The sequence below is a fragment of the Cupriavidus sp. YAF13 genome (assembly GCF_052113425.1).
Classification (GTDB): Bacteria; Pseudomonadota; Gammaproteobacteria; order Burkholderiales; family Burkholderiaceae; genus Cupriavidus.
The window spans coordinates 1-55,030 of the sequence record NZ_JBFRDD010000028.1 but is presented as its reverse complement, the minus strand read 5'-3'; the positions used below and the strand labels follow the sequence as shown (position 1 = coordinate 55,030).

Genomic DNA, 55,030 nt, shown 5'->3' with positions numbered 1-55,030 from the left:
TTCGTCCTTTACGGGCGGCATCGTAGCAAATGCGCCCCGAGGCCGCGCGGCCGCGACATGCCGCACGAGTCGCTTTAAGATGGCAGATCGAAGGAGAACGCACCCATGGCAGCAGATAGCGACGTGACAAAAAAAGTGGCAACGAAGGTGCCGAAGACGGTGCCGAAGAAAGCGGCACCGAAAGCAGCAAAGAATGCGGCGCCACCAGTGACAAACATCGTGGCGGACACGGAACGCCAGCGCTGCAGCTGGTGCGGCACGCTGGAAGACTACTGCCACTACCACGACAACGAATGGGGCTTTCCCGTCGACGACGACCGGCGCCTGTTCGAGAAGCTATGCCTGGAAGGCTTCCAGGCCGGCCTGAGCTGGCTCACCATCCTGCGCAAGCGCGAGGCGTTTCGCCGCGCCTTCGCCAACTTCGAGATTGAAAAGGTGGCCCGCTTCGGCGAACGTGATATCCAGCGGCTGCTGGGCGACGCCGGCATCGTGCGGCACCGCGGCAAGATCGAGGCCGCCATCAACAACGCGCAGCGCGCCCGCGAGCTGCTGGAGACGGAGCCGTCGCTGGCCGCGTACTTCTGGCGCTTCGAACCCGATCCGGCCAGCCGTCCCAAGCTGCTGACGCCGGAAGTGCTGCGCACCATGGCCGTCTCGCCGGAATCCACCGCGCTGTCCAAGGACCTGAAGAAGCGCGGCTGGCGCTTTGTCGGCCCCACCACGATGTACGCGCTGATGCAGGCGATGGGCCTGGTCAACGATCACCGGGAGGGCTGCGAGACGCGCGAGGAAGTCTTGCGGGCAAGGAGAGCATTCAAGGTGCCGCGTTGAGTTGAGTTGAGTTGAGTTGAGTTGAGGTAAACGCCGAGGCGGCGGCAGGCGGACGTCTGACGTATACGTGGCGGCCAAAGTTTCGACGCAGGTATACGTGCGGAGCGCTGCGCCAAATGCAGGCAACGTATACGTCCGCCGCAATGGTGGCCCTATGTCTTTCTTTATTGTTTACGTATACCAATATAGTAGTAGTAGGTAAACGGCCTCATTTTCGGTGGATAAGCCGGTTTTTCCCTTTTCACTCAATGACTTACGAATAAGATAAGTCCCAGGGAATACCCTGCTCTCGCGGGATATCTGGCGGGCGTATACGTGGGGCGCAAAAACCGCCCGAAAGTTGTTCGTATACGCCCCACAACCCACCCCCAGCCGGGACACAGCTTTCCTGCCTGCTTATCCCCAGGGTTTTGCGTAGTTATCCACAACCGGGCCGGGCATTCCCCTAGCCTTCATCGATCGCATGTTGCGGCCCGACCAACCGCGGCCAGCCTGCGTGTCTGTCGTTCTCCAACAGGTTTACCCGGAAAAGTGGCGACGCATCCGCTAATAGTGCCGCCAGGCGGATGGCATGGTCCATGCGGTTAAGGGTTCAGAGCGCGGCGCCGATGCTCGTTTCCTTCCACGTCCCCACCTTCCCACCTGGAGCTATCGCTCCTTTGGAGAACCGTCATGAAGATCAACCGCCATGCACCACGAGAGAGCCGGCCTTGTTCGCGCATGCAGGCAGCGATGCGAGCGCTGCGCCGAGGGGTCCTGCTGATTCGCGTGCTCGCGCTGTGCGCGAACAGCATCGCCCATGCCCAGCCCGCCGCACCGGCCCAGTCATTGGTCACGCCCGAGCAGACGTTTGCGCGGGGTTACCTCGAAGCTGTCTCCACCGGCTATGACAACGGCCAAGCGCAGCTCGGATCCGAGGGCATCGCCCCCGTGCGGTTGCCGCACTCGCCTGCCCTGCAGATCAGGCCGTCCCCAGCGCCGTCCGCACCGGCACCCACGGCCGCAAATCCGTCGGTGGTCCCGGTTTCGCAGAAGACGCGCCGCGAGTAACCGCAGTGAGCCGTGAGAACGACGTGCGCATTGCACCGTCATGCCGTCATGCCCGCCGTCGCGTCGGCATGCGCATCAGGGAACGCCGTACGCCAAAACAAAAAGCGCACTACGTTGTTAAACGTAGTGCGCTGTCTTGTACTGCGAATCTGGTGGACCGAAGGAGGATCGAACTCCCGACCTCTGCATTGCGAACGCAGCGCTCTCCCAGCTGAGCTATCGGCCCGTGACGAACGATTGTAGCTCAGTTTTTCGCGGCTGTTCAATCACGTTGCCATGCCCGCGTTGCCGGTCATGCCGCGCACCGTCGGCAGGTTCAACGGGCGGGCGGTGACCTCGCCGGAGGCGCGCAGCCACTGGGCCATCAGGTCCCAGATCGGTGGGCTGCCGCTCTGGCGGGCTTCTTCCGAGACGGGGGCCCAGCCGGCTACCTTGTAGGTCTTGGCGGCGTCGATGGGCTGGCCCTTGAGGCGCATCTCGGTGATGCGTTTTCCCATCGATGCGGTGGGGTCGATGGTGTATTGCAGGCCGCCCACGCGCACCATGTCGCCGCCTTGCTGGTAGTAGGGATCGGGATTGAACAGGTTGTCGGCCACGTCTTCGAGGATGGTCTTGATGGTCTCGCCGCTCATTGCGGTGACGGTGGTGTGAGGATACGTGATGGCGGTCTGGTCCATCAGGTGTTCCATGGTGATGGCCTGCCCGGGCAGCAGCGTGGTGCCCCAGCGAAAGCCCGGCGAGAAGGCGATCTCGGCGCCCTGCACATCCATCAGGCCGTCCAGGATCAACTGGTCGAACGTGCCGTTGAAATTGCCGCGGCGATATAGCAGGCCGCTGTTGCGCGCCAGCACTTCGCCGAGTTGCTTCTCATACGGCGCGCGGACCTTGGCGATGAGCGCGTCCATGGCGGGATCGGCGGCGAGGTAGTTGGCAAAGACCGGCAACAGGCGGTAGCGGAAACCGCTGACCTTGCCGCCCTTGACGTCGAAGTCGAGCACGCCGAGGAACTTGCCGTTGGAGCCGGCGTTGGTGACCAGCGTGGTGCCCCCGGCGTTGCTGACCGGCACCGGCGCCGGCATGCCGTCGTGCGTGTGGCCGCCCAGGATAGCGTCGAGCCCGCGCACGCGCGAGGCCAGCTTGAGGTCCACGTCCATGCCGTTGTGCGACAGCAGCACGACCACCTGCGCGCCCTTGCCGCGCGCCTGGTCGATGACCTGCTGCAGGTTCTCTTCCTGGATGCCGAAGGTCCAGTCGGGCGTGAAGTAGCGCGGGTTGGCGATCGGCGTGTAGGGGAAAGCCTGGCCGATGATGGCCACCGGCACGCCGTTCATCTCGCGGATCACATAGGGGTCGAAGACGGGATCGCCGAAGTCGTTGGTCTTGATGTTCTGCGCGAGAAAGGCGACCTTGCCCTTGAAGTCGCGCTCGACGATCTCGGTGACGCGCTCGGCGCCGAGGGTCATCTCCCAGTGCGGCGTCATCACGTCCACGCCCAGCGCCAGCGCGGCGTCGACCATGTCTTGCCCGCGCGTCCACAGCGCGGTGGCGGAGCCCTGCCAGGTGTCGCCGCCGTCGAGCAGCAACGCGCCGGGCCGGCTGGCCTTGAGCTGCTTGACCAGCGTGGCGAGGTGGGCGAAGCCGCCAACCTTGCCATAGCGGCGCGCGGCTTCGGTGAAATCGAGATAGGTGAAGGCGTGGGCCTGCGCGCTGCCGGGGGCGATGCCGTAGTGGCGCAGGAAGGCCTGCCCGACGAGGTGCGGCGGCTTGCCCGCGTAGCCGCCTACGCCGAGGTTGACGTTGGGCTCACGAAAATGCAGCGGGCGCAGCTGTGCGTGGCAATCGGTGAAGTGCAGCAGGTGCACATTGCCGAAGCGTGGCACGTCATAGAGCTTGCCGGCGGCCTGCGCGGCTTGCGCGTCGGTGGCGGGAAAGGTCATGCCGCCGGCGCCGGCGATAGCCAGCACCTGCAGGAACTCGCGTCGGTTCATTGTCTCGTCCTGTGCATGTCATGCGCCGGTGTCTGGCTCTTGCGACCCGGCATCTTGTGGGCCATGTGGCCGGTGTGGTCGATGCGGCCGATATGGCCGATATGGCCGATATGGCCGATATGGCCGATATGGCCGATATGGCCGATGTGGCTACTTCTGCGTTGGCGTGGCGTACCTGGCCAGCGCCGCGACTTCCTCTTCCAGCATCTCGCCGACCTCCTTCTGCACGACCTTGCCGTGGGCGTCGATCACGTACAGCTCGGGCAGGCCGCGGCGCTTGCCGAGCGCGGCGCGCAGCGCGGGCGTGTCCATCGCGGCCGGGAAGGTGTAGCTGTGCTTGGCGATGTAGGCGGTGGCGTCGCGAGGGTCCTTGTCGAGGCTGACCGCCAGCACCTGCAGCCCGCCGCGCGCGCCGCCGGTGCTCTCAAAGAGTTTTTGCAGGCGCGGGTTCTGCAGTGCGCAGAAGGGGCACCACGATGCCCAGACTTCCACCACCAGCGGCCTGCCAGCCAGGTCGGCGGGTGTCAGGACCCGGCCGTCGAGCAACTGCACCGGCGGCAGGCGCACGGTGTCGCCTATTTCCAGCGCGGTGGCCGCGCGGCTCCAGGCCAGTGCGGCAAGCAGCAGCACGCGCGCGCGCCGGAGGGAGCCTGCCATGCGGCTGGGTGTCATCGCGCAGCCTTACTGGTTGACCGGCGAGGCCGGGTCCAGCAGCAGCGCCATCACGTCGCGGATCTGCTGCTCGGTGAGGATGCCCTTGTGCCCGAAGCGCGGCATGTTGGAGCAGGCCGAGAACGCGCTGGAATCCCAGATCTTGCCCCAGGTGTACTTGAGCACCGCCTCGGAGTCGCCGCGCAGCTTGCCGTACTGGTACAGCGACGGGCCGATATTGCCAAACGAGATCTCGGCCTTGGTCATCTGGTGGCAGGCGTAGCAGTTGGCGCCGTTGGGGCTGCCGACTGCGTCGGAGAACTGCATGCCGCGGCCGTTCTGGGCGGTCTTCTCGCCTTCCTTCCAGTCGCCCAGCCATTGCTTGTCGGTGGGGTACTTGATCTGCTTGAATTCGGCGGCCTCGATCTTCCTGGCCACTGCGGCCGGCACCTTGGAGCGGTCGGGATAATCGCTGCAAGCCTTCTGCATGGCGTCGCGATCGAGCACGCCTTCGACCGTGGCGGGGCCCTTGGAGGTGAAGGAGCTTTCGATCAGCTTCTTCATGTCGGCGTCGCTGACGGCGGCGGCCTTGGCGGTGACGTTCGCGGGCTTTGTGGCCTTGGCCGGCTTGGCGCTGTCCTCCGCGTGAGCCATGCCACCCATGCAGGCCAGCATGGCGAACGCGACCAGCGTGCCTTGTGCGTATTTATGCGCTTGTTTCATCTCTGCTCTCCCTTCGCTCAGCGCTTCATGGCCGGACCGTCATACGTGCCGCCGTTCGCGTTCCTGGCGAGGAACAGGCTCAGCGCGGTGATCACGTCGGAGCCATAGGCGGGTTCGGGAAAGCGCTGCTGGCGCAGGCAGTCGTAGAGGCGGTGCTGCATCGAGCGTACCTCGCCCTGCGAGACGCGATAGGCGGGCCACGTGGTGTAGGCGGCTTGCGCGCCTTGCTTGGTCAGCAGGTTGGGCAATTCTTGCAGGCGGATGCGCTGGCCGTCCACGGCGTGGCAGGTGGCGCAGGCGAAGTCGTAGGCGCCGCCACGGTAGAAGAACATCTTCTGGCCGAGGGCGTACACGCGCTTTTCTTCGGGATGGTTCAGCTCCACGTTCATCTTGACGCCGCGCGACTCGCCGGCCACGAAGGCCACCAGGCGCTCGATGTCGGATGGCTTGCCAGTGGAGGCGAAGGGATTCTTCAGGGCCTCTTCCTGGGTCAGGCCCTGCAGCGTCACGCGGCAGTAGGCCAGGCGTTGCTCCAGGTCCATTACGCGCCCGGTGTCCTTGAACAGGCGCGGCAGCTCGGCGTAGGCACCCTTGGTCACGCCGGGGCCCTTGCCCAGGTCGCATTGTTCGAGCGAGGCGTTCTTGGGGCCGGCGGGTTTTTTCCAGAGTTCTTCGCCGGCGGCCTCCCACAGTTCCGCGGGGTTGCCCTCGGCGAGCATCTGCCGGTACTTGGCGATTTCCTCGGCGGTGCTGCCCTGGGCGTGCACCGCCGCGGCGGCGAGCGCCACGGTGCCGGCCAGCGCCAGCGCGGCGCCGGTGTGGCGGCGTCTGATCGTTTTCATGGGGCTTCTCCTCGGGGCCTCGGGAGCCTGCCGCCGTGTGGCGCCAGGCCGTGCGGGCCCATCTTATGGCTTGTCTTCCCGTTATCGGCGCCCGGTGCGGGCCGGCTCTTGCGCGGGTGCTGCTTACAACCTGTCTGCTTACAACCTGTATTTACGGCTTGCGTATTTACGGCTTGATGTAGGCATAGCCCTCATCGAACTGCAGTTTGGCCACTTCCACCACGCCAGCCTGTACCACCTTGGCTTCCATCAGCAGGCTGGACTCGGGAATCTTGCGCGCCATGAGCGTATTGCGGCAAACGCGGAACTCGACGCCGGAACTGGCCAGCGCGCCCACTGCGGCCTCGAAGGTGTTGCCGCGCGCGTCACGCGCGCCTTCCACGATGAAGTCCACGCCGTAGCCAAACGCCACCACCACGATCTTGGTATCCGGCGCGGCGTTCAGGTGGTTGCGCAGGTTGGCCATGGCGCGCACCGCCTGGTCCGTGCCTTCGGACAGCTGGTAGACCACCTTGACGCGCCCGCCCTTGCCGGCAGCCGCCGGCGCCGCTTGCGCCGCCGCCTTGGCGGCCAGGCCGATCGCCGCCAGCGCCGCCGTTGCTCGAATAAATGCTCGCCGCATGATTGCTATCCTTCCGGTCGCGCCCCCGCGCGCACCATGCGCCGGCCCGGGCCCGACATTCGACCTGAACCATAGCAGAGGATGCAGCCGTCCGCTCGCTCAGGCCGGTACCTGCCCATCACTTCACCGGAGCAGGCCGGATCAGGAAATGGTCGCTTCGTCGGTCCGCTTGTCGCCGCGGTTGTCGACCCAGGTCACCGTGACCTTGTCGCCCTTGGCGCCGCCCTTGAACTTGAAGTTCAGGAAGGGATCCTTGGATACCGCCGGGCCGAACTGCGCCTGGAATACGTCCTTGCCTTTGCACTGGGCCGTCACGCTCTGGATATGCCAGGCGGGAATGGTCTTGCCGGACGCATCCTTGCGCTGGCCGGTTTCCATGTCGTGCTTCATCAGGATCTTGACGTCGACCACACCGCCGCTCTCGGCGGCACGTACGCGCATCGGGTCTGCCATGTTCTTTCCTCTTTCAGGTAATGGTGGGGCGGGAAACCCGCCTGGATGAATGAGCGCGTGGCTCAGCCGCCGCAGCCACCCAGCGTCACCTTGATTTCCTTGGACGCCACGTACCATTTGCCGCCGGCCTTGACGGCGGCGTACACCATCGAGGTCTGGCCCATCTTCACCCGCGTGGAGACGAAGGGCTCGGTGCCGGCCGGGATGATGAAATCCGCTGCCAGCGTGTTGGGGTTCTTTTCCACCAGGATGGCGATCTGCTCGGTGCCAGGGATGTTGCTGGTCACGGCGACCGGCACCACGGCGCCGTTCTCGGCGATGTCGGGGGCGGTAAAGACAATGGCGGTGCTCTTCTCGGTGCCGCTGCCGCCAAATGCCTTGATGACGTCGGCCACGCTCTTGCCGTCGAAGGCGGTCTTGTTCCACTCCGCCGCCTGCGCCTTGCTGATCAGGCCGGTGGCGGCCATCAGTGCGAGCATGGAGGTGACCCGCAATACGTCTCGTCGTTTTGAATGCATTGTTTCCTCTTCTCCTGCGTTTTCCGTTCCGGCTTGGTTTTCTGTTGGCCTGCCGCGCATTTTTCGCGCCGCAGCGGGCGGTGCATTGCCGCCCTCGCACAGGGGCGCCGTCGGCGCCCCTTTGGTCCCGAAGCCGTAACCGGTCCGGGCAGGGCTTGCCCTGGCGTGCTTACTTGGCCGGGGCGCCTGCCAGCACCCACTCCACGACCGTCTTCAGGTCGGCGTCGCTCAACGCGGCATTGGCGGGCATCGGCACCGGGCCCCAGACGCCAGCACCGCCGCTCTTGACCTTCTTGGTCAGCGTTGCCAGCGCGTTCTTGTCGCCCTTGTACTTGGCCGCCACGTCCTTGTAGGCCGGGCCAACCAGCTTCTTGTCGACCTGGTGGCAGCCCATGCAGGCGTTCTTGTTGGCGATTTCCTGGGCCTTGGCGGCATCGACTGCAGCGTTGGCCGAGGCGGCGCAAGCCAGCATCAGCGTTGCGATGACAAACTGCTTCATGGATATGCTCCGAACTTTGAAGAGCCGTGGGGACGGCGAAAAGCCCGCTCGCTGCCAGTGTTGCCTGTCGGCACGGCCGGCGCGGCGGCGCGCTGGCCGCGCCACGGGGCGGCCAGTCCGCTATTTTGCCTCAAGAATCCACCCCACCACGGTGCGCAGGTCGGAATCGGGAATCTGTGCCTGGGGCGGCATCGGCATGCTGCCCCAGGCGCCCTGCCCGCCTGCCCGGATCTTGTGGGCGAGCGCGTCCTGTGCATCCTGCCCCTTGTACTTGCGCGCGACCTCGGCAAAGCTCGGGCCGACCAGCTTGCGATCGGTGGCGTGGCAGGCCATGCACTGGTACTGGCTAGCCAGTTTCGCACCCGCCGTCTCGCCAGGTGTGGCCGAGATTGTGGCCGCGGGTGCGCTGGCGCCGGCAGCCCAGCCGCGCGTGGGCCCCACGGTGCGCTGTTGCGCCGCCAGGTCGCCGTGGGCATCGCGGGCATAGGCCGGCATGGTCGACACGATCTTGACCGTGGGCGTGCAATCCTTCATGCACGCCGTATTGCGCGTATCCGCCTGGCCCCGCCCGGGCCACAGGCCGTGCTGCAGGGTCATGCCATTGCGGTTCGGCATTTTTTGCTGCACTTCGGCGATATTGCCATCCGACAGCGTGAAGTCCGCCGGCACGATATCGCCCAGGTTGAGCAGGTAGGCCGTGACTGCGTAGACGTCGTCGGCGGACAAGCTCCGGGGCGCGTTCCATGGCATCGCACGGTGGATGTAGTCCCACAGGGTGCTGACCGTGCTGACCTTCATCAGCGTGGTGCGGTACGGCTGGTTGCCGGTCAGCGAGGCCACCCGGCCACGCTGGATATCCTCGGCGCTGGTGCCGCCGACGATGGGCGAGAACACCTCGTTGGACTCACCGAAGTCGCCATGGCAGGAGGCGCATTTGCCGTCCCAGATTTTTTGTCCCTGCGACACTGTGCCGCTGCCCTTGGGCAGGCCCTGGAAATCGGGCCGCACATCGATATCCCAGGCCTTGACCTCGGCCGGCGTGGCAGTGCGGCCGAGCGCCGCACGCGCGCTGGCGTCCGGCGCGGCGGCCATCGCCGCTTGCCCGCACAGCGCGGCGGCGATGGCGATCAGTGCCGCGCGCCCGGCGCTAGTCAACGTGGACATTGGATACCTCGCCGCCATCGGCCACCTGCCAGCTCTGGATGGCGTTGTTGTGATAGATCGAGCGCGCACCCCGCACCGCGCGCAGTTGCGCCAGGCGTGGCTGTACATAGCCGGTCTCGTCGATGGCGCGGCTCTGCAGGATGGCGGGGGAGCCGTCCCACACCCAGTCCAGGTTGAAGCGCGTCAGGCATTTGGACAGCACCGGCGTTTCCAGCCTTGCGGTGCGCCAGTTGCGCCCGCCGTCGACCGAGACATCGACGCGCTTCACGCGCCCGCGCCCGGACCACGCCAGGCCGCTGATGTTGTAGAAGCCGCGCCCCACCAGCTGCTGCCCGCCGGAGGGGGTGGTGATGACGGACTTGCACTCCTGGATCGAGGTGTACTGGCGCAGCATGCCGTCGGGCATCATGTCCACGTAGTGCACGGTCTCGTCCTTGGTGTTCCACGGCTGGTCGCCGAGCTCCAGCCGGCGCAGCCACTTGACCCATGACACGCCCTGCACGCCGGGCACCACCAGCCGCAGCGGGTAGCCGTTTTCGGGGCGCAGCATCTCGCCGTTCATGCCCCAGGCGACGATGATCTCGTCGGCCAGCGCCATCGGGATGGTGCGGGTCATGCCTGAACCGTCGCCGCCCTCGGCCAGCAGATAGCGCCCGCGCTTGAAGTCCGCGCCGGCATCGTCGAGCAGGACCTTGAGCGGCACGCCGGTGAACTCGCAGCACGACAGCATGCCGTGGGTGTATTGCACCGTGGGCACCGCCACGTTGCCCCATTCCATGCCGGTATTGGCGCCGCACTCGATGAAGTGCATGCGCGACACCGCGGGCAGGCGCATCAGGTCGTCCATGGTGTAGACGCGTGGCGCCTTCACCAGGCCGTTGATCATCAGGCGGTGGCGGGCCGGATCGATGTCCTGCCAGCCTTGATGATGGCGCTCGAAGTGCAGGCCGTTGGGCGTGATGATGCCGAAGAAGCCTTGCAGCGGGGCAAAAGAGACCGAGGCCGCCGATACCCGGGTCAGGCCCGGCGACTCGCGGCGCACCAGATTTTTCTCGAACGATGACGGCTGGCCGTAGGGATGCGCGGCAACCGGCTGGCCGAGCGTGGTGGCCCAGGGTTGCGGGGTGAGGATGGCGTCGTCACCGGCAGCGCCATCCGCTGCGCGGGCCCGGCTGGCGACGCCAGCGGCCAGCGCGGCTGCGGCGCCCAGGAAGCTCTTGCGCAGGAAGTCGCGGCGAGGGCTGTCGGACGCACCTACGCCATGCTGCGTGATGTCTTGCTGCAGCGAGGCGCTGACGAAATGCTCCGGCGCACGCACGATGCGCCCGGGGCGGCTCTGTTCCGGCACTGCGGTCTCCTCCGGCTCGCGCGTGCGGCGCCAGCGGCGCCGTCGGCGAGCCTGTTGTGGGTCAGCGCCCGCGCAAACGGACGGCTGCCGTCGAACCTTGGTGCGAGCGCTGCTGCCCTGGCGCCCGGCGCATTGCTCAGCGGCTGCGCCGGCGCGGTGCCGGGGTGGCCTGCGGCATGAAGCGATCGACCATGCTTGCTGGCAAAGCGTTGTCTTCCAGCCGGCTGGCGACCTGCACGCAGACCGTGCGGCACAGCTCGATCACGCTCTCGTCCTCGATGGCGTAGAACACGAGGTTGGCCTCCTTGCGGCGCGACAGCACGCCCGCGCGGTACATCGCGGTGAGATGGCGCGACACATTGGTCTGCGACGATCCCACCGTATCCACCACGGTGCCCACCGGCTTCTCGCCATCGCACAGGGCGTGCAGGATCTTCAGCCTGGTGGGCTCTGCCAGCAGGCTGAAATACCCCGACACTTTCTCGAACACGCGATCCATCTCATCCATGCCGTTCAATATATTCGTATATGCGTAATTGCGCATATAGTGTTTACCCCTTTGTGCAGTGCTTCCAGATTCAGGCTGCGCTGCAACCTCGAGGGCATAAGCAAAGCGCACCGTTGCCGGTGCGCGCCGTGACTGCCTTGGACTGCCGCGGGCTGCCTTCAGCCCAGCATGTCGGCCCAGATGGCATCCGCCCACGCCTGCGCATAGGTGCCTTCCAGCGCGTTGGGCGCCGCGGATAGCCCGCCCGACCCGGGCACCGTGACCATGGTCTTCTGCGCGGCATCGTAGCGATGCACGCTGGCGATATGGATGGCTTCGCGCTCTGAGGTGAAGCTGTAGCAGGTGTTGTTGTACAGCGGCTCGGGATTGGGCGCGTGGCCCGCTAGCAGCGACACGATGGCAGCGGCGGCCACCTTGCCATGCTGGTTGGCCATATGGCCCGATTTGGGCATCAGCGGCGCAATCTGGATGGCATCGCCCAGCACGTGGATATTGGGCGCGGCCTTGGATTCGAAGGTGAGGAAATCGACCTCGCACCAGCGGCCGTTGGCGGTGGCCAGCCCGCTTGCAACGGCGATGGCCCCGGCCCGCTGCGGCGGCAGCAGGTTGAGCACGTCGGCGCGCTCGTCGTCCTGCACCTCGAACTTGAGCGTGCGGGTGACAGGGTCCACATCGACGGCGTTGTACTGCGGCCGGTACTCGACCATGCCCTTGTAGCGCGTGGCCCAGACCTGCTTGAACAGTGCTGCCTTGGAGGTGACGTCGGGATTGGCGTCAAGGATCAGCACCTTGCTGCGCGGCTTGGCCCGTGTGAAGTAGTCCGCGACCAGGCAGGCGCGCTCATAGGGGCCGGGCGGGCAGCGATACGGCGCCAGCGGAATGCTGATGGCGAAGGTGCCGCCGTCGCGCATGGCCTCGAGCTGGCGGCGCAGGCCCACCGTTTGCGGCCCGGCCTTCCAGGCGTGCAGGATCTGGTCGCCGCCGGGCTGGGCAAGGCCCGGGATCTCGGCGCTGAGCACGTCCACGCCGGGTGAGAGCACCAGCTTGTCGTAGGCCAGCGTGCCGCCACCTGCCAGGCGTACCTCGCGGCGCGCGGCGTCGATCGCGCTGACATGGTCGCGCACGACCTTGACGCCGTGGCGCTTTGCCAGCGCATCGTAGGACAAGGTGATGTCGCCGATGCGCTTGCTGCCGGCGAGCACCAGGTTGGATAGCGGGCAGGACACAAAGCTGGCGCTGGGCTCGACCAGCGTGACCTCGATGCCCTGGGCGCTCCATTCGCGCAGGTAGCGCGCGGCGGTGGCGCCGCCATAGCCGCCGCCTACCACCACCACCTTTGCCTTGCGAGTCGCGGCCTGCGCGCCGAGCGTGCCGAACATGGCCGTGCCGGCTAGCGCGCCGAGAAATTCACGTCGTTGCATCTGGAAATCTCCTTGCCGGGTTGCAGGGTTAGCGCACGGCGGCGAACCAGCCCGCGATGGCCTCGATCTGCTGGTCGCTGTAGCCCTTGGCGATCTGCTGCATCACGGTGGCCTCGCGCTTGCCTTGCTTGAAGTCCTGCATCTGGCGGACCAGCTCGGACTGGTCGCGCCCGGCGAGTGCCGGCACCACGCTGCCCGCAGGCGCGCGGCCGGCCGGGCCGTGGCAACCGGCGCAGGCGGCGGCCCAATTGCGCGCCTGTAGCGCGGTGGCGTCGGGCGCCTGCGCGCGCGCGCAGGCTGGCAAGGCCAGCAGCGTCAGCGCCGTTAGCGCCATCAGCGCCGTCAGGGCAGCCGGTGTGGGGGTCTGGTTCATGGTGTTCGCTCCGGGGTCGCGCCGCGAGGGCGTGCCAACCCTAGCACAGCGCGGCGCGCGCATGTGATGCGAAATCCGCAGATCGAACTGCGCCGGCTGCTGCCAGGCGCGGGCAGCGGCCGGCAGCGTTGGCTGAATCGGGGTCGGAGTGAGCGCGGGCGCTGCGCGAAAGGCGGGAGCCTGGCGGGCCGCCTTTCGCGCGTGGCCGGTCAGGGCAGGTTACGGCCGGGCGGCAATGCCACCGGCGAGGCGACGGGCGACGCCACCGGGCTGGTCGTGGCGCCGCCAGCGCCGTTGGGCGCAGCTTGCGCAGGCGCCGACTGCACCGGTGCGGGCGTACCAGATGTAGCGGGCGCCGCGTCTGGCGGCACGGTCCGCCCGGTGGAGGCAGCGTCGAGCCTGGCCGCCTCGGCTTCGGTCACATAGTCGAATGCCTTGACCACCTTGACCACGCCGCTGGCATTGCGCGCCACATCGGTGGCGCGCTCGCCCTCGGGCGGCGTGACCACGCCGAGCAGGTAGACGACGCCCTTCTCGGTGACGATCTTGATCGAGTTGGACGGCACGCCATCGGCGGTGACCAGCATGGTCTTGACCTTGCTGGTGATGAAGGTGTCCTCGCTCCTGGTGACGAACGACGGCGACGAGATGATCTCGAGCTCGTCGACCACCTCGCGCGCATTGGGCAGGCCCTTTACGTATTGCTCGATCTGCTGCTTGACCGGGTTGTCCTTGGCTTCGCCGGTCAGCAGCACCTTGCGGTTGAAGACCGACACGCTCACGCGGGCCTGGCCGTTGTAGCGCGAGTTCAGCGTGTTCTCGGCTTCGAGCTGCAGGCCGCGGTCGATGGTCTGGGTAGCGGTGGGCCGGCGGTCGGTGGCCATGGTCACGCCGCTGGCCATGCCGGCGGCGATGACCGGAAAGCAGCCGGCGAGCTGCGTGGCCGCGACCGTCAGGGCCGCCACCATGGTGGCGGTGCGGGCCAGGCGCGGCAGGTGCCCGGTCAGCCGGGCGGCGCGGGATTCACGCGGGTTGGGCAGAGTCGTCATGCGGTCCTTGCTGAAAGCGGTGAGGCAAAAATGGGCTGAGATAGCAAAAGGCGGCAGCACCGCGCGCGGCAGGCTCGGGTGGGCACAGGCCTTACCCCTCGCCCAGCAGCGCTTCGTCGATGCCATCGCACAGGCAATGCAGGGTCAACAGGTGCACTTCCTGGATGCGCGCCGCGCGCTCGCTGGGCACGCACAGGTGGACGTCGAATTCGTCGAGCAGGCCGGCGAGCTCGCCGCCGCCCTGGCCGGTCAGCGCCACCACGCTCATGTCGCGCTGCTTGGCGGCCAGCACTGCGGCGATCACGTTGGCGGCGTTGCCGGAGGCGGACATGGCGAGCAGCACGTCGCCCGGCTGGCCGAGCGCTTCCACCTGCTTGGAGAACACCACGCTGAAATCGTAGTCATTGCCGATGGCGGTGAGGATGGAGCTGTCGGTGGTCAGCGCAATCGCCGCCAGGCCCGGGCGCTCGCGCTCGAAGCGGCCGATCAGGTCGGCCGCGAAATGCTGGGCATCGGCGGCGGAACCGCCGTTGCCGCAGGCCAGGATCTTGTTGCCGCTGGTGAGCGCGCCAACCAGGCGCTCGATCGCCGCGGCGATGTGCGGCGCCATCACCGTGGCGGCCTGGCGCTTGGTCTCCGCGCTGTCGAAGAAATGCTGCTGGATGCTATCGATATGCATGGCTCGATCGGCCTTCTTGTTTTCAAACGCTTTTCAAATACGGCATGCGCCGCAAGATACCGCGCATTATGACGCAGGCGCCTGGGCTGCCTGCCGCTTCATTGCGCCGCGCCGGCATCGAACGCGTCGCGGATCCATTCGAGGCGGCCCGGCTCCAGCGCGACCACATCCAGCCGGCAGCGCGGCTCCAAGCCCTGCCCTGCCTGCGCCGCCAGGTAATGCGCCGCCGCCAGCAGGATGCGCCGCTGCTTGGCCGGCGTGACGCTGGCCGCCGCACCGCCAAAGGCGCGGCTGGCGCGCTGGCGCACCTCGACAAACACCAGCGTGCCGTCGGCCGCGCGCATGATCAGGTCGATCTCGCCGCCTTTGCAGCGATAATTGCGGACCACGAGCGCCAGGCCCTGCCTTTCCAGGTAGTCCAGCGCGCGGGACTCGGCCCGTGCTCCCCGCGCCTGCGTCGGCGACATCGTGGATTTGAATGATGGTTTCAACGGAAGTTCTCAAGCATGACTGACTGGATCTCCCTGGCGGCCGGCCAGTCCTACCCGTCCGGCACCCTGTATGTGGTGGCCACCCCGATCGGCAACCTGGCCGATCTCTCGCTGCGGGCGCTGCACGTGCTCGGCCTGGTCGACGCCGTGGCCTGCGAGGACACCCGCAACACCGGGCAACTGCTCACGCGTGTAGGCCTGCACCGCCCGTTGCTGGCGGTGCACGAGCACAACGAGCGCGAAGCGGCCGAGCGCATCAACGCACGGCTGGCGGCCGGAGAGCGCATCGCCTATGTGTCTGATGCGGGTACGCCCGGCATCTCGGATCCGGGCGCGCGGCTGGTGGAAGCGGCGCGCGCCGCGGGCCACGCGGTGGTGCCGCTGCCCGGCCCAAGCGCGACGGTGGCAGCGTTGTCGGTGGCGGGCGCGATGCTCGACAGCGGTGACGGCCGCTTCACCTTTGCCGGTTTCCTGCCGGCCAAGGCGCGTGCGCGCGCCGATGCCATCGCCAAGCTGGCCACGCTGGACCATGCCTGGGTGGTGTATGAGGCGCCGCACCGCATCGCCGACACGCTGGCGGCGCTGGCCGCCGCGCTGCCCCCCGGCCGGCGGCTGCTGATCGGCCGTGAGCTGACCAAGCTGTTCGAGGAAATCAAGGTGCTGCCCGTGAGCGAGGCGCCGGCCTGGCTGGCCGCCGATCCGTCGCGTGCCAAGGGCGAGTTCGTGCTGGTGGTGGAAGGGGCAGCACCCGCGGCGGCGGATGCCGGCCTGCCCGACGCCCGCGCCCAGCAGGTGTTGGGCCTGCTGCTGGCCGAGTTGCCGGCCAAGCGGGCTGCCAAGCTTGCCGCCGCCATTACCGGCGCGCCAACGGATGCGCTGTACCGGCTGGCGCTGGCCCAGCGCGCCGAGGGTGGCGCGGACGGTGCGGACGGTGCGGACGGCGAAGCCACGGAGTAGGCCGGAGGAAAGCGCGAGGCGGGCGCCGGCGGCGTCACGGACCTGGCTTGGCTGCATGGTCCGCGCCCTGGCTCAGCGGCTCTTGCGCTTGGTGGTCGCCGGCTTGCGCGTCTTGCGGGCCGTGCGCACCGGCTTGGCGGGATTCTCGGCCATCTCGGAACCGGTGGAGGCATCGTCGCCGCCATCGCCCGCATCGTCATCGCCCGGCGCGATCTGTGGCCCCAGCGCTGCCACCTCGGGGCGCGACAGGCGCCGGATCTCCACCTGGGTCGAGCCGTGTTCGGTAAAGCCGAGACGCTTGGCGGCGCCATAGGAGACATCGAGGACGCGGTTGCTGTGATACGGCCCGCGATCGTTGATGCGAACCACCGCAACCTTGCCGTTGCGCAGGTTGCGCACCAGCACCCAGCTGTCGAGCGGCAGCGAGGGATGCGCGGCGGTCATCGCGCGCATGTCGAAGCGTTCGCCATTGGCGGTCTTGCGGCCATGGAAGCCCCTGCCATACCAGGACGCCATGCCGCGCTGCTCAAAGGAGCCCAGATCGGGCCGCAAGCCTTCCAGCGAGCCCTGGCCGACGCCCTCGCCCAGCGCATCGTTGCCGCCGCCCCAGCGGAACAGGCCCCAGCCGTTGCCGTTGTCCTTCTGGGCATGATCGGTCGCCTCGCCCCTGGTGGCGTCATCGGCCTTGCCCTTCTTGCCGCTGTTTTTGTCACCCTTTGCCGTCTTACCCGGCTTGGCAGCCTTGGCACTTCCCGGGGTGGCGGCAGTGGGCATGCCCTCCTGCGCTTCATCCGCCGGCGGGATCGCACAGGCGGCCAGCGCCAGCGCGCACGTGGCGTGCAGGCACAGGCGGACGATCCGCCCGGGGCGGGAGAAATAGGGGGGTAACCAAGACATCGCGGGAGTCTAGCATCACGCAGTTACACCTATGGTCTTGATTATGTTACGAATTGTCTGTAACACGCGGCAAAAGCCGTACCCGATTCGGCGGCGGTCGGGCGCAATGCCAGTCCTGGCAAGGCTTTCACGGTGTGATGCTCGCACGGCTTCATGGCTTGGCCGTACTGCCGGGCGCAGCACGTTCCAGTGTGCCCGACGCTACAATGCGAGGACGATTCCAATCGCGGGCCGTCCCGGCGGTTGCGCCCCTTGTGGCGCATCAGGCGCCCGTGTCTTCCGCGGCTTTCGCGATATCCCGCGTTCCCCCACCTGAATTCCGCTCCATGCAAGTCCTCTTGATTCCCGTGACGCCCTTCCAGCAGAACTGCGCGCTGCTGATCGACGAGACCACCGGCCGCGCCGCGGTGACCGATCCCGGCGGCGACCTTGACCGCATCCATGCCGCGGTCAAGGAGCACGGCGTGACGCTGGAGAAGATCTTCCTCACCCACGGCCATGTGGACCATTGCGCGGGCGCCGCGTCGCTCGCGCGCGAGCTTGGGATCCCGATCGAGGGGCCGCACGAGGACGAGCGCTTCTGGATCGAGCAATTGCCCGAGCAGACGCGCCGCTTCGGCTTTGGCCACGCCGAGATCTTCGAGCCGCAGCGCTGGCTCGACACGGGCGACACCGTGCAGTTCGGCAGCGAGACGCTGGAGGTCTACCACTGCCCGGGCCACACGCCCGGCCACGTGGTGTTTTTCTCGCGCGCCAACCGGCTTGCTATCGTGGGCGATGTGTTGTTCGCCGGCTCGATCGGCCGCACCGACTTTCCGCGCGGCAACCACGCTGACCTGATCCGCTCGATCCGCACCCATCTGTGGCCGTTGGGCGAAGACGTCACCTTCGTCCCCGGCCACGGGCCCGTCTCCACCTTTGGCGAGGAGCGCAAGCACAACCCGTACGTGGCTGACCACCTGATCGATGTGGCCTAGTGGCCTGGCAGGCTAGTGGGCCAATGCCCGCCGCCGGCTTTTCTCGAACCTCATTCCCAAGGCAGGCCATGGCCAAGCAACAGGCACCCGACACCCGCCCCGAGATCTATGTCAGCACTGACGTGGAGGCCGACGGCCCCATCCCCGGGCCGCACTCCATGCTGTCGTTCGCCTCCGCCGCGATGTTGGCGGACAAGACCGTGCTGAGCACCTTCTCGGCCAACCTGGAAACGCTGCCGGGCGCGGCCGGGCATCCGGCGCAGATGCAGTGGTGGCAAACCCAGCCGGAAGCCTGGGCCGCCTGCCGGCGGGACCTGGAGCCGCCCGAGCGGGCCATGGTGCGCTACGTGGAGTGGGTGGAAAGCCTGCCTGGCAAGCCGGTCTTCGTGGCCTTTCCGGCTGGCTTCGACTTCACCTGGATGTTCTGGTACATGATGCGTTTTGCCGGCCGCTCGCCGTTTGGCTGGGCCGCGCTCGACATCAAGACGCTGGGCTTCGCCTTGACCGGGCTGCCCTACCGCAAGACCGTCAAGCCGGCGCTGCCGGCCGAGTGGAAGGACCCGCTGCCGCACACCCATGTGGCGCTGGACGATGCGCTGGAGCAAGGCGCGCTGTTCTGCAACATGCTCACCGCGCTGCGCGCGCGGGAGGCCGCGCTGGCCGCCGCGCAAGCCTTGGCCGAGAGCGACGGCGCGCCACCGGCTCCCACGGCCTGAGCAGGCCGGCCTGCGGATTGCCCGCGCCTTGCGCCGGCCTCGCATCCTGGGCCACGCCAGCTATAGTTAAGACGTATATGGCATCCGAACTCGCCCCGTTTCAGGGCTGCCGCGGCGCCACGCCATATACCGCTTGCAAGGCCTCGCGAGCCAAGCCCAGGAGGTGTCGCCCATGCGTTTCCATCCCAACCTGCACTTGCGCCAGATGGCCGGCCGGTTGCACTGGCCGCACGTGACCTCATCCTCGCGCGAGTCCACCCGATTGCATTCCCTGGAGGACGACGCCGACGTCGCCAAGGCCACGGTCTACGTGAGCGCGGTGACGCTGGTGATCCTGCTGGTGGTCCTGGCGGCAATCGCTTTCGGCCAGGAGGCCATGCACTGGCTGGGTGTTCCTTAGACGATCCGCCTGAAGCAGTTCAGCCTCCCTGACCGGGCCGGCCCTCACCTAGGTGGGGGCCGGTTTTATTCCGGGGCCAAGGTTTGCCGGCGCCGGCTCAGGCCAGCAAGGGGGCGACGTTCTCGGGCGGGCGGCCGATGGCGGCGCGGCGGTTGCGCACCACCAGCGGGCGTTGCAGCAGGATGGGGTGGTCGGCCACCGCGCCCAGCACCTCGGCATCGGTCAGGCCCGGATCGGCCAGGCCCAGCTCCTTGTAAGGCGCTTCGTTGTCGCGCACCATCTCGCGCACCGGCACGCCCAGCATGGTGTGGAGCTGCTTGAGCGTGGACAACGTGGGCGGCGTCTTAAGGTATTCCACGATCTCCACGGGCTCGCCCAGCCGGCCAGCGGCTGCCTCGACCAGCGCAAGGGTTTCGCGCGACTTCGAGCAACGGGGGTTGTGATAGATGGTGATCATGGTGGCACTCCTGGTTCGACCGATGCCCCGGCGCCGGGGCTGAAACCCGCACTATACAAGCGGCGTAGCCCGCCCGCACGCCCCCCGAGAGGTGGCATATCGGCTCAGGCCGGGCTTTGCTTTTCCGGCGCCAGCCGCAGCAGGGCCGCCACGGTGGCACGCAGCCCGGCGCGCAGCGGCTTGTCGTGGCGCAGCACCAGCGCCAGCGTGCGCGCCAGCGGTGGGGCCAGCGGGCGCACGGCGATCCGCGCGCGCGGCTGGCCCGGCGGCAGCGCCATGCCCGGCAGCACCGAATAGCCTAGCCCGGCACCCACCAGCTCCTTGATCGCCTCGACGCTGTCGAGCTCCATCACCGGGCGTGCGCTGATGCCGGCGCGCAGGAACCACTCGTCCACCAGCCGGCGCGTATTGCCACCGGGCGAGAACAGCACCAGCGGCCGGCCGGCCAGGTCGGCGGGCGTCACGGTAGCGGGCAGCGGCGCATCGTCGGCGGGGCCAATGGCCACGAACGGGTCTTCCAGCACAGGCGTGATGTCAAACATCCGGCCAGAGGCTGGCAACGTCACGAAGGCCAGATCGAGGGCGTTGTCCTCCACCCCTTTGAGCGCCTCGCCGGTGTTCTCCGTGCTGACCACGATCTCCAGCGCCGGCATGGCGCGGCGCAGGTCGCGCAGCACGGCTGGCAACAGGTAGATGCAGGCGGTGGCGCCGGTGCCCAGCCGCACCCGGCCGACCACCCCACCGGCGTGGCGCGCCATGCTGTCGTCCGCGGCGGCCAGCGCGCCGGCCACGCCGCGCGCGTGCGCCAGCAAGTCCTCGCCGGCGGTGGTGGGCAGCACATGGCGCCCCACCCGTTCGAGCAGGCGCAGGCCATAGCGCTGCTCCAGCTGGCGCACCTGCAGGCTGACGGCCGGCTGGCTCAAGCCGAGGCGCTCGGCCGCCGCCGAAAAGCTGCCGAGATCGCAAACCAGCGAAAAGGCCTGCAGGAAGTCGGGATTGAGATGCCGCATGCCAAAGAATTTCTTATGCGCTGCATAAGTCAGCGAAGCTTCCTTTATAGCATCGGCGCAAGTTAAGGTAGCAGCGTGCCCTGGCCCTTGCCACCGCCGGGCAGCTTGCTGCAACACGGCTCTCATCCACGTATCGCTTTTCCTCCGGCATCGACTGCGCTCGAACCGGTTCACCCGCCCAGACCGCTCGCCGCGCCAGCATCATGAAAGCCCCTCTCGCCACACTCAGCGCCGCCACCGCCACGCCGATGGCGGTGGCCAATGCCACCGCCGCCGTCCAGGCCTGCGCCAGCCCGTCGATCCGCGACGCCACCGCTGCCGACATCCCCGCCATCCAGGCTATCTACGCGCACCACGTGCGTCACGGCCGCGCGTCGTTCGAAGAAGTCGAGCCGGGCGTGGACGACATCCGCCTGCGTCACGCCGAGGTGAAACGCCAGGGCCTGCCCTACCTGGTGGCCGAACGCGGTGGCGAGGTGCTGGGCTATGCCTACGCCAGCGCCTACCGCACGCGCAGTGCTTACCGTTTTGCCATTGAGGATTCGGTCTATATCGACGAGCGCTATCGGGGCCAGGGCCTTGGCCTGGCGCTGCTTGCCGCACTGGTGTCGCGCTGCGAGAGCGGCCCGTGGCGGCAGATGGTGGCGGTGGTGGCCTGCACCGCCAGTGGCGAAGGCGCCGGCTCGCTGGCCTTGCACGAGCGGGTGGGCTTTCGCACCATCGGCCGGCTGCAGTCCGTCGGGTTCAAGCACGGGCAGTGGATCGATACGGTGCTGATGCAGCGGTCGCTGGGAGATGGGGACGAAACGCCGCCGCTGGAGCGCGCGGCCAGGCCGTAAGACCTGGCCGGCACCAAGCCGGCAGACAGCCGATCCACCTGGATTAATTCTCTTCAAGAATTTTAGGTTGATCTGCTTTGATACATATATTCGTCAAGCGCATGATCTTGCGATCAAGGCTGACGAGAGGGCGCGGCGAGCGCCTGCCCCCTCTTGTAGTCCCAGGGCTTATATCGGCCCCGGGACCATGACGGATCAACCGATCAGATCCGACAGCGCCAGCGCCACCACCTTGGTGGCACGGTTCAGGTCGTTCAGGCGCAGGTTCTCGTCCGAGTTGTGGCCGCGCGCTTCCATCAGCGTGCGCGGGCCGGCGCCGTACAGCACAGTGGGGATGCCGTACTTGGTGTAGTGGCGGGCATCGGTGTAGAGCGGCACGCCTTGCACCGGGATCTCCACGCCGAACACTTCCTCGGCACGGCCCTTCAGGGCGCCGATCAGCTTTTCCACGCCCGGCAGTTCCGACAGCGGCTCGGCCAGGATGATGCGCTCGACCTTGACCTCGATGCCCGGACGGTCCTTGGCGGCCTTCTCGACCACGGCGCGCAGCTCGCCTTCGGCGTCGAAGCCGATTTCCTCGGGGATCATGCGGCGGTCGACGCGGAAGGTCACCAGGTCAGGCACGACGTTGGTGTTGATGCCGCCCTTGATCAGGCCGACGTTCAGCGTGGCCGTATCGATGCCCAGCGTCTTCGACTTGCGCGTGGCCAGCTCGGCACGCAGGCCATAGATGGCTTGCAGGATGTGGGTGGCGGCTTCGATCGCGTCCACGCCGGTGTGCGGCATGGCGGCGTGGCCTTGCTTGCCCTTGACCGTCACTTCCACGTGCAGGCAGCCGTTGTGGGCCGAGGTGATGCCGTAGGAGAAGCCAGCCGAGATGGCGTAGTCGGGCTTGCTCAGGCCCTGGTCGAGCAGGAACTTGGGACCGATGTCGCCGCCGGTTTCCTCGTCGTACGTGAATTGCAGTTCCAGCGTGCCGTTGAGCTTGGCGCCTTGCTTTTCGGCTTCCATCAGCGCCAGCACGGCGTACGTGTAGGTGGCGAAGTCCGACTTGGACACCGCCACGCCGCGGCCGTACATGACCGGGCCGTGCTCGCTGTCGGCGATCTCGCCGCCGTACGGGTCCTTGGTCCAGCCCAGGCCCGGAGGCACCACGTCGCCGTGGGCGTTCATGGCGATGGTGGGGCCGCCCGTGCCGAAGGTCTTGCGCACCAGCAGGTTGGTGGCGCTGATCATGCCAGCGGCCTTGACCAGCTCGTCCGGCACCTTGTGCGCTTCGACCTTGAAGCCCAGGCCTTCGAGCAGCACCTTGGCGCGCGCGCCGTGCGCGTCGCAATCGCCCGGCGGGTTATCCGACGGCACCTTGACCAGTTCGGCGAGGAAGGCTTCCTGCGCGGGACGCTGGGTGTCGATGTAGTTGGTGAGCGTGGTCTGCAGCGGGTTCACGTTGTCTCTTGCGGTCATGTTGATTCTCGAAAAAGTCTCTCAGGATGGCGGATGCGGGCGCTTTACGGCTGCCGCGCGGAATGCTTGTCGAAATGCTCGACGAAATCGCTGAACACGGCAGCCGCGCTGGCGGCGTCCTCCGCGGTCATGATCTCGGTGGGGTGATGGCTGATGCCACCGTTGCCGCAGCGCACAAACAGCATCGCGACATCGGCAATGGCCGCGATGGCCATGGCGTCGTGGCCGGCGCCGGAAGGCAGGTGCCGCACCGGCAGCCCCTGGCGGGCGATGGCATCCGCCCATTGCTGTTGCAGCCAGGGCGCGCACGGCACGCTGACAGCCTCGTGGGTCTTGCGCAGCTGCACGCGCACATTGCGCCGGGCGCACACGCGCTCGATTTCCGCCAGCACGTCGTTCACGGCAGCCTGGCGGATGGCGTCTTCGCCGGCACGGATGTCGATGGAGAAGACCGCGCGGCCCGGCACCACATTGGCGGCGCCGTTAGGCACGTTGAACTGGCCGATCGTGCCGACCAGGCCCGGCAGGCCGCCGCAGCGGCGCTCGATAAACAGGCCGATCTCGGCGCCGGCCATGGCGGCGTCGCGGCGCATGTCCATCGGCACGGTGCCGGCGTGGCCAGCCAGCCCTTCGAGCTCCACGATAAAGCGGGTGGCGCCGGAGATCGCGGTCACGACACCCAGCGGCAGCCCTTCGTTGAGCAGCACCGGACCTTGCTCGATATGGACTTCCACGAACGCCAGCACCTGCTCGCGCGCATGCGCGGCGGCGGGCAGGCCGGCGGGATCGAAACCTGCCGCGCGCATCACTTCGCGCATGGTCTTGCCCGAGTCGTCCACGTTGTCGAGCACATTGGTGTCGAAGGTGCCGGCGATGGCGCGGCTGCCCAGCAGCGTGGCCTTGAAGCGCACGCCCTCTTCCTCGGCAAAACCGACCACCTCGATGGCGAACGGGAAGCGCTTGCCCTGGCGGTTCCACTGCGCCACGCAGGCAACCGGGAGGATCACGCCGAGGTTACCGTCATAGCGGCCGCCATCGCGCACGGTGTCGAAATGCGAGCCGGTGAGCAGCGCGGGCGCATCGGGCGCGGTGCCTTCGTAGCGGCCGATCACGTTGCCGGCCGCGTCGCGGCGCACCGTCATGCCGGCAGCCTGCATCCACTCGGTGAGCTGTGCGGCGGCGCCGTGGTGAGCCTCGGTGAGATAGGTGCGGGTGAGCATGCCGGGCTGCTCGGTGTGGACGGCCAGGGTATCGGCCCAGGCCATGATGCGCGCCCCGGTTTCGGTAGCGGGCGTGAGGGTTGCTGCCATGCGTGTCTCCTGCTGGTAGTGCGCGAATGCGGGTGGCGCCGGATCATGCAAGCCCCGCGCCAGCGGTGCCTCGGGTGCCGGGCCGGCGCTGCCGGACCATCCCGGTGCGCCGTGACTCTCGTGCGAGAGCTCTATTTTGTGCGATTCATGGTAGCACAGTGAATTCAAAAATTGCATACAAAAATGATATGCACTATATTGGCTTCCACGTTCCGACAATGCGCTGCGGACAATCCGTTCCGGACAGCGAGTTGCGTGGATTCCGCTCCAACAAGAGGGCGAGTCCACGATGCGGCGCAGCCCTCACCCGGCAACGCGCACGGCACGTCAGGCCGGCTGTCCCGCCACGCGGGCAACCGGTAATTCCTGCAGCAATGACAGGATGCGCCAGCCAAAGTCCAGGACGCGTCCGCATGGAGACAACGATGCACCCAGCAGTCCAGCAACGGCCGGATTCCGGCCGCCCGCAAGCCGCCTTCTCCCGCTTCTCTCGCTTTTTCCGATCCCTGTTTGGCCAGGTCCTTGTCGCCCTGGTGCTCGGGACTGCGCTCGGGCTGTTTTTCCCCGAATTTGCCGCCAAGCTCAAGCCGCTCGGCGATGCCTTTATCAAGCTGATCAAGATGCTGATCGGCCCGATCGTGTTCTGCGTGGTGGTGGCGGGCATCTGCGGTGCCGGCGAGCTCAAGAAAGTGGGCCGGGTCGGCATCAAGGCCGTGCTCTATTTCGAGGTGGTCACCACCATCGCGCTGGCGCTGGGCATCGCGCTGGCCTACATCTTCCATCCCGGCACCGGCATGAACGTGAACCCGGCCTCGCTCGACGCCTCGGCCATGTCCGCCTACGTGGACACCGCCGAGAAGGTCAAGAGCGCGGGCATGGTGGACTTCCTGCTCAAGCTGATCCCCAGCACGGTGATGGGCGCGTTCGCCAGCGGCGACGTGCTGCAGGTGCTGCTGGTATCGATCCTGTTCGGTTGCGCGCTGTCGCTGGTGGGTGAGCGCGGCCAGCCGCTGGTGACAATCATCGATACCTTCTCGCATACGCTGTTCAAGATGATGGGCTTCATCATCAAGCTGGCGCCGCTGGGCGTGCTGGGCGCGGTGGCCTTCACCGTGGGCAAGTACGGCATCGGCTCGCTCAAGCAGCTGGGCTACCTGGTGCTGGTCTTCTACGGCGCGGTGGCCTTGTTCGTGATGGTGGTGCTGGGCACGGTGATGCGCCTGTGCGGCTTTTCCGTCTTCAAGCTGATCCGCTACCTGCGCGCCGAACTGCTGGTGGTGCTGGGCACCGCATCGTCCGACAGCGTGCTGCCGCAGGTGATGAAGAAGCTGGAATTCCTCGGCATCAAGAAATCGGTGGTGGGCCTGGTGATCCCCACGGGCTACTCTTTCAACCTGGATGCCTTTTCGATCTACCTGACGCTGGCTGCCGTGTTCATCGCCCAGGCCACCAATACGCCGCTGGCGCTGGGCGACCTGCTCGGCATCCTGGCGGTGGCGCTGGTCACCTCCAAGGGCGCGCACGGCATCCCCGGCTCGGCCATCGTGATCCTGGCGGCCACGCTGTCGGCGCATCCGGCCATTCCCGCCATCGGGCTGGTGCTGGTGCTGTCTGTGGATTGGTTCATCGGCATTGCCCGCGCGGTCGGCAACCTGATCGGCAACTGCGTCGCCACCGTCGTGGTCGCCGCCTGGGAAAAGGATATCGACCGCACGCGCGCCCACGACGTGCTCAACGGCAGGGTCGACGCCAGCGACCTTGACGCGGGCTTTGCCCCGGCGCCGCACGAGGCCGCCCTGGCCACCCCCGGGGCATCCCCGCTGCCCGGCACGGCCGCGGGGCGCTAGAATCTCGGGATTCCTCCTACCGAGACGCTGCGCAAGTGCGCAACCATGCCTGAGCATATCGACCCTGCCATGACCGCCGAAGCGATCGCCGAAGACATCGTCGCGGCGATCGTCTCGCACCGCCTGCCGCCTGGCACCAAGCTGCGCGAAGAGGCCCTGGCCAGCGTCTACCGCGTCAGCCGCACCAAGGTGCGCGCCGCGCTGCTGATGCTGTCCAAGGACAAGCTCATCCAGATCGTGCCGGACAAGGGCGCCTTCGTGGCCAAGCCCAGCGCCGAGGAGGCGCGCGAAGTGTTTGCGGTGCGCCGTATCCTGGAGGCGGCGCTGGCGCGTGAATTCGTGGCGCGCGCCACCGCCGCCGACTACAAGCGCATCGACCGGCACCTCGTCGCCGAGAAAAAAGCGCTGGGCGGCAGCGATGCGCATGTGCGCACCCGCCTGCTCAGCGATTTCCACATCATGCTGGCGGACGTGGTGGGCAATGGCGTGCTGACCGGCATGCTGCAGGAGTTGTCGTTGCGCAGCGCGGTGATCACCATGCTCTACCAATCCCGCCGCGACGCCGCCTGCTCCTCGGACGAGCATCGCGACTTCATCGAGGCCGCCCGCGCGGGCGACACCGAGCGCGCGGTGACGCTGATGGTGGAGCACCTGAACCACGTCGAGGCGGCGCTGCATTTCGAGCAGGTGCCCGCCGCCCGCAGCAAGGACCTGGTGACGGCGCTGCTGGCCTGAGCCCGGCATGCTGCAGCGCGCTTGACCCAGGTCAATGCGCGCCACGCGTCTTTGCATCATCATCGACCTCGTCATGAAGCTGCGGGGGCGCGCTTCATGACACACTGGCCCGTCCATCGCGGACGGCAGCCCGCACGCCGGCTTGGGTGCGGGCTTTTTCTTTTGCGCGCCGCGCGCGCCGTCATTGCCAGATCCGCGCGTGATCGAATCACGGCTTCGGAGTAGGATGTCGGAGGCCCAAGTCAGAGGCCGCTTAAAAGATAAATGGCAAAAGACAAAAGCCAGGAGACAGACATGATCCGTTCCAGCCGTCCGGTGGCGATGCCCGAGGCATCGCCAGAGCCAGCCCGCGCCATCCTGCTCCCCGATTTGCCGTCCCTGGCGCCCCCGCCATCCGTGCGCCCGCGCGGGCGCGGCTGAGCTTCCCGCCCGACTCCCGTGCCGGGCCATCCGCTTTCATCATCCAACCCATCCTGGTGAGGGAAACCCATGTCCAACGCGTTCAAAGATGACGTCCTGGCCGGCAAGGTCGTGTTTATCGCCGGCGCCTCGTCCGGTATCAACCTGGGCATCGCCCGGCACTTTGCCAAGGCGGGCGCCAGGCTGGCACTGGTCAGCCGCGACCCCGAGCGCATCGCCGCGGCGGCGGCCAGCATCAACGATGCCGGCGGCAGTGCATTCGGCATGGCGGCCGATGTGCGCGACTACGCCGCGGTGGAGGCGGCGCTCGCGCGCACGCGCGACGAGCTTGGCCCGATCGATATCGTGATCTCGGGCGCGGCCGGCAATTTTGTGGCGCCGGCGCTCGGCATGTCCGCCAACGGCTTCAAGACCGTGGTGGACATCGACCTGATCGGCACCTTCAATGTCTTCCGCGCCTGCTTTGCTTTTCTCAATGCGCCGGGCGCCTCGCTGATCGCCATCACCGCGCCGCAGGCGGTCAACGCGATGATGTTCCAGGCCCACGTATGCGCCGCCAAGGCCGGCATCAACATGCTGGTGAAATGCCTGGCCATGGAATGGGGCCCGGCCGGCGTGCGCGTCAACGCTATCTCGCCCGGTCCCATCGCCGGCACCGAGGGCATGGCGCGGCTCGCGCCCACCCCGGAAATGGAGGCGCGCTTCAAGGCACGTCTGGCGCTGCGCGACTACGGCGACAAGGACGATATCGCCAATACCGCGCTGTTCCTGTCCACCGACAACGCTCGCTATATCACCGGCACCATCGTCGACTGCGATGGTGGCAGCAAGCTGGGCGACGCGTCGGCCGACGCACTGCATCCGCCCAAGGCGCCTGGCAAGGCGGCCTGAGCCGCGCGGCGCTCCACACGCTCAAGCATTCGCGCATTTGTGCATTTGTGCATCAGAACACCTACGACAAGGAGACACCTATGACTTCACCCGTGCTCTATCACGCCGCCGAGGGCGTGGCCACCATCACCCTGAACCGCCCCGACGTGCTCAACGCCCTCAACAGCGCGCTGATGCTCGAGCTGCGCGCCGCCGTCGAGCGCGCCGCGCAGGACGAGGCGGTGCGCGCGGTGGTGCTGACCGCCAATGGCCGCGGCTTTTGCGCGGGCGCCGACCTGGCCGGGCGTGAGCCCGGGCTGCAGGATTCGGGCACGCTGCTGCGCGAGCGCTATCACCCGATCATCCTGGCGCTGCGCAATATGCCCAAGCCTGTCATCACCTCGGTCAACGGCGTGGCGGCCGGCGCCGGCATGAGCCTGGCGCTGGCCGGCGACGTGGTGCTGGCCGCGCGCTCGGCATCGTTCCTGCAGGCGTTCTCCAAGATCGGGCTGGTGCCGGATGCCGGCAGCACGTACTTCCTTCCCCGCTACGCGGGCGAGATGCGGGCGCGCGCACTGGCGATCCTGGCCGAGAAGATCGATGCGGAGCAAGCGCATCGCATCGGCCTGGTGTGGCAGGTGCATGAGGACGACGCCCTGCCGGCCGAGACGGCCAAGCTGGCCGCCCACCTGGCGCAGATGCCCACCTTTGCCTACGGCCTGATCAAGGAAGCACTCAACGCCAGCCTGGAGAGCGACCTGCCGGCGCAACTCGAACGAGAAGCCACGCTGCAGTCGCGCGCCTCGAAGAGCGAGGACTTCAAGGAAGGCGTGGCGGCGTTCCTGGAAAAGCGCAAGCCCGCATTCAAGGGCCGCTGACCGCCTGGCGCCCCTCTCCTGCTTGTGCGAGAGGGGCCCGGGGAGAGGGCCGGCCCTCACAGAATCGATCCGCCGCCAACCACCGGCAACCACCGGCAACCACCGGCAACCACCGCTGACCACGCACCGCACCACCAATTCGAAACCAGGAGACGCGCATCATGCTAGGCCTCATGCAAGACCGTCCGTTGCTGATTTCCTCACTGATCGAGTATGCCGCGCAGTACCACCCGCTGCAGGAGATCGTGTCGCGCACGATCGATGGCGGCACGGTGCGCTCCAACTACGCGGAGGTGCACCGCCGCGCAAAGCGGGTCGCCAGCGCACTCGTCGGACCCGGCGGACTTGACGTAAAGCAAGGCGACCGCGTCGGCACGCTGGCGTGGAACACACACCGGCACCTGGAGCTGTACTTTGGCGTGTCGGGCGCGGGTGTGGTGCTGCATACCGTCAATCCGCGCCTGTTTCCCGAGCAGATCGACTACATCATCAATCATGCGGAAGACCGCGTGCTCTTCTTCGATCCCTGCTTCGCGCCGCTGGTGGCGCAGCTCGCGCCGCGCCTGTCCAGCGTCAGGCACTACGTGGCAATGACCGATCGCGCCGGCACCGATGCGCTCGGCCTCGCCGGCAAGCTGCCCAGTCTGCTGTGCTATGAAGACCTGGTCGAGGCCGGCAGCGAGGACTACGCCTGGCCGCAGTTCGACGAGCGCACCGCGTCGTCGCTTTGCTACACATCGGGCACCACCGGCAACCCTAAAGGCGTGCTGTATTCGCATCGCTCCACCATGCTGCACAGCCTCAAGGCCTGTGCGTTCGACACCTTTGGCGTGAGCGTGGACAGCGCCATCCTGCTGGTCGTGCCGCTGTTCCACGCCAACGCCTGGGGCATGCCCTACGCATGCGCCATGACGGGCGCCAAGATGGTGCTGCCGGCCCAGCACCTGGACGGCGAAAACGTCTACCGCATGCTGCGCGACGAACGCGTGACCTTTTCCACCGCCGTGCCCACGGTGTGGCTGATGCTGTTCCAATACCTGGATGCGCATCCCGAGATCGATCCGCGCTCGCTCGGGCTGAAGCTGGCCGGCGTGGGCGGCTCCGCCGCGCCGGCGGCGATGATCGAGCGCTTCGAGCAGCAGTTCGGCGCGCGCTTCGTCCAGGGCTGGGGCATGACGGAGACCAGCCCGATCGGCGTGATCAGCACGCTTTTGCCCAAGCATCAAGCGCTGGGCACGCAGGAGCAATTGAAGGTCAAGCTCAAGCAAGGCCGCGCGCTGTGGGGCGTGGACCTGCGCATCGAGGACGACCAGGGCAACGCGTTGCCGCACGACGGCCAGGCCTTTGGCCGGCTCAAGGTGCGCGGGCCGTGGATCGCCTCGGCGTACTTCAAGGCAGAGCACGACGCGCTCGACGCCGACGGCTGGTTCGACACCGGCGACGTCGCCAATATCGATGCCGACGGCTATGTGCAGCTGGTGGATCGCGCCAAGGATGTGATCAAGTCCGGCGGCGAGTGGATTTCTTCCATCGACCTGGAGAATGCCACCATGGGCCATCCCGCCGTGGCCGAAGCCGCCGTCGTGGGCGTGCCACATCCCAAGTGGCAAGAGCGCCCGCTGCTGGTGGTGGTGCGCCGCGCGGGCAAGGACGTGAGCGCCGCCGAACTGCTCGAGTTTCTCGCTGCGCGCGTCGCCAGATGGTGGGTGCCCGACGACGTCGCCTTTGTCGACTCGCTGCCCCACACCGCCACGGGCAAGCTGCTCAAGGTGAAGCTGCGCGAACAATTCAAGGATTATGTCCTACCCACGGCGCAGGCCCCAATTCCAGCAAGGAGCAATGCCATATGAGCACCAGCAGCGAACGCATCATCCTGACCATTGAAGACGGCGTGGCCGAGGTCAGGCTCAACCGGCCCGACAAGATGAACGCGCTCGACCCCGCCATGTTCGACGCGCTGATCGAGACCGGCCAGCGCCTCGCGCGCGAACCGGACTTGCGCGCCGTTGTGCTGTCGGGCGCAGGCCGCGCGTTTTGCGCCGGGCTCGATATGCAGAGCATGGCCGGGCTGGGCGATGGCCAGGGCGACGCCATCGCCGCGGACCGCCTCGCGGCGCGCAGCCATGGCATCTCCAACCGCCCGCAGTTCGCCTGCATGGTGTGGCGCGAATTGCCGGTGCCGGTGATCGCCGCGGTGCACGGCGTGGCGTTCGGCGGCGGCTTGCAGGTCGCGCTCGGCGCGGACCTGCGCTATGTCACCGCGGACACGCGCATGTCGGTGATGGAGATCAAGTGGGGGCTGGTGCCCGACATGGCCGGCATGCTGCTGATGCGCGGCCTGGTGCGCCCCGACCGCCTGCGCGAGCTGATCTACAGCGGCCGCATCGTCACCGGCGAAGAAGCCTGCGCGCTGGGCCTGGCCACCACCGTGGTGGACGACCCGCGCGCCGCCGCGCTAGCCACCGCGCGCGACATCGCCAACCGCAGCCCGGACGCAATTCGCGCCGCCAAGCGCTTGATGCAGGTGAGCGAGGACGGCGACGGCGCCGCCATCCTGCTGGCCGAATCGGTCGAGCAGGACCGGCTGATCGGCGGCGCCAACCAGCGCGAAGCGGTGATCGCCAATATGGAAAAGCGGGCAGCGGTGTTCAAGCCGGCGTCGTAGTGCTGCGTGGCGCCGGCTGCGGTGTTCAGCGATCTGCAATCTGCAATCTGCGATTTGCGATTTGCGCGCTCAGGCGTGCTGACGCGTTCGCTGGCGCCGCATCCGGCGATAGAGCGCTACGTAGACCGCCAGGTTCAGCGCCAGCACCACGGCGCCAAGCACCATCTGGATCTCGCGCGTGAGGCCCTCGGGATAGATCAGCGCCAGCACGTAGTGCTGCACGAAATCCCCGCCATAGGCTTGCTGCCCCGCGCGCTGGCGCAGCGCATTTTCCAGCGGCGTGAGCGGGCAGATCCATCCGCTCCACTCCACCACCACGCCCCAGGCCGCTGCCGGCAGATGCAGCCAGGCCATGCGCGGCCAGCGCAGCACCAGCAAACCGCCCAGCATGACGAAGACAATAAAGGCGAGGTGAAAAAGGACGACCGCGTCCGCGAGCCACGCCGCCATCATCGTCCTTGCCGCCCGGTCCAGTAGCCCGGCACCGCGAACGCCGCCTTCAGGTGCTCGATAAAAAAACGGATCTTTGCCGGCACCGGCCGCTGCTGCGGGTACACCGCAAGGATGTCGTAATCGGGCAGCGCGTACTCATCCAGCACCGTGATCAGCTCGCCGCTCTCCAGCTGCGGCAGGATTTCCCAGGTGGAGCGCCAGCCCAGCCCCAGGCTCTCGCCCGTCCAGCGATGCAGCAGCTCGCCGTCGTTGCAATCCAGGTTGCCATTGACGCGCACCGTCACCGTCTTGCCGTCCTGCTGGAAATACCAGCCGCGCTGCTGGCCGCCCTGCAGGTTGAACGCCAGGCAGTTGTGCTGCGCCAGGTCGTCCAGCGTCTGCGGCACGCCGTGGCGCGCGAAGTAAGCCGGCGTGCCGCACACCACGCGCTTGTTGGTCGCGAGCTTGATCGCGACAAAGTTCGGATCGATGGCCCCGCCGATGCGGATGCCCACGTCATAGCCCTCGCGCACGAGGTCCACCACGCGGTCGGTCAGGTTGAAGGAAATCTGCACCTCGGGGTTCGCCGCCAGGAACGCTGGCGCATGCGGCGCCACATGCTTGCGCCCGAACGCCGCCGGGGCCGACACGATCAGGTGGCCGGTCGCCTTGTGCTTGCCCTCGGCGATCAGCATCTCGGCCCGGTCCAGGTCCGCCAGGGCCTTCTTGCACTGCTCCATGAACGCCGCGCCCTGCTCCGTCACCACGATGCGCCGCGTTGAGCGGTGCAGCAGCTTCACGCCGATGCGCGCTTCCAGCGCATTGATGCGGCGCCCGATCATCACCGGCGTCACCCCCTGCGTGAGCGCGGCGGCGGCCATGCTGCCGTGTTCGATGACGGCGATAAAGGCTTCGATCTGTTTTAGCTTGTCCATGCTGTGTGTCTCCTGGGCATCATTGTGGCGCATTTGACGGCGGCGGGCATGTGCTGGGGGCTATGGGGGCGATTTGGGTGGGGGTATGAGGCATAAGGCATGAGGCATGAGGCGGGAGGCCCGGACTTGGGCTCCGCATCGGCCATTCGTATCCGATCAAGCGCTCGGGCGCTCGGGCAATGCATCACTGCGCTCACCTGCCCGCACGCACCGCGGGCCGCCCTCGCGGCATCGTTTGCGCGCAGCGCCGTACCTCCTTGCTGAATTCGGCGCAGGCGTGGGTCATCAGGTCTTCCGAGCGGTAGACGAGGAACACGCGGAACTCGGGTAGTTCGTCGCTGATCGGCAGGCGAACCAATGTCGAAGGATCGAGCCGCAGCGGGCCGGTGCCGTCGAAGACGAAGTCGGACCACATGCTGATCAGGTCGGTGCGCGTGGCCAGCTGCAGGCCGAGCAGGTTGGAGGCGCTCTGCACCACGCGCTTGGGCATGTCGAGGCGGTGCAGCCGCATCACGCTGGCGAGCGGGCTGCCGGGGTCGTCGAGCGGGTCGAGGACGAGCCAGTCGGCGTCGAGCAGCGGCCGCAGCCGACGTACCCGCCGCAGGGGATGGCCGGCGCGCACGGCCAGCGACATTCCGGTGGAAAACAGCGGTTCCCACTGGAAGGCGCCGGTGCCGGGGCCGCTGTTGGTGGAGATCAGGCCGAGGTCGAGCCGGCCTTCGCGCAGGCCTTCGAGGATCTGTTGCGGGCGCAGCTCGGAGCCGCGCAGCGCGACGTTGGGAAAGCCCTTGCGGAACGCGGCCATGGCGTCGGGCAGCGGGCCGCTGGAGGCCACGGCGGTGAAGCCGATGTTGAGCTGCGCGTCGGCGTGGCCGCGGATGGCTTCGATGTCTTCCAGCGCATGCCGCAGTTCCTGCTCCACCAGGCTGGCGCGCTTGACCAGCGCCACGCCGTAGGCGGTCAGGCTGACGCCGCGCACGGAGCGCGACATCAGGGTGACGCCGAGTTCGCGTTCCAGTTCGGCGATGGCTTTGGACAGCGCCGGCTGCGACACATGGAGACTGCGCGAGGCTTCGTGGATGCTGCCGTGCTGGGCCACTGCCAGCAGGATGCGTAGTTGCTGCAGCTTCATCTTGGCTCTTCCTCCTTTTGTGTTTTCCCTGGCGCCCCACAACGGTGCGCGCCGCCCCGCAGCCGTGCGCCGAGCGCCGTTGGCGGCACTACGGCGCGTACCCGGTGCTGCGCCGCGAATGCCCATGGCACAAGGCTTCTCGGTACTTGTACCGATAGCGGCGCGACGGTGGTTATGACGGCGATGCCATTTGGTTATCAGGATGAAAATATATGATTTTTGGCTTGCCGTGTTTGCCTCAATACTTCATCGCCAGGGAGTCCCCACATTCCCGCGATGGATGCCCGGCAACCGCCGGCCTCCACGGCCCCCGCCCCCTCAACCAGTTCGTGGAGATCCGACATGAACGATGCCACCCTGCCTGCGGCGCCCTCGCTGGCCCCTTCCCAGGCCACGCCCGCAAGCCCGGCGCGCCAGAGCCAGTCCCGCCTGATCGCCGCATGCTCGATCGGCAATGCGCTGGAGATGTACGACTTCACCGTCTACAGCTTCTTCGCGCTGCTGATCGGCAAGCTGTTCTTTCCGTCCGATAGCGCATACGGCTCGCTGCTGCTGGCGGTGGCGACCTTCGGCATCGGCTTCGTGATGCGGCCGCTGGGCGGCTTCGTGATCGGCAACTACGCGGACCGCCGTGGCCGCAAGGCGGCGATGACGCTGACCATCGGGCTGATGGTGGTTGGCACGATGTGCCTGGCGTTCGCACCGACCTACGCGTTCGCTGGGTGGTTCGGGCCGGTGATGATCGTGGCCGGACGCCTGCTGCAGGGCTTTTCGCTGGGCGGCGAGATTGGCGCTTCCACCGCCATGCTGATGGAGTCCGGCGGCGTCAAGGGGCGCGGCTTTCGCGTCAGCTGGCAACTCGGCAGCCAGGGCATCGCGGCGACGCTGGGCGCGCTCACGGCCGCCATTCTTTATGGCGTGCTGCCACAGGCTTCGCTGGAGAGCTGGGGCTGGCGCATGCCCTTCGTGCTGGGCCTGCTGATTGCGCCCGTGGGGCTGTATATCCGCGCTCACCTGGACGAGACGCACACGGCCGAGGCGCACGCGCCCAGCCCGCTCGGCACGCTGTTCCGCGAGCATGGCGGCACTGTGGTCAAGGGCATCCTGACCATCATCGGCGGCACGGTCGCCACCTATCTGGTGGTGTACTTCATGCCCACCTACATGATCCGCGAACTGCATCTGCCGCCGTCGCTGTCGCTGCTGTCGGGCTGCGTGACGGGTGTGGTGTGCCTGGTGATGTCGCTGGTGGCCGGCACGCTAGCCGACCGCCTGCCGCGACGCAAGCCGCTGGTGCTGGGCTCGATGGCCTTTACGCTGGTGTGCCTCTATCCCGCGTTCTGGCTGATGACCCATTACCCGAGCGTGCCGCTGGTGCTGTCGCTGTCCGCGCTGCTGACCGCCAGCGTCTACCTGGGTTCCACGCCGATGCTGCTGATGATGATGGAACTCCTGCCGGCCCGTGTGCGCGCCAGCGGCCTGTCGGTGATCTATGCGGTTGGCGTGACGGTGTTCGGCGGCTCCTGCCAGTTCATCGTCACCTGGATGCTGGCCAAGACCGGCAACCCGATGGCACCTGCCTTCTACATGATGGCCTGTGGCGCGGTGACCATCCTCACGGTGCTGACCATCCGCGAAAACGCCCAAGCGCATTGAGCGCTTCCCTCCTCTCCCCGGCCAGGCTGGCCAATTTGCAGCAAAGGATAAATACATGACCCGCGAACCGACACTGACGCCCTTCCAGTTGCTGCCGCACCTGCTGCCGGCGATCCAGATCGATGCCGAGACCTTTATCGGCATCCGCCGCCAGATCCACGCCCAGCCTGAACTCGGCTTCGAGGTTGGCGCCACCAGCAAGCTGGTGGCCACCTTGCTGGAGAGCTGGGGCTACGAGGTGCACACGGGCATCGGCAAGAGCGGCGTGGTGGGGCAGTTGAAGCTGGGCAACGGCAAGCGCCGCCTGGGCATTCGCGCCGACATGGATGCGTTGCCGGTCGTCGAGGCCACGGGCCTGCCGTATGCCAGCAAGATCCCGGGCAAGATGCACGCGTGCGGCCACGACGGCCACACTGCCATCCTGCTGGCCGCCGCCAAGGCGCTGGCGGATAGCCGCGATTTCGATGGCACCCTCAACCTGATCTTCCAGCCCGACGAGGAGAACCTCTGCGGCGCGCGCGCGATGATCGAGGATGGCCTGTTCGCGCGTTTCCCGTGCGATGCCGTGTTCGCCTTGCACAATATGCCAGGCGTGCCCGCCGGCACCTTCCGCGTGCTGCCCGGCCCGGTGAGCCTGTCGTCCGACGTGGCCGACGTGACCATCAAGGGCGTGGGCGGGCATGGCGCCATGCCGCACCGCGCGCGCGACCCGATCGCGGCGTCGGCAGCCATCGTCACCGCGCTGCAGACGGTGGTGGCGCGCAATGTGGCGCCGGACGATACGGCCGTGCTATCGGTGGGCTTTATCCGTGGCGGCGCCACGCACAACGTGATTCCGGAATCGGTCACGCTGGGCCTGAACGTGCGCGCGGCGCGCCCGGAGACGCGCGCGCTGGTGGAGCAGCGCATTCGCGAGATTGTCAGCCTGACCGCGCAGGCGCACGGCGTGGAAGCGCACATCGACTATCGCCAGCTCACGCCGCCGATGGTCAACACGGTGGCCGAAACAACGCTGGCGCAGCAGGTTTGCGCCGAACTGGTCGGCACGGACAAAGTCGTGACGCAAGCCCCCAAGGGCCTGAACGGCAGCGAGGACTTTGCGTGGATGCTGAACGAGGTGCCGGGCTGCTACCTGATCCTCGGCAACGGCGAAGGCGAGTTTGGCGGCTGCATGGTGCACAACCCGGGCTACGACTTCAACGACCAGGTGCTGCCGCTGGGCGCGGCTTGCTGGGTCCGGCTGGCCCAGACTTACCTGGCGAGCTGAGGCAGCGGAGGCAGCGTGGGCGGCCCCGCTGCTGCGTGGTCCGCGTGCGCCGCGGCATCCTCCTCTGGCGAGGTGGCGGCTGCATCCCCGGGCGCGCTTGCCTGGAGGACTTCGGGCGGTACCGGCGCCGGAGATGGGACTGCGGATGCGGGCGCTGCAATGGGTACGGCGGCGGCCACTTCCGGTGCCGCCGCGCGCCGCGCCGGCGCCGGCGCTTTATTGCCCAACTGCGCGCTGATCTCCGCCGCTTCGCCCAGCACGTAGGCAAGCCTGCGCAACGGCCGGCTGACCTGCAATTGCAGGAAGACCGCCAGCGCCGCGCCCGACACGAAGACAAGGCCGTAGAGCGACAGCAGCGGCAGCAGGCTGCCGCCTTTGCGCGGCAGCTCGAACAGGCCCGTGACCAGCACCAGGGCGGCCGGGCTCACCGCGATCAGCAATCCGATCGTCTTCGCCATGCCCTCCCACATCCGTAACTGCACGTCCACCCGTCGCGCCTTGGCACGCAGCGCCTGGGCCGGGACGCGCGCCAGCGAGCGCAGCAGCGCGCTCTCCGCCTCATCGTGCCGGTCGACCTGATCGGCCAATGCCCCGAGCGGATCGCGCAGCCTGCGCGCGAGCGCCGGCAGGTGCGTGAGCAGCAGCGCCGCCAGTCCCGCCACGCTGCCGCCCAGCAGCCTATAGACCAGCCGCGCCAGCCATGGCGCTGGCGTCTGCTTGATCTGGTACTTGGTGTACAGCACCGCGCCGGCCACTAGCAGCGCAGCCACCGAACAAGCCCAGAACAGCACCAGCAGGCCCCGTTGCAGCCGCATCAGGTTCATGGCGGCCGTGGGCGAACCGGCGGTATCGGATGCGGCGGGCGGCTTGCGCTTGAGCGCGTCAAGCAGCTCGCGGGTGGGAGGGAGCCTGGTAAGCATGGCAGTCTGGTTGGCAATAGGTGGTTCCTGCGCCATGCCCTGGCACTGAGACTGGCACTGGCGCAATACCCGTACATTGTCGCCATTTAGCCGGTGCGCAGGGTGCGCGCCGGGGCCGCCGGGCGGCCTTTTCCCGCAAATTCCCACGTATCGTTGCCGTCACACAACGTCGTTCGATGACACTCGCCAGACCGCGTCGGGCGGCCGTGTTTTCTGCCTCGGGCACCCTGATTCGATATCACGAGTATCGAATCAACTGATCTCCCTTCCCTTTATCCCAACCCGCTTGCGGGAATAGCATGGGCTCCAACAGTGATTCGCAGCCATCCATAGCCATTCACCAAACATCGCATCAACGATTGGAGACAGACATGCCGAAGATGAGAGCAGTTGACGCGGCCATCGCCGTGCTGGAAAAAGAAGGTATCACCACCGCGTTCGGCGTGCCCGGCGCCGCCATCAACCCGTTCTACTCGGCCATGCGCCGGGCCGGCACCATCGACCATTTCCTGGCGCGCCACGTGGAAGGCGCCTCGCACATGGCCGAAGGCTACACCCGCGCCGAAGCCGGTAATATCGGCGTGTGCATCGGCACCTCGGGCCCCGCCGGCACCGACATGATCACCGGCCTGTACTCGGCCTGGGCTGACTCCATCCCCATCCTCTGCATCACCGGCCAGGCGCCGCGTGCGCGCCTGTACAAGGAAGACTTCCAGGCCGTCGACATCGAATCGATCGCCAAGCCGGTGACCAAGTGGGCGGTGACCGTGCGCGAGCCGGCGCTGGTGCCGCAAGTGTTCCAGCAAGCCTTCCACCTGATGCGCTCGGGCCGCCCGGGTCCGGTGCTGATCGACCTGCCGTTCGACGTGCAGGTCGCCGAGATCGAGTTCGATCCGGAAACCTATCAGCCGCTCGCCCCGTACAAGCCGGTTGCCTCACGTCCGCAGATCGAGAAGGCCATCGCCATGCTCAACGCGGCCGAGCGCCCGCTGATCGTGTGCGGCGGCGGCGTGATCAACGCCGACGCGGCCGAGCTGCTGGTTGAGTTCGCCGAGCTGGTCAACGTGCCGGTGGTCCCCACGCTGATGGGCTGGGGCGTGCTGGCCGACGACCACCCGCTGCAAGCCGGCATGGTTGGCCTGCAGACGTCGCACCGCTACGGCAACGCCACGATGCTGGCATCGGACTTCGTGCTTGGCATCGGCAATCGCTGGGCCAACCGCCACACCGGCAGCATCGAGGTCTACACCAAGGGCCGCAAGTTCGTGCACGTGGATATCGAGCCTACCCAGATCGGCCGCGTGTTTGGCCCGGACCTTGGCATCGTCTCCGACGCCAAGGCCGCGCTGGAGCAGTTCGTGGAAGTGGCGCGCGAGATGAAGATGGCCGGCCGCCTGCCGTGCCGCAAGAGCTGGGTGGCGGACGTGCAAAAGCGCCGCCGCACCATGCAGCGCAAGAGCGATTTCGACAACGTGCCGGTCAAGCCGCAGCGTGTGTACCGCGAGATGAACCAGTACTTCCCGCGCGATGTGCGTTACGTGTCCACCATCGGCCTGTCGCAGATCGCCGCCGCGCAGTTCCTGTCGGTCAACGAGCCGCGCCACTGGATCAACTGCGGCCAGGCCGGCCCGCTGGGCTGGACCATTCCCGCCGCGATCGGCGTGAAGGTGGCCTCGCCGGAATCGGACGTGGTGGCCATCTCTGGCGACTACGACTTCCAGTTCATGATCGAAGAACTGGCCGTGGCCGCGCAGTTCAAGGTGCCGTACATCCACCTGGTGGTGAACAACTCCTACCTCGGCCTGATCCGCCAGGCGCAGCGCAATTTCGAGATGGACTACTGCGTGCAGCTGGCCTTCGACAACGTCAACTCGCCCGAGCTCAACGGGTACGGCGTGGACCACGTGAAGGTGGTGGAAGGCCTGGGCTGCAAGGCGATCCGTGTGTTCAAGCCGGAAGACATCGCGCCGGCCTTTGCCGAAGCGCGCGACCTGATGGCCGAATTCTCGGTGCCGGTGGTGGTGGAAGTGATCCTGGAGCGCGTGACCAATATCGCGATGGGCACCGAGATCGACAACATCAACGAGTTCGAGCCGATCGAAGACATCGAGGAAGCCATCCTCAAGGAAGAAGTGGAAACGGCGTAAGCACAGCAGGCTGACAAGCGCGGGCCACGAGCCCGCGCGCAGCGCTGCATCCCCGCTGTATTCGTTGACGCGCCCCCCAATCACCGCATCCGCGCGAGCGGAATCACAAGACAAGTCATCCGGAGACATCCATGCCAAAACTTGCCGCCAACCTGACCATGCTGTTCAACGAAGTGGCCTTTCTCGACCGCTTTGAAGCCGCCGCGCGCGCGGGCTTCCGCGGCGTGGAGTTCCTCTTCCCCTACGCCTTCCACGCCGACCAGATCGCCGACCGGCTCAACCGCTTCCAGCTCGACCTGGTGCTGCACAACCTGCCGGCGGGCAAGTGGGAAGCAGGCGAGCGCGGCATTGCCTGCCACCCGGACCGCGTGAGCGAATTCCAGGACGGCGTGGGCGAGGCAATCAAGTACGCCAAGGTGTTGGGCGTGCGCCAGCTGAACTGCCTGGTCGGCATCCAGCCGCAGAACGTCAAGCAGGATCAGGCACAGGAAACGCTGGTGGAAAACCTGCGCTTCGCGTCGCGTGCGCTCGCCGCCGAGCAGATCGACCTGCTGGTCGAGCCGATCAACACGTTCGACATCCCCGGCTTCTTCCTGTCGCGCACGCAGCAGGCGCTGGACCTGATCGCGCAGGTCAACGCGCCCAACCTCTACGTGCAGTACGACATCTATCACATGCAGCGCATGGAAGGCGAAATCGCCGCCACGCTCAAAGCCAAGCTGCCGAAGATCAAGCACGTGCAGCTGGCCGACAACCCGGGGCGCAACGAGCCGGGCACCGGCGAGCTGAACTACCACTTCCTGTTCAAGTGGCTGGATGAGATCGGCTATGGCGGCTGGGTCGGCTGCGAGTACAAGCCGCGCACGACCACCGTCGAAGGCCTGGGCTGGCGCGCGGAACACGGCGTGCAGTAATTGCTGTTCATGCTGCGAGCGCGCGGCGCTGGTTTGCTCCCCTCGCCCGCTTGCGGGAGAGGGGGCAACAGCCGGTCGTCATGGCAGGCGGCGCTGGCGCATCCGGTGGCTTCGTTCAACGCTCCAAACATCACCAAAACAGATTTCAACATCCCATCAAGGAGACATCACATGGCAAACCAACGCAACGTCGGCTTTATCGGCCTGGGCATCATGGGCGCACCGATGGCGGGCCACCTGCGCGCGGCCGGCCACACGCTGTTCGTGCATGACGTGAACCCCGCACCGCAAGCGCTGGTCGATGCCGGCGTCACGGTCTGCACCAGCGCCGAGGAAGTGACCAAGCGCGCGGACATCATCGTGATCATGGTGCCGGACACTCCGCACGTGGAAGCCGTGCTGTTCGCCGAGAAGGGCGTTGCCGCCGCGCTCAAGGGCGCCGGCAAGGAAGCCGCGCACGGCAAGATCGTGGTCGACATGAGCTCGATCTCGCCGATCGCCACCAAGGACTTCGCCGCGCGCGTCAACAAGCTCGGCGCGGCCTACCTGGATGCACCGGTGTCCGGCGGCGAAGTGGGCGCGAAGGCCGCATCGCTGACCATCATGGTCGGCGGCCCGCAAGAATCGTTCGACGAGGTCAAGCCGCTGTTCGACCTGCTGGGCAAGAACGTGACGCTGGTCGGCGGCAACGGCGACGGCCAGACCACCAAGGTGGCCAACCAGATCATCGTGGCGCTGAACATCCAGGCCGTGTCCGAAGCACTGCTGTTCGCCTCCAAGGCGGGCGCCGATCCGGCGCGCGTGCGCCAGGCGCTGATGGGCGGCTTCGCGGCTTCGCGCATCCTGGAAGTGCACGGCGAGCGCATGGTCAAGCGTACCTTCGATCCGGGCTTCCGCATCGAGCTGCACCAGAAGGACCTGAACCTCGCGCTGCAAGGCGCGAAGGCGCTGGGCGTGGCACTGCCCAACACCGCCACCGCGCAAGAGCTGTTCAACACCTGCGCCGCCAACGGTCTGGGCAAGCAGGACCACTCTGCCCTGTGCCGCGCCATCGAGATCATGTCCAACCATGAGATCGCCAAGGGCGGCGCCAAGTAAGCCAGCAGCACCATCATGGCCTGCCTCGGCAGGCCAGCATCACTCCCGGCCGCTCGCGGCCGGGAACGCAGCACTTCCGGATCCCGTCATGCTCGCCACCGATTCCTACCCTACCCTGCTGGCGCCCCAGCGCCCTGCCGGCCTCACCGATCCGCGCGCCCTGCTGCGCGACCTGTTCGATACCGCGGTTGCCGCCGTCAGCGCCAGCCACTGCCTGCCGCCGCAACTGCCCACGCCGCCCAAGGGCCGCACGGTGGTGATCGGTGCCGGCAAGGCCGCCGCCGCCATGGCGCAGGCTGTCGAGGCGCACTGGCAAGGCGAGATTTCCGGACTGGTTGTGACCCGCTACGGACATGGCGCGCCGTGCCAGCGCATCGAGGTGGTGGAAGCCGCGCACCCGGTGCCCGACGAAGCCGGCCAGCGCGCCGCGCAGCGCATGGTGGCACTGGTCAAGGACCTGACCGCCGACGACCTGGTGCTGTGCCTGATCTCCGGCGGCGGCTCCGCGCTGCTGGCCGCGCCGGCCGACGGCATCACGCTTGCCGACAAGCAAGCCGTGAACAAGGCCCTGCTAAAGAGCGGCGCCAACATCGGCGAGATGAACTGCGTGCGCAAGCACCTGTCGGCGCTCAAGGGCGGCCGGCTGGCATTGCACTGTGCGCCCGCACGCGTCGAGACCCTGTTGATTTCCGATATTCCCGGTGACGATTCCACGCTGATCGCCAGCGGCCCGACCCTGCCCGACGCCACCACCTGCGCCGACGCGCTGGCGGTGATCACCAAGTACGGCATCGAAGTGCCCGCCAATGTGCGTGCCCACCTGGAGAGCGGCGCGGGCGAAACACCCAAGCCCGGCGATGCGCGCTTCGACGGCCATCGCAGCGTCACGCTGGCCACCGCGCAGCAATCGCTGGAAGCCGCGGCGGCGCGCGCGCGCGAGCTGGGCGTTGAAGCCCACATCCTGTCCGACAGCATCGAGGGCGAATCCCGCGATGTGGCGCTGGTGCATGCCGCCATCGCGCGGCAGGTTGCACAGCATGGCCAGCCGTTCAGCAAGCCCTGCGTGATCCTGTCCGGCGGCGAGACCACGGTGACGGTGCGCGGCAGCGGCCGCGGCGGGCGCAATGCCGAATTCCTGCTCGCGCTCGCGGTCGCGCTGGACGGCCTGCCGGGCGTGCATGCCATTGCCTGCGACACCGACGGCATCGATGGTTCCGAAGACAACGCCGGTGCGTTGCTCGCCCCCGATACGCTGACCCGTGCCGAGGCGCGTGGACTATCCGCGCGCGCGCACCTTGGCAACAACGACGGCTACGGCTTCTTCGCCGGCCTGGACGACCTGATCGTCACCGGCCCGACCCGTACCAATGTGAATGATTTCCGCGCCATCCTGATTGTGTAGGCGAGCAAGCGGGTATGCCACGTGTTTGAACAACGGCGCGCCCATCGCGGCGCGCCGCCCGAGATTGGAAGAGGAGACAAAATGAGACGCCAGCGCAAAGCCAAGATCGTTGCCACGCTCGGACCGGCCAGCACCGACATCGATGTGATCCGCCAGTTGTTCGAAGCCGGGGCGGATGTATTCCGCCTGAACTTCAGCCACGGCTCGCACGACGACCACAAGCGCCGCTACGATGCCGTGCGCCAGGTCGAGGCCGAGACCGGCCGCCCCATCGCCGTGCTGGCCGACCTGCAAGGCCCCAAGCTGCGCATCGRCACCTTCGCCGCGGGCAAGGTGGCGGTCAAGGCCGGCGACGCGTTCGTGCTCGACAGCGATCCCAGCCCAGGCGACGCCACCCGCGTGCACCTGCCGCATCCGGAGCTGTTCCGGGTGGCCGCGCCGGGCCAGTCGCTGCTGATCGACGACGGCAAGGTGCAGTTGAAGATCGAGGCGGTGGCCAGCGGCAGCATTGCCACGCGCGTGGTCAACCACGGCACGCTGTCCGACCGCAAGGGCGTGAACGTGCCCGACGCCGTGATCCCGATCCCCGCCCTGACCGAGAAGGACCGCAAGGACCTCGACTTCGCACTGGCGCTGGGCGCTGACTGGATCGCGCTGTCGTTCGTGCAGCGCCCGGCCGACATCGTGGAAGCGCGCGAGATCATCGGCACTCGTGCCGGCGTGCTGTCCAAGATCGAGAAGCCCGCCGCGCTGCAGCAGCTCGAAGAAATCGTGCGCGTGTCCGACGCGGTGATGGTGGCGCGCGGCGACCTGGGCGTGGAACTGCCGCCGGAACGCGTGCCGGGCGTGCAGAAGCGCATCTTGCGCATCTGCCGCCAGCACGGCAAACCCATCGTCATCGCCACGCAGATGCTGGAATCGATGATCGATTCGCCGGTGCCCACGCGCGCCGAAGCGTCGGATGTGGCCAGCGCCATCTATGACGGCGCCGATGCGGTGATGCTGTCGGCCGAGTCGGCCAACGGCCGCCACCCGGTGCCGGCGGTGGCCATCATGAACCGCATCATCACCGAGGTCGAGCGCGATCCGCTGTACCGCAACCTGCTGGACGCGGGGCATGAGGCGCCGCTGTCCACCCGCCAGGATGCGATCTGCGCGGCGCTGCGAGAGGTCACGCAGATCATCGGCGCGGTGGCCACCGTGACCTACACCTCGTCGGGCTCCACCGCGCTGCGCGCCGCGCGCGAGCGGCCGTGCGCGCCCATCGTCAGCATCACGCCGAACCTGGAAATCGCGCGGCGGCTGGCGCTTGCGTGGGGCGTGCATTCCACCGTCAGCCCGGACGTGCAAAGCGTGGACGAGATGGTGAATGCGGCAACCCGCGCGGCGCTGGCGGAGGGCTATGCCGAACCCGGCGACCAGATCACCATCGCGGCAGGCATGCCGTTTGGCCAGGGCGGCACCACCAACCTGCTGCGCGTGGCCGAAATCGGTGGCGCGGAGCCGGGCAAGGCGCAAGGGCAAGCGGCTGCCAGCACGGCACCGGCGGTTACCGCCTGATACACCGCACGCATGCGCTGGCGGCATTGCCGTTGCTATACTGATTGACACGCTGCGGCCACCTTTTTGCCGCGGCGATCAACCAGTAATGCGGAGCCACCATGCGTCTCGACGACGAAGCCGAAAGCCAGAATGTAGAAGACCGCCGGGGTGAAGGCTCCGGCGGTTTCGGCGGCTTTGGCGCGGGGCCCAAGACGCTCGGCATCGGAACCATCCTGGTGGCGCTGGCGGCGTCTTATTTCTTTGGCATCGACCCCTCCGTGATCATGCAGGGCGCCTCGGTGCTGCAGGGCTCGCAGCAGCAAGCGCCGCAACAGCAGCATGTGCCCAGCCATCCCCCCGCCAAGGACCAGATGACGGTCTTCGTGCGCAAGGTGCTCGGTAACACCGAACGCACCTGGTCGCATATTTTCGAGACCGATCTCAACCGCCGCTATGCGCCGCCCACGCTGGTGATCTTCTCGAACGTCACGCCTACCGCCTGCGGCACGGGCCAGTCGGCCATGGGGCCGTTCTATTGCCCGGGCGACCAGAAGGTCTATATCGACCTGGCCTTTTACGATGAATTGCGCCAGCGCTTTGGTGCCGGCGGCGATTTTGCGCAGGCCTACGTGATTGCCCACGAGATCGGCCATCATGTGCAGAACCTGCTCGGCGTGTCGGGCAAGGTCGACGCCGCGCGCCGCCGCATGGGCGAGGCGCAGGCCAACCAGCTGTCGGTGCGCGTGGAACTGCAGGCCGATTGCCTGGCCGGCGTATGGGCTGCCACCGCGGAGCGCATGAACCAGCAGCTGCTGGAGCCCGGCGATATCGAAGAAGGCCTCAAGGCCGCCGCCGCCATCGGCGACGACCGCCTGCAAAAGCAAGCCCAGGGCTATGTCGTGCCGGAGGCGTTCACCCACGGCACCAGCGAGCAGCGTACGCGCTGGCTGCGCCAGGGCCTGACCAGCGGCGACATCCGCAAGTGCGACACCTTCGCGGCCAAGCAACTCTGAGCCACGCATCCGGCTGACTGCGCAGCGCCCGGCCCTCTCCCCCCGGGGCAGCGCCCTCCTCGCTGGTAGGGCTTTTTTGTGCTGAATTAGGCATGTAAACGTTGTTTACAAAGTGAGCGGCGTTTATAATCGCGGCCATGTCCGCCACCCGCCCACCGCAATCCAGCCTGTCGGCCCCGCCCGTGAACGTGCCCGCCACGCCGGTTGCCGTAGCTGACGCGCCCGCTGCGGGGCCCAGCGGTGCCAAACTGCGGCGCGAAAGTGTGCGCGAAGCCTTTTTCAATGCTGCCCGCGCATTGTTTGCCGAGGCGGGATTTGGCGGCGTCACGCTGCGCCGCGTCGGCGAGCGCTGCGGCTATAGCGCGGCCGCCATCTACCGGCATTTCGAAGACAAAACCGCACTGCTGTTCGAGCTGTGCGCGCAGGACTGGGTACGCCTCGCGGCGGCGCTGGCCGACGCGCGCGCCGCCGCGGGCACACCGGCGCTGGCGTTGCCGGCCGTGCTCGATGCCTATGTGGCGTGGGCCCTGGCCAACCGCCACAGCTATCACCTGCTGATGATGATGGGCCTGCCGGCCGACGCCGAGCGCGCGATTGACCTGCGCTGGGGCGAGCGTTTCCCGGAAGACCCGGTGAACGCGGTGCTGATGGCCTGCGTGCATGACCAGCAAGCCACCGCGCTGATCGATTCAATGTACGACCCCGGCGATGTCGCCAACGCGCTGTGGACTGCCGTGCACGGGCTGGCCGCGCTCGATATCACGTTCGAGCACCTGCCCCACGAGGACTGGCAGCCGCTGGCGCATCGGCAGCAGGTGCTGCTCGCGGCGCTGCTGCGCGGCTTCTCCCGACCGTCCCGCTAGAGCGACGGCCAGACACACTTCCCCCACAGCGTTTGTGCCACGCTGCCCGGCGCGTTTCACCGCTCGCATCTCGCGGTGCCCACGCGCCGGATCCGTTCCACCGCGCGGGCGCGGCGGCTAGCTGCCGCGCCCGCGCAAACAATCCAATGTGCCATGGCGTCCTTTTTTCTTCGCCGGCCCGCGTTCGCGTGGGTTATTGCCATCCTCACCATGGTGGCGGGCCTGATCGCCCTCACCCGCATTCCCATCGCGCAGTATCCGGCGGTGGCGCCGCCCACCGTGATCGTCTACGCGGACTATGCCGGCGCGTCGGCGCGCACCGTGGAAGATGCGGTGACCGCCGTGCTGGAGCAGCAGATGCACGGCATTCCCGGGCTGCTCTACCTGGATGCCAGCAGCGAGGGCGGCGCCGCCACCATCACGCTGGGCTTCCGCCAGGGCACCGATGCGCAGCTGGCGCAGGTCAACGTGCGCAACCGCGTCATGCAAGCCGAGCCGCTGTTGCCGGAGGCGGTGCGCCGCGGCGGCATCTTCGTCGACCAGGCCGGCAGCAGCCCCTTCATGTATGTCTCGCTGGTGTCGCAGAACAGCCAGCTCGACGAAACCGCGCTTGGCGACTTTGCCGCCGCTTCGGTGCTGCCGATGCTGCGCCGCCTGCCCGGCATCGGCAAGGCCGAGCCGTACGGGGCCGAGTACGCACTGCGCATCTGGTTCGATCCCGACAAGCTCAATGCCTACGGCCTTACGGCCGCGGACGTCGAGCAGGCCATCAAGGCGCGCAACGGCGACGTCACCCCGGGCCAGCTCGGCGGCGCGCCGGCGGTGCCGGGCCAGCCCTACCAGGCACTGGTGCGCCCGCCCCGGCCGCTCGCCGAGCCGGAGGCCTTCGGCCAGATCGTCGTGCGCGCCGGCGGCGACGCCTCGCTGGTACGGCTGCGCGACGTGGCCCGGGTGGAGCTGGGCGCCAGCGACTACCGCTACAGCTCGCGCCACGACGGCCAGGTGGCCGCCTCGATCGGCCTCAAGCTGGCAGACGGCGCCAACGTGCTGGCCACCTCGCGCGCGGTGCGCGCCGCGCTCGACGAAGCCGCGCGCGGCTTCCCCGCGGGCATGCGCTACGAGATCTCATCCGACAATGCGCAGTTCGTCGAACGCTCGATCTGGCGCGTGCTGACCACGCTGGGCGAAGCCACGGCGCTGGTCTTCCTGATCCTCTACCTGTTCCTCGGCAACCTGCGCGCCACGCTGATCCCGGTGATCGTGGTGCCGGTCTCGCTGCTTGGCACGGTGGCCTGCCTGTACGCGTTCGGCCTGTCTCTGAACGTGATCACGCTGTTCGGCGTGGTGCTGGCGATCGGCATCCTGGTCGACGACGCCATCGTGGTGGTGGAGAACGTCGAGCGGATCATGCGCGAAGATGGCGTGGACGCCATGGAGGCGGCGGCCCGCTCGATGCGCGAAGTGTCCGGCGCGCTGGTAGGTGTCACGCTGGTGCTGTGCGCGGTATTCGTGCCGATGGCGTTCCTGGGCAGTGCGGTGGGCGTGATCTATCGGCACTTCGCCATCACGCTGGCGATCTCCATCGCCTTTTCGCTGTTCTTTGCGCTATCGCTGGCGCCGGCCATGTGCGCCAGCCTGCTGCGCCATGCCCCGCACCCGCAGCGCGGCCCGCTGGCCTGGTTCGAGCGCGGCTTCACGGCGCTCACCGCGCGCTACGCCGGCTGGGTACTGGCACTGCAGCGGCGCCGCCTGCGCTGGCTGGGCATCTACCTGGCGCTGGCGGTGGCCGGCGGCGTGCTGATGTGGCAGATCCCCGCCGGCTTCCTGCCGGAGGAGGACACCGGCGAACTGGTGATCGATATGGAGCTGCCCGCGGGCGCCACGCAGGCGCAGACGCGCGCCACCGTGGCGGCGCTGGAGGCGTGGCTGAAAGCAGGCAAGTATCCCGTGCGCTCGACCTTCGCGGTGCTGGGCTGGAGCAATTCCGGCAACGGCGAGCAGCGCGCCAGCATGTACCTGGCGCTGCGGGACTGGTCGGAGCGCGGCGCCGACGAACGCGCGGACGCCGTGCTGGCCAGGCTCCAGGCCGGGCTGGAAGCGTGGCCCGGGCGGGGACAGGCGCAGCTGTACGCGTATAACGGTGCGGCCTTGCCCGAGCTGGGCAGCACCGGCGGGCTCGACATGCGGCTGGTGGCGCAGGCCGGCTCCGGGCGCGAAGCGCTGTTTGCCGCGCGCGACAAGCTGCTTGCCGCCGTCAAGGATGAGCCGTCGCTGGGCGAGGTGCGCGCCACCACTGGCCAGCCGGCGCCGGCGCTGGACCTGCACATCGACTATGAGCGCGCGCGCAGCTTTGGCGTGGAGCCGGAGGCCATCCACCATGCGCTGTCGGCCACGCTGGGCTCGCGCTATATCGACGAAGTGGCGCGCGAAGGCCGTATCCGCCGGGTGATCCTGCAAGCGGATGCGCCTTACCGCATGGACCCGGCCAAGTTGTCCCGCGTGCATGTGCGCAATGCCAGCGGTGGCATGGTGTCACTGGGTGCCTTCGCCGAACTGGCCTGGGGCAAGGGCGAAGCGACGCTGGAGCGGTTCAACGGGCTTGCCTCGGTGCGCATCAACGCCGAAGTGGCGCCGGAACACAGCACCGGCACTGCCATGGAACGCCTCACGGCCAGGGTGCGCGAGCTGGGCGGCGCCTACGACGTGCGCTGGACCGGACGCGCCTTCGAGCAGCAGCAAAGCGGCACGCAGGCGCCGTGGCTGTTCGCCTTGTCGATGTTGTTCATCTTCTTGTGCCTGGTGGCGCTCTATGAAAACTGGACCTTGCCGCTGGCAGTGCTGCTGATCGTGCCGGCGGGCCTCGTTGGCGCGCTGGTGGCGATCTGGCTGCGCGGCATGCCGAACGACGTCTACTTCAAGGTGGGCGGCGTGGTGATCATGGGGCTGGCGGCCAAGAACGCCATCCTGGTGGTGGAATACGCCGAGCAGTTGCGCCGCGGCGGCATGGACCTGCTGGAAGCCGCCGGCCAGGCCGCCCGCCAGCGGCTGCGCCCGGTGGTGATGACCTCGCTGGCCTTTATCCTGGGCGTGGTGCCGCTGGCGATCAGCACCGGCCCGGGTGCGGCCGCGCAGCGCGCGGTAGGCACCGGGGTGCTGGGCGGCATGCTGGGCGCTACCGTGATCGGCTCGCTGGCGGTGCCGCTGCTCTATGTCCTGATCGGGCGCAGGCGTGCCGGGCGCGAACGGGAATGACAAGGCGCGTGCCGGCCAGCGGCGTTCGGGTAGTTCGGGGTAGTCGGGGCGAGGATCTTGCGAGGCTGCCGGAGGAGAAACGAAAGGCAGCTAGTGCGGGGAGCGGCGGGTAAAAATCACCCACCCGGCGGGAGAGAAAAGGAGGAGGAGGTCAGCCGGGCAGGTGGGAGATAAAACGGGGAGCAAAAGTGTCACCTGGCGGCCACCAGAGTGGCCGCCAGGCAACACGGGGTCGGTTTCAGACCCGGTAGCCGTACAGCGAGCCGTCGCCGCCGCGCGAGTTGTCCAGCGAGCTGGCTGCGATCTCGCCACGGAAAGCGCCGCGGGCGCCGTCGGTGAACGTGTCGAACTTGCCAGCCTTGGCACCGTCGGTGAACGTGTCGAACTTGCCGGCCTTGGCGCCGTCGGTGAACGTATCGAACTTGCCGGCCTTCGCGCCATCGGTGAACGTATCGAACTTGCCGGCGCGCAACGCGTCGGCGTACACGTCGAACTTGCCGACCTTGCTGTTGGCGGGGGCTGCCAGTGCCGCGGCCGACGAGGCCACCATCAGCACGGCGAGAGCGCTGCCAAGGATGCGTTTGGCATTCATTTGGGACTCCTTCAACTGATTGTGTCGTTCTTGTTTTTAATTTGCTGTACTAGCCGCCCCGGCAAATCTATGTTGCGCTGCAGGCACGGACTGAAGATTAGTGGCTTGGCGGGCAAGGAGAAATACCACTGCGACGAATGGTGCGTTGCGAGTCGTGAAACGCTGGAACGTCGGACGAACGGCGCGGATTGGCCGCCCGATGGCGTGACGGGAGGGCTTGCGAGGGGGCGCGGCGGGTGGCCGAAGCGATGCCTGATGGCCCGCCAGCCCAGGCCTGAGGCCGGTCGGCAGGCGAGCAGCCAGCTAGCGGGCTAGCGTTTGGCAGGATGGGCGGCGCTGATTAGCGCGCGCCGGGGCCGGTGCCCTGAATCGGCCTTGAGTCGGCCTGAAAATGCCCGAAAAGTGCTGGATAAGCTTTTGACCAGGCCTTAGACGGTGTACTGGCCGTTGGCTTCGGGCTGGAAAGACAACTCCACCACGGTGACGCTTTGCTCACGTCCGTCCGGCAGGCGGTAGCTCACGGTCTGCCCGGCGCGCGCGCCCAACAGCACACGGCCGATCGGCGACAGTACCGACAGGCGGCCTTCCTCGAAATCGGCAGTATCCGGATAGACCAGCGTCCAGCGGCGCGGCGTGGCCTCGCCCTCCAGCGCGCACAGCAGGCTGGAGTTCATGGTGACCACATCCTTGGGAATCGCCTCGGCCGGCACGATGGCCGCGCGCTCGAGGATGCTGTCGAGCATTTCGGCCAGCGGCGCGGCGCCGGCGCGGCCTGCGATGCGCTCCAGGCGGGTCACGTCAAGCTCGGTCAGGTAAAGGGTCGGTTGTTGTTTGGACGATGCCGTCATGATGAATCCTCGCAAAGTGGCGATGCGGCGACCCGGAACGGGCTGGAGCGATCCGTCGGGGATCGGCTCCTGGCGTTGCCAGGTCATGAAATAAGGTGGGCCGTTACCGGCGGTCAGTACCGGCGGGAAAACCGCGAACACGAACAGGGAGTGACTCGGCCCGGTTCAGCGTATGCCTGCGTGGGGGGAAACGTCAGGCTGGGAACCGGGCGGGATCAAGCGGTACGCTGATCCGGCGGCAGGCAATCGCCTGTTTGGCTTGTGCGCGCGGCGCCTGGACTGCGCGCGCGGTCGCGCCAGCCTGCCCGATAGGGGCAAGCTCGACAGCAATCGGCGACAGGCAGCAAGGCGTCATTGGGTGCGGCAGCAATTGGAATGGAAAATCGGGAAAGCGTGTCATACGGCGAAACTGGCGAGAGCAATGGCTCACTCAACGGCTTCACCGCGGGCTCGGCCCGCCGCTTTTTTCACCAGCTTGGTGCGCGGCAGGTAAAGGGATCGTAGCATAGCCGGCACCTTTCAGGCACCGGGGCGCAACCCTTACGCGTGGCTCTGCGGATGCGGATGGCATTCGCAGGCGGCGCCGGCGGCGGCCTGCTGCAGGTTCTGCAGGATGCCGCATTCGCTGGCCGGATGGGGCTGGTCGCAAGTATGGCGAAGTGCCCGCAACTGCCCTTCCAGCGCCTCCAGCGCCACGCGCTGGGCGTGGATCTGCTCGATCTGGCGATCCAGCAGGCTGTTGATGTCGTCGCACGCCAGTGTCGGATCGCGCTCGAAATCGCGCAGCCGGCGCACGTCGGACAGGCTCATGCCGAGGGAGCGGCAGTGGCGCACGAAGTTCAGCTGCAGCAGGTGGCCGTCGCCGTAGCGGCGATAGCCGTTGTCCTCGCGCTGGGGCGCGTCGAGCAAACCTTCGCGCTCGTAATAGCGGATGGTTTCCACGTCGCAACTGCTGTGTTTTGCAAGCTCACCGATACGCATGCGGACTCCAGGTCACTCCTGATCATGCCAAATACCCTGTAGTAATTACGGGGTTACCAGGCAGTGTAGACCATCGCGGCAAGCCTTGCCAGCTTCGTGCTCAGCCTGGCGCCGGGCCTCGCGCCTGATCGCGCAGCGTGAGCGCGCGCGGCACGAAGGCCGCGCGCATCACCTCCACCGCCAGTTCGGGGCGGGCGGCGCCGCACATGAACACATCCACGGCGGCAAAGCCGTACTCGGGCCAGGTATGGATGCTGATGTGCGATTCCTTGAGCAGCAGCACCCCGGTCACGCCCAGCCCCGGCCCGAAATGCCGGAAGCGCGCGTCGACCACGGTGGCGCCGGCGGCCTGCGCCGCCTGGTAAAGCACGTGCTCGACCAGTGCGGCATCGGCCAGCAGATCGCTCGCCACGCCTTGCAGGTCGGCAAGCAGGTGGTGGCCGAGCACGGCCGGGCAAGGCAGGGCTGGCGCGTTCATGGCCACCGGCTCATTTGTGGCCGCCGCCGGAGGACCAGCCGCTGGAGCCGGAGGAACCGCCGCTCCAGCCACGCGAGCTCGCGTATCCGGACGAGCCTGAACCGGTGGATTCGCCGATGTTGAAGAAGGTCGTGCCGAACAGCACGATGATGCCGTAGACGAGATAAAGCAGGCGCACGCTGACTCAATCCTTTCCGGCCCAGCGCTGGACCAGCCAGATCGGCACCCAAAGCAGCAGGAAGCCGATGACGATAGTGAACCAGCCACGATCGGTGACGAGCGCCACCGGGACGTTGAGGATGGCGAGGAGGATGGCGTAGACCTTGGCGCTCTTGCGGCAAAAGGCGAGGTCGGCGCTATTGCCCGCAGCCGAAGCGCGCGCTGCCTGGGGCGCGCGGGCGGCCTCGGCCAGCCCCGGGCTGGACTTGAACCACTGCGCCAGCTGCGCGCGCGCAACAGTGGTGGACAAAGTCCAGACGATCTCCGTGCCGGAGGTCTCGCGCGTAAGCCGGCGCGCCGGCTTGCCGAATTCGGTCAGGCGCGTGGTGTCGCCCACCTTGACGCGCCAGTTGAAGGTGCCGGCCGCGTACAGCACCTCGCTCTTGTAGTCGTAGCCTTGCTGGAACGTCTGGCCCTGGTAGCTTGCGGCCGTGCCGGAGACCATGCGCGGCCAGGTGTCCAGCACCTCGACCCGGTCCCAGCCGCTGTCCTGCTCCACCAGCCACATCAGGCCGCGCTGCTCGTTGAACAGCAGATACTCGACCCAGGTGGAGGCTTCGTCCTCGTCATTGTCCGTGCACTGCATCAGGCCCAGCACCGTGTACGGCTTGCCGTCGATGTTGCCGATGTCGCCCGGGGCCAGGCTGGTCTTGAGCGCATCGAGCTCACGCTGCTTTTCCAGCACCAGCGCCGTGGAAGTGGAGCAGTCGATCTCGCTGTGGCAACTCGGGCAGACCACGAAGCTGGCCACGCCCGCGCGGTAGGCGATCGGGCCGCCGCAGCCCGGGCAGGCCAGCGGCACGGCCTTGCCGCGGTAGCGGTCAGCGGTGCCGGCGATCTGGTCGGCCTCGCGCAGCAGCTGGCATTTGAGCTGGTCGAGCGTGACCGCCTGGCCGGTATAGATGGCAGCCGGATCGCCGTCGGCGTAGTCGAGTGTGAGGAAACGGCCTTCGTCGCGGAAGTCCGCAACCTGCGCGGTCCAGCCGGCGCCTACCGTGAACGGCAGCTCGCCCTGCCCGCCGGTGCAGCGCGCGCTGCGCACGTCGCTGGCCAGGTAGCGATGCTTGTCGAAGTACAGGGGCGTGCCGGGCGTGAGCTGGTCATAGCGCGGCAGCGCCACGCCGTTAAGCTGGGCGGCGGACTGCTCGGCGGTGACGCGCCGGGTCAGCATGTACTGGCCGGAGGCATCCGCCAGCCAGCCGTCGCTGCCGTCGTCGAACAGCACGTACCACTCGTTCCACAGCCCGGAGTCGTAGCGCAGCTGGATGCGGCCGACCAGGGTGAAGCCCTGCCCGTCCCACTGGCCCGAGGTGTGGATCTGCAGCGGCGTGTAGTCCTCCAGCACGGCGGACATCTTGCCGATGTCCTTGACCGTGTCGGCGTCCTTGAGCAGCGTGCTGTGGCAAAACTCGCACACCACCATCACCGCGGCTGACGAGCGGAAGGCCGCCGGCGCGCCGCAGCTTGGACAGTTGATTGCTTGCATGCTTAAGGGATAGGGGCGCGCTCAGCCGATCAGTTTCTTGAGGATCTCGGCCTTGGCGGTGTYGAACTCCGCCTGGGAGATCAGGCTCTTGTCGAGCAGGTCCTTGAGCTTTTGCAGGCGTGCGGCCGGATCGTCGGCGGGCGCGGCCGCTGCGGCCGGCGCCGCTGCCGCGGCGGGTGCGGCAGGCTGGACGCCCGCGGC

General features: G+C 67.5%; 56 protein-coding genes and 1 tRNA gene. 24 read left to right on the top strand and 33 right to left on the bottom strand.

The features are described 5' to 3' along the window. Positions 1–105 precede the first annotated feature (105 nt). Together AB4061_RS21955 and AB4061_RS21950 are read left to right on the top strand one after the other, a co-directional pair. The gene (locus AB4061_RS21955) at positions 106–831 is read left to right on the top strand and encodes a DNA-3-methyladenine glycosylase I (protein WP_441637467.1); all 726 of its coding nucleotides are present in this window, start codon (positions 106–108) and stop codon (positions 829–831) included. 672 nt (positions 832–1,503) lie between these two features. Continuing rightward, positions 1,504–1,881 carry a hypothetical protein gene (locus AB4061_RS21950; protein WP_441637466.1) on the top strand — a complete coding sequence of 126 codons (378 nt, stop codon included), beginning with the start codon at positions 1,504–1,506 and terminating at the stop codon, positions 1,879–1,881. Between the two features lie 150 nt (positions 1,882–2,031). Here AB4061_RS21950 and AB4061_RS21945 read toward each other — a convergent pair. The 17 genes from AB4061_RS21945 to AB4061_RS21865 form a co-directional block, all read right to left on the bottom strand. Next, positions 2,032–2,107: transfer RNA gene (locus tag AB4061_RS21945), tRNA-Ala, on the bottom strand. Between the two features lie 40 nt (positions 2,108–2,147). Next, complete coding sequence (gene soxB, locus AB4061_RS21940) at positions 2,148–3,869, bottom strand: thiosulfohydrolase SoxB (protein ID WP_441637464.1); 1,722 nt, start codon at positions 3,867–3,869, stop codon at positions 2,148–2,150. Positions 3,870–4,019: 150 nt separating this feature from the next. Continuing rightward, complete coding sequence (locus tag AB4061_RS21935) at positions 4,020–4,541, bottom strand: TlpA family protein disulfide reductase (RefSeq protein WP_441637462.1); 522 nt, start codon at positions 4,539–4,541, stop codon at positions 4,020–4,022. Positions 4,542–4,550: 9 nt separating this feature from the next. Continuing rightward, on the bottom strand, positions 4,551–5,243 hold the full coding sequence (soxX, locus tag AB4061_RS21930) for a sulfur oxidation c-type cytochrome SoxX (RefSeq protein WP_441637460.1): 693 nt from the start codon (positions 5,241–5,243) through the stop codon (positions 4,551–4,553). A 17-nt stretch (positions 5,244–5,260) separates the two neighbouring features. After that, on the bottom strand, positions 5,261–6,085 hold the full coding sequence (soxA, locus tag AB4061_RS21925) for a sulfur oxidation c-type cytochrome SoxA (RefSeq protein WP_183034016.1): 825 nt from the start codon (positions 6,083–6,085) through the stop codon (positions 5,261–5,263). Positions 6,086–6,251: 166 nt separating this feature from the next. Then, positions 6,252–6,707: a DsrE family protein gene (locus AB4061_RS21920; protein WP_174425843.1), complete on the bottom strand. Its 456-nt coding sequence runs from the start codon at positions 6,705–6,707 to the stop codon at positions 6,252–6,254. Positions 6,708–6,848: 141 nt separating this feature from the next. Beyond that, entirely contained in the window at positions 6,849–7,160 is a 312-nt protein-coding gene (soxZ, locus tag AB4061_RS21915) for a thiosulfate oxidation carrier complex protein SoxZ (protein ID WP_441637457.1), read from the bottom strand. A 62-nt stretch (positions 7,161–7,222) separates the two neighbouring features. Continuing rightward, on the bottom strand, positions 7,223–7,678 hold the full coding sequence (gene soxY, locus AB4061_RS21910; RefSeq protein ID WP_441637455.1) for a thiosulfate oxidation carrier protein SoxY: 456 nt from the start codon (positions 7,676–7,678) through the stop codon (positions 7,223–7,225). A gap of 169 nt (positions 7,679–7,847) precedes the next feature. Beyond that, on the bottom strand, positions 7,848–8,177 hold the full coding sequence (locus AB4061_RS21905) for a c-type cytochrome (RefSeq protein ID WP_150991213.1): 330 nt from the start codon (positions 8,175–8,177) through the stop codon (positions 7,848–7,850). A 120-nt stretch (positions 8,178–8,297) separates the two neighbouring features. After that, on the bottom strand, positions 8,298–9,341 hold the full coding sequence (locus AB4061_RS21900) for a c-type cytochrome (RefSeq protein WP_441637452.1): 1,044 nt from the start codon (positions 9,339–9,341) through the stop codon (positions 8,298–8,300). Further along, positions 9,325–10,689, bottom strand: coding sequence for a sulfite dehydrogenase (gene soxC / locus AB4061_RS21895; protein ID WP_441637450.1), 1,365 nt, complete (start codon positions 10,687–10,689; stop codon positions 9,325–9,327). Before soxC ends, AB4061_RS21900 begins: the two co-directional genes overlap by 17 nt. A gap of 136 nt (positions 10,690–10,825) precedes the next feature. Continuing rightward, positions 10,826–11,233: an ArsR/SmtB family transcription factor gene (locus tag AB4061_RS21890; protein ID WP_441637448.1), complete on the bottom strand. Its 408-nt coding sequence runs from the start codon at positions 11,231–11,233 to the stop codon at positions 10,826–10,828. 122 nt (positions 11,234–11,355) lie between these two features. After that, entirely contained in the window at positions 11,356–12,618 is a 1,263-nt protein-coding gene (locus AB4061_RS21885) for an FCSD flavin-binding domain-containing protein (RefSeq protein ID WP_441637446.1), read from the bottom strand. Between the two features lie 28 nt (positions 12,619–12,646). After that, positions 12,647–12,991 (bottom strand): c-type cytochrome, encoded by a 345-nt coding sequence (locus tag AB4061_RS21880; protein WP_441637444.1) that lies wholly within the window; start codon positions 12,989–12,991, stop codon positions 12,647–12,649. A gap of 209 nt (positions 12,992–13,200) precedes the next feature. After that, complete coding sequence (locus tag AB4061_RS21875; protein ID WP_441637442.1) at positions 13,201–14,040, bottom strand: BON domain-containing protein; 840 nt, start codon at positions 14,038–14,040, stop codon at positions 13,201–13,203. A 91-nt stretch (positions 14,041–14,131) separates the two neighbouring features. Beyond that, on the bottom strand, positions 14,132–14,719 hold the full coding sequence (locus tag AB4061_RS21870; protein ID WP_043350515.1) for a phosphoheptose isomerase: 588 nt from the start codon (positions 14,717–14,719) through the stop codon (positions 14,132–14,134). Between the two features lie 98 nt (positions 14,720–14,817). Then, positions 14,818–15,186, bottom strand: a complete 369-nt coding sequence (locus AB4061_RS21865) for a YraN family protein (protein ID WP_441637541.1) — start codon at positions 15,184–15,186, stop codon at positions 14,818–14,820. Positions 15,187–15,225: 39 nt separating this feature from the next. Between AB4061_RS21865 and rsmI the strand changes: the two genes are divergently transcribed. Further along, positions 15,226–16,167, top strand: coding sequence for a 16S rRNA (cytidine(1402)-2'-O)-methyltransferase (gene rsmI / locus AB4061_RS21860; protein ID WP_441637440.1), 942 nt, complete (start codon positions 15,226–15,228; stop codon positions 16,165–16,167). 72 nt (positions 16,168–16,239) lie between these two features. On the opposite strand, the gene AB4061_RS21855 is transcribed toward rsmI, so the two are convergent. After that, on the bottom strand, positions 16,240–17,064 hold the full coding sequence (locus AB4061_RS21855) for a septal ring lytic transglycosylase RlpA family protein (RefSeq protein WP_441637438.1): 825 nt from the start codon (positions 17,062–17,064) through the stop codon (positions 16,240–16,242). A gap of 326 nt (positions 17,065–17,390) precedes the next feature. On the opposite strand from AB4061_RS21855, the gene AB4061_RS21850 reads away from it, so the two are divergent. The 3 genes from AB4061_RS21850 (at position 17,391) to AB4061_RS21840 (ending at position 19,157) form a co-directional block, all read left to right on the top strand. Then, complete coding sequence (locus AB4061_RS21850) at positions 17,391–18,041, top strand: MBL fold metallo-hydrolase (protein ID WP_043350529.1); 651 nt, start codon at positions 17,391–17,393, stop codon at positions 18,039–18,041. Positions 18,042–18,109: 68 nt separating this feature from the next. Then, positions 18,110–18,757: an exonuclease gene (locus AB4061_RS21845; protein WP_441637436.1), complete on the top strand. Its 648-nt coding sequence runs from the start codon at positions 18,110–18,112 to the stop codon at positions 18,755–18,757. 172 nt (positions 18,758–18,929) lie between these two features. Continuing rightward, positions 18,930–19,157, top strand: coding sequence for a hypothetical protein (locus AB4061_RS21840; RefSeq protein ID WP_441637434.1), 228 nt, complete (start codon positions 18,930–18,932; stop codon positions 19,155–19,157). Positions 19,158–19,254: 97 nt separating this feature from the next. On the opposite strand, the gene arsC is transcribed toward AB4061_RS21840, so the two are convergent. Continuing rightward, a complete protein-coding gene (gene arsC, locus AB4061_RS21835) occupies positions 19,255–19,614 on the bottom strand; it encodes an arsenate reductase (glutaredoxin) (protein WP_150993568.1) in 360 nt (119 codons plus the stop codon). Between the two features lie 104 nt (positions 19,615–19,718). Beyond that, complete coding sequence (locus tag AB4061_RS21830) at positions 19,719–20,624, bottom strand: LysR family transcriptional regulator (RefSeq protein ID WP_441637431.1); 906 nt, start codon at positions 20,622–20,624, stop codon at positions 19,719–19,721. A gap of 248 nt (positions 20,625–20,872) precedes the next feature. Here AB4061_RS21830 and AB4061_RS21825 point away from each other — a divergent pair, with 248 nt between their 5' ends. Next, a complete protein-coding gene (locus AB4061_RS21825) occupies positions 20,873–21,463 on the top strand; it encodes a GNAT family N-acetyltransferase (protein ID WP_441637539.1) in 591 nt (196 codons plus the stop codon). Between the two features lie 195 nt (positions 21,464–21,658). Here AB4061_RS21825 and AB4061_RS21820 read toward each other — a convergent pair whose 3' ends face one another. Together AB4061_RS21820 and AB4061_RS21815 are read right to left on the bottom strand one after the other, a co-directional pair. Then, on the bottom strand, positions 21,659–22,927 hold the full coding sequence (locus tag AB4061_RS21820; protein WP_441637429.1) for a M20/M25/M40 family metallo-hydrolase: 1,269 nt from the start codon (positions 22,925–22,927) through the stop codon (positions 21,659–21,661). 44 nt (positions 22,928–22,971) lie between these two features. After that, entirely contained in the window at positions 22,972–24,237 is a 1,266-nt protein-coding gene (locus tag AB4061_RS21815; RefSeq protein ID WP_441637427.1) for an allantoate amidohydrolase, read from the bottom strand. A gap of 425 nt (positions 24,238–24,662) precedes the next feature. Between AB4061_RS21815 and AB4061_RS21810 the strand changes: the two genes are divergently transcribed. The 7 genes from AB4061_RS21810 to AB4061_RS21780 all read left to right on the top strand — a co-directional run bounded on the left by AB4061_RS21810 (position 24,663) and on the right by AB4061_RS21780 (position 31,652). Then, complete coding sequence (locus AB4061_RS21810) at positions 24,663–26,084, top strand: C4-dicarboxylate transporter DctA (protein WP_441637425.1); 1,422 nt, start codon at positions 24,663–24,665, stop codon at positions 26,082–26,084. Between the two features lie 45 nt (positions 26,085–26,129). After that, positions 26,130–26,819, top strand: a complete 690-nt coding sequence (locus AB4061_RS21805; RefSeq protein ID WP_043350559.1) for a GntR family transcriptional regulator — start codon at positions 26,130–26,132, stop codon at positions 26,817–26,819. A gap of 294 nt (positions 26,820–27,113) precedes the next feature. Then, the gene (locus AB4061_RS21800; protein ID WP_441637422.1) at positions 27,114–27,239 is read left to right on the top strand and encodes a hypothetical protein; all 126 of its coding nucleotides are present in this window, start codon (positions 27,114–27,116) and stop codon (positions 27,237–27,239) included. A 69-nt stretch (positions 27,240–27,308) separates the two neighbouring features. Continuing rightward, entirely contained in the window at positions 27,309–28,130 is an 822-nt protein-coding gene (locus AB4061_RS21795) for an SDR family oxidoreductase (protein WP_441637420.1), read from the top strand. An 80-nt stretch (positions 28,131–28,210) separates the two neighbouring features. After that, positions 28,211–28,987 carry an enoyl-CoA hydratase-related protein gene (locus AB4061_RS21790; RefSeq protein ID WP_441637418.1) on the top strand — a complete coding sequence of 259 codons (777 nt, stop codon included), beginning with the start codon at positions 28,211–28,213 and terminating at the stop codon, positions 28,985–28,987. A gap of 161 nt (positions 28,988–29,148) precedes the next feature. Next, positions 29,149–30,837 carry a long-chain-fatty-acid--CoA ligase gene (locus AB4061_RS21785; protein WP_441637416.1) on the top strand — a complete coding sequence of 563 codons (1,689 nt, stop codon included), beginning with the start codon at positions 29,149–29,151 and terminating at the stop codon, positions 30,835–30,837. Next, on the top strand, positions 30,834–31,652 hold the full coding sequence (locus AB4061_RS21780) for a crotonase/enoyl-CoA hydratase family protein (RefSeq protein WP_441637414.1): 819 nt from the start codon (positions 30,834–30,836) through the stop codon (positions 31,650–31,652). Before AB4061_RS21785 ends, AB4061_RS21780 begins: the two co-directional genes overlap by 4 nt. 69 nt (positions 31,653–31,721) lie before the next feature. On the opposite strand, the gene AB4061_RS21775 is transcribed toward AB4061_RS21780, so the two are convergent. The 3 genes from AB4061_RS21775 to AB4061_RS21765 all read right to left on the bottom strand — a co-directional run bounded on the left by AB4061_RS21775 (position 31,722) and on the right by AB4061_RS21765 (position 34,151). Then, a complete protein-coding gene (locus AB4061_RS21775; RefSeq protein WP_441637412.1) occupies positions 31,722–32,105 on the bottom strand; it encodes a DUF2784 domain-containing protein in 384 nt (127 codons plus the stop codon). Then, positions 32,102–33,019 (bottom strand): LysR family transcriptional regulator, encoded by a 918-nt coding sequence (locus AB4061_RS21770; protein ID WP_441637410.1) that lies wholly within the window; start codon positions 33,017–33,019, stop codon positions 32,102–32,104. The genes AB4061_RS21775 and AB4061_RS21770 overlap by 4 nt, the downstream gene beginning before the upstream one ends. 193 nt (positions 33,020–33,212) lie before the next feature. Further along, positions 33,213–34,151, bottom strand: a complete 939-nt coding sequence (locus tag AB4061_RS21765; RefSeq protein ID WP_441637408.1) for a LysR family transcriptional regulator — start codon at positions 34,149–34,151, stop codon at positions 33,213–33,215. A gap of 342 nt (positions 34,152–34,493) precedes the next feature. Here AB4061_RS21765 and AB4061_RS21760 point away from each other — a divergent pair, with 342 nt between their 5' ends. After that, a complete protein-coding gene (locus AB4061_RS21760; protein ID WP_441637406.1) occupies positions 34,494–35,807 on the top strand; it encodes an MFS transporter in 1,314 nt (437 codons plus the stop codon). Positions 35,808–35,862: 55 nt separating this feature from the next. Further along, positions 35,863–37,074, top strand: a complete 1,212-nt coding sequence (locus tag AB4061_RS21755) for a M20 aminoacylase family protein (RefSeq protein WP_441637404.1) — start codon at positions 35,863–35,865, stop codon at positions 37,072–37,074. On the opposite strand, the gene AB4061_RS21750 is transcribed toward AB4061_RS21755, so the two are convergent. Beyond that, positions 37,059–37,994, bottom strand: a complete 936-nt coding sequence (locus tag AB4061_RS21750) for a hypothetical protein (protein ID WP_441637402.1) — start codon at positions 37,992–37,994, stop codon at positions 37,059–37,061. The two genes, AB4061_RS21755 and AB4061_RS21750, sit on opposite strands and share 16 nt — an antisense overlap. A 371-nt stretch (positions 37,995–38,365) precedes the next feature. Here AB4061_RS21750 and gcl point away from each other — a divergent pair, with 371 nt between their 5' ends. From gcl to AB4061_RS21710, 8 genes are all read left to right on the top strand, one after another. Further along, complete coding sequence (gcl, locus tag AB4061_RS21745) at positions 38,366–40,141, top strand: glyoxylate carboligase (RefSeq protein ID WP_441637401.1); 1,776 nt, start codon at positions 38,366–38,368, stop codon at positions 40,139–40,141. Positions 40,142–40,272: 131 nt separating this feature from the next. Further along, entirely contained in the window at positions 40,273–41,055 is a 783-nt protein-coding gene (gene hyi, locus AB4061_RS21740) for a hydroxypyruvate isomerase (RefSeq protein ID WP_441637399.1), read from the top strand. 171 nt (positions 41,056–41,226) lie between these two features. Beyond that, positions 41,227–42,153 (top strand): 2-hydroxy-3-oxopropionate reductase, encoded by a 927-nt coding sequence (glxR, locus tag AB4061_RS21735; protein ID WP_441637398.1) that lies wholly within the window; start codon positions 41,227–41,229, stop codon positions 42,151–42,153. Between the two features lie 88 nt (positions 42,154–42,241). After that, complete coding sequence (locus AB4061_RS21730; RefSeq protein ID WP_441637396.1) at positions 42,242–43,555, top strand: glycerate kinase type-2 family protein; 1,314 nt, start codon at positions 42,242–42,244, stop codon at positions 43,553–43,555. Positions 43,556–43,636: 81 nt separating this feature from the next. Continuing rightward, positions 43,637–45,115 (top strand): pyruvate kinase, encoded by a 1,479-nt coding sequence (gene pyk / locus AB4061_RS21725; protein ID WP_441637394.1) that lies wholly within the window; start codon positions 43,637–43,639, stop codon positions 45,113–45,115. A gap of 101 nt (positions 45,116–45,216) precedes the next feature. Next, on the top strand, positions 45,217–46,110 hold the full coding sequence (gene ypfJ, locus AB4061_RS21720; RefSeq protein ID WP_441637392.1) for a KPN_02809 family neutral zinc metallopeptidase: 894 nt from the start codon (positions 45,217–45,219) through the stop codon (positions 46,108–46,110). Between the two features lie 137 nt (positions 46,111–46,247). Beyond that, the gene (locus AB4061_RS21715) at positions 46,248–46,973 is read left to right on the top strand and encodes a TetR/AcrR family transcriptional regulator (protein ID WP_441637390.1); all 726 of its coding nucleotides are present in this window, start codon (positions 46,248–46,250) and stop codon (positions 46,971–46,973) included. Between the two features lie 153 nt (positions 46,974–47,126). Beyond that, positions 47,127–50,225: an efflux RND transporter permease subunit gene (locus AB4061_RS21710; protein WP_441637388.1), complete on the top strand. Its 3,099-nt coding sequence runs from the start codon at positions 47,127–47,129 to the stop codon at positions 50,223–50,225. 238 nt (positions 50,226–50,463) lie between these two features. Here AB4061_RS21710 and AB4061_RS21705 read toward each other — a convergent pair whose 3' ends face one another. From AB4061_RS21705 to AB4061_RS21675, 7 genes are all read right to left on the bottom strand, one after another. Then, a complete protein-coding gene (locus AB4061_RS21705) occupies positions 50,464–50,817 on the bottom strand; it encodes a hypothetical protein (RefSeq protein ID WP_174425811.1) in 354 nt (117 codons plus the stop codon). Between the two features lie 428 nt (positions 50,818–51,245). After that, the gene (rnk, locus tag AB4061_RS21700; protein WP_043350617.1) at positions 51,246–51,665 is read right to left on the bottom strand and encodes a nucleoside diphosphate kinase regulator; all 420 of its coding nucleotides are present in this window, start codon (positions 51,663–51,665) and stop codon (positions 51,246–51,248) included. A 540-nt stretch (positions 51,666–52,205) separates the two neighbouring features. Then, a complete protein-coding gene (locus tag AB4061_RS21695; RefSeq protein WP_174425810.1) occupies positions 52,206–52,646 on the bottom strand; it encodes a Cd(II)/Pb(II)-responsive transcriptional regulator in 441 nt (146 codons plus the stop codon). Between the two features lie 100 nt (positions 52,647–52,746). Then, positions 52,747–53,124, bottom strand: a complete 378-nt coding sequence (gene speD / locus AB4061_RS21690) for an adenosylmethionine decarboxylase (RefSeq protein ID WP_441637385.1) — start codon at positions 53,122–53,124, stop codon at positions 52,747–52,749. Positions 53,125–53,134: 10 nt separating this feature from the next. Next, positions 53,135–53,302, bottom strand: a complete 168-nt coding sequence (locus tag AB4061_RS21685) for a hypothetical protein (protein ID WP_158001334.1) — start codon at positions 53,300–53,302, stop codon at positions 53,135–53,137. 6 nt (positions 53,303–53,308) lie between these two features. After that, a complete protein-coding gene (locus AB4061_RS21680; protein WP_441637383.1) occupies positions 53,309–54,829 on the bottom strand; it encodes a DUF4178 domain-containing protein in 1,521 nt (506 codons plus the stop codon). Positions 54,830–54,850: 21 nt separating this feature from the next. Continuing rightward, positions 54,851–55,030, bottom strand: a 180-nt coding sequence (locus AB4061_RS21675) for an SHOCT domain-containing protein (RefSeq protein WP_441637381.1), incomplete at its 5' end; no start/stop codon positions are given.

What these genes read in the sequence shown, in the direction of transcription:
- AB4061_RS21885 (WP_441637446.1), bottom strand. Translation starts at nt 12,618, where the DNA reads ATGCAACGACGTGAATTTCTCGGCGCGCTAGCCGGCACGGCCATGTTC.
- soxX (WP_441637460.1), bottom strand. Translation starts at nt 5,243, where the DNA reads ATGAAACAAGCGCATAAATACGCACAAGGCACGCTGGTCGCGTTCGCC.
- AB4061_RS21905 (WP_150991213.1), bottom strand. Translation starts at nt 8,177, where the DNA reads ATGAAGCAGTTTGTCATCGCAACGCTGATGCTGGCTTGCGCCGCCTCG.
- AB4061_RS21755 (WP_441637404.1), top strand. Translation starts at nt 35,863, where the DNA reads ATGACCCGCGAACCGACACTGACGCCCTTCCAGTTGCTGCCGCACCTG.
- ypfJ (WP_441637392.1), top strand. Translation starts at nt 45,217, where the DNA reads ATGCGTCTCGACGACGAAGCCGAAAGCCAGAATGTAGAAGACCGCCGG.
- soxZ (WP_441637457.1), bottom strand. Translation starts at nt 7,160, where the DNA reads ATGGCAGACCCGATGCGCGTACGTGCCGCCGAGAGCGGCGGTGTGGTC.
- AB4061_RS21730 (WP_441637396.1), top strand. Translation starts at nt 42,242, where the DNA reads ATGCTCGCCACCGATTCCTACCCTACCCTGCTGGCGCCCCAGCGCCCT.
- AB4061_RS21805 (WP_043350559.1), top strand. Translation starts at nt 26,130, where the DNA reads ATGCCTGAGCATATCGACCCTGCCATGACCGCCGAAGCGATCGCCGAA.
- AB4061_RS21920 (WP_174425843.1), bottom strand. Translation starts at nt 6,707, where the DNA reads ATGCGGCGAGCATTTATTCGAGCAACGGCGGCGCTGGCGGCGATCGGC.
- AB4061_RS21880 (WP_441637444.1), bottom strand. Translation starts at nt 12,991, where the DNA reads ATGAACCAGACCCCCACACCGGCTGCCCTGACGGCGCTGATGGCGCTA.
- AB4061_RS21750 (WP_441637402.1), bottom strand. Translation starts at nt 37,994, where the DNA reads ATGCTTACCAGGCTCCCTCCCACCCGCGAGCTGCTTGACGCGCTCAAG.
- AB4061_RS21855 (WP_441637438.1), bottom strand. Translation starts at nt 17,064, where the DNA reads ATGTCTTGGTTACCCCCCTATTTCTCCCGCCCCGGGCGGATCGTCCGC.
- AB4061_RS21815 (WP_441637427.1), bottom strand. Translation starts at nt 24,237, where the DNA reads ATGGCAGCAACCCTCACGCCCGCTACCGAAACCGGGGCGCGCATCATG.
- gcl (WP_441637401.1), top strand. Translation starts at nt 38,366, where the DNA reads ATGCCGAAGATGAGAGCAGTTGACGCGGCCATCGCCGTGCTGGAAAAA.
- glxR (WP_441637398.1), top strand. Translation starts at nt 41,227, where the DNA reads ATGGCAAACCAACGCAACGTCGGCTTTATCGGCCTGGGCATCATGGGC.
- AB4061_RS21680 (WP_441637383.1), bottom strand. Translation starts at nt 54,829, where the DNA reads ATGCAAGCAATCAACTGTCCAAGCTGCGGCGCGCCGGCGGCCTTCCGC.
- AB4061_RS21950 (WP_441637466.1), top strand. Translation starts at nt 1,504, where the DNA reads ATGAAGATCAACCGCCATGCACCACGAGAGAGCCGGCCTTGTTCGCGC.
- AB4061_RS21695 (WP_174425810.1), bottom strand. Translation starts at nt 52,646, where the DNA reads ATGCGTATCGGTGAGCTTGCAAAACACAGCAGTTGCGACGTGGAAACC.
- AB4061_RS21865 (WP_441637541.1), bottom strand. Translation starts at nt 15,186, where the DNA reads ATGTCGCCGACGCAGGCGCGGGGAGCACGGGCCGAGTCCCGCGCGCTG.
- AB4061_RS21850 (WP_043350529.1), top strand. Translation starts at nt 17,391, where the DNA reads ATGCAAGTCCTCTTGATTCCCGTGACGCCCTTCCAGCAGAACTGCGCG.
- AB4061_RS21890 (WP_441637448.1), bottom strand. Translation starts at nt 11,233, where the DNA reads ATGCGCAATTACGCATATACGAATATATTGAACGGCATGGATGAGATG.
- AB4061_RS21800 (WP_441637422.1), top strand. Translation starts at nt 27,114, where the DNA reads ATGATCCGTTCCAGCCGTCCGGTGGCGATGCCCGAGGCATCGCCAGAG.
- hyi (WP_441637399.1), top strand. Translation starts at nt 40,273, where the DNA reads ATGCCAAAACTTGCCGCCAACCTGACCATGCTGTTCAACGAAGTGGCC.
- AB4061_RS21760 (WP_441637406.1), top strand. Translation starts at nt 34,494, where the DNA reads ATGAACGATGCCACCCTGCCTGCGGCGCCCTCGCTGGCCCCTTCCCAG.
- AB4061_RS21775 (WP_441637412.1), bottom strand. Translation starts at nt 32,105, where the DNA reads ATGATGGCGGCGTGGCTCGCGGACGCGGTCGTCCTTTTTCACCTCGCC.
- AB4061_RS21845 (WP_441637436.1), top strand. Translation starts at nt 18,110, where the DNA reads ATGGCCAAGCAACAGGCACCCGACACCCGCCCCGAGATCTATGTCAGC.
- AB4061_RS21830 (WP_441637431.1), bottom strand. Translation starts at nt 20,624, where the DNA reads ATGCGGCATCTCAATCCCGACTTCCTGCAGGCCTTTTCGCTGGTTTGC.
- AB4061_RS21820 (WP_441637429.1), bottom strand. Translation starts at nt 22,927, where the DNA reads ATGACCGCAAGAGACAACGTGAACCCGCTGCAGACCACGCTCACCAAC.
- AB4061_RS21715 (WP_441637390.1), top strand. Translation starts at nt 46,248, where the DNA reads ATGTCCGCCACCCGCCCACCGCAATCCAGCCTGTCGGCCCCGCCCGTG.
- AB4061_RS21795 (WP_441637420.1), top strand. Translation starts at nt 27,309, where the DNA reads ATGTCCAACGCGTTCAAAGATGACGTCCTGGCCGGCAAGGTCGTGTTT.
- AB4061_RS21955 (WP_441637467.1), top strand. Translation starts at nt 106, where the DNA reads ATGGCAGCAGATAGCGACGTGACAAAAAAAGTGGCAACGAAGGTGCCG.
- speD (WP_441637385.1), bottom strand. Translation starts at nt 53,124, where the DNA reads ATGAACGCGCCAGCCCTGCCTTGCCCGGCCGTGCTCGGCCACCACCTG.
- AB4061_RS21870 (WP_043350515.1), bottom strand. Translation starts at nt 14,719, where the DNA reads ATGCATATCGATAGCATCCAGCAGCATTTCTTCGACAGCGCGGAGACC.
- AB4061_RS21785 (WP_441637416.1), top strand. Translation starts at nt 29,149, where the DNA reads ATGCTAGGCCTCATGCAAGACCGTCCGTTGCTGATTTCCTCACTGATC.
- AB4061_RS21770 (WP_441637410.1), bottom strand. Translation starts at nt 33,019, where the DNA reads ATGGACAAGCTAAAACAGATCGAAGCCTTTATCGCCGTCATCGAACAC.
- arsC (WP_150993568.1), bottom strand. Translation starts at nt 19,614, where the DNA reads ATGATCACCATCTATCACAACCCCCGTTGCTCGAAGTCGCGCGAAACC.
- AB4061_RS21900 (WP_441637452.1), bottom strand. Translation starts at nt 9,341, where the DNA reads ATGTCCACGTTGACTAGCGCCGGGCGCGCGGCACTGATCGCCATCGCC.
- soxA (WP_183034016.1), bottom strand. Translation starts at nt 6,085, where the DNA reads ATGAAAACGATCAGACGCCGCCACACCGGCGCCGCGCTGGCGCTGGCC.
- AB4061_RS21840 (WP_441637434.1), top strand. Translation starts at nt 18,930, where the DNA reads ATGCGTTTCCATCCCAACCTGCACTTGCGCCAGATGGCCGGCCGGTTG.
- AB4061_RS21810 (WP_441637425.1), top strand. Translation starts at nt 24,663, where the DNA reads ATGCACCCAGCAGTCCAGCAACGGCCGGATTCCGGCCGCCCGCAAGCC.
- AB4061_RS21935 (WP_441637462.1), bottom strand. Translation starts at nt 4,541, where the DNA reads ATGACACCCAGCCGCATGGCAGGCTCCCTCCGGCGCGCGCGCGTGCTG.
- soxY (WP_441637455.1), bottom strand. Translation starts at nt 7,678, where the DNA reads ATGCATTCAAAACGACGAGACGTATTGCGGGTCACCTCCATGCTCGCA.
- rsmI (WP_441637440.1), top strand. Translation starts at nt 15,226, where the DNA reads ATGACTGACTGGATCTCCCTGGCGGCCGGCCAGTCCTACCCGTCCGGC.
- AB4061_RS21790 (WP_441637418.1), top strand. Translation starts at nt 28,211, where the DNA reads ATGACTTCACCCGTGCTCTATCACGCCGCCGAGGGCGTGGCCACCATC.
- AB4061_RS21710 (WP_441637388.1), top strand. Translation starts at nt 47,127, where the DNA reads ATGGCGTCCTTTTTTCTTCGCCGGCCCGCGTTCGCGTGGGTTATTGCC.
- AB4061_RS21705 (WP_174425811.1), bottom strand. Translation starts at nt 50,817, where the DNA reads ATGAATGCCAAACGCATCCTTGGCAGCGCTCTCGCCGTGCTGATGGTG.
- soxB (WP_441637464.1), bottom strand. Translation starts at nt 3,869, where the DNA reads ATGAACCGACGCGAGTTCCTGCAGGTGCTGGCTATCGCCGGCGCCGGC.
- AB4061_RS21780 (WP_441637414.1), top strand. Translation starts at nt 30,834, where the DNA reads ATGAGCACCAGCAGCGAACGCATCATCCTGACCATTGAAGACGGCGTG.
- AB4061_RS21875 (WP_441637442.1), bottom strand. Translation starts at nt 14,040, where the DNA reads ATGACGACTCTGCCCAACCCGCGTGAATCCCGCGCCGCCCGGCTGACC.
- AB4061_RS21765 (WP_441637408.1), bottom strand. Translation starts at nt 34,151, where the DNA reads ATGAAGCTGCAGCAACTACGCATCCTGCTGGCAGTGGCCCAGCACGGC.
- AB4061_RS21825 (WP_441637539.1), top strand. Translation starts at nt 20,873, where the DNA reads ATGGCGGTGGCCAATGCCACCGCCGCCGTCCAGGCCTGCGCCAGCCCG.
- rnk (WP_043350617.1), bottom strand. Translation starts at nt 51,665, where the DNA reads ATGACGGCATCGTCCAAACAACAACCGACCCTTTACCTGACCGAGCTT.